67 protein-coding genes (1 of these 67 only partly in view) are annotated in these 54,306 nt (G+C 67.8%); 11 read left to right on the top strand and 56 right to left on the bottom strand.

Annotated elements, in window-relative coordinates:
- The 3 genes from glmM to rplM all read right to left on the bottom strand — a co-directional run.
- Positions 1-746: the 5' portion of a phosphoglucosamine mutase gene (glmM, locus tag ACFWMR_RS11025; RefSeq protein WP_378279562.1), read on the bottom strand. It extends 589 nt beyond the left edge of the window; only the first 746 of its 1,335 coding nucleotides appear in the window; the start codon lies at positions 744-746; the stop codon falls past the left edge of the window.
- A gap of 257 nt (positions 747-1,003) precedes the next feature.
- Entirely contained in the window at positions 1,004-1,507 is a 504-nt protein-coding gene (gene rpsI, locus ACFWMR_RS11020; protein WP_364214726.1) for a 30S ribosomal protein S9, read from the bottom strand.
- Positions 1,508-1,521: 14 nt separating this feature from the next.
- A complete protein-coding gene (gene rplM / locus ACFWMR_RS11015; RefSeq protein WP_005166833.1) occupies positions 1,522-1,974 on the bottom strand; it encodes a 50S ribosomal protein L13 in 453 nt (150 codons plus the stop codon).
- A gap of 275 nt (positions 1,975-2,249) precedes the next feature.
- On the opposite strand from rplM, the gene ACFWMR_RS11010 reads away from it, so the two are divergent.
- Positions 2,250-3,140 (top strand): hypothetical protein, encoded by an 891-nt coding sequence (locus ACFWMR_RS11010; RefSeq protein ID WP_378280263.1) that lies wholly within the window; start codon positions 2,250-2,252, stop codon positions 3,138-3,140.
- Positions 3,141-3,143: 3 nt separating this feature from the next.
- A complete protein-coding gene (locus ACFWMR_RS11005) occupies positions 3,144-3,896 on the top strand; it encodes a DUF4333 domain-containing protein (RefSeq protein WP_378378234.1) in 753 nt (250 codons plus the stop codon).
- 112 nt (positions 3,897-4,008) lie between these two features.
- Here the strand turns inward: ACFWMR_RS11005 and ACFWMR_RS11000 are convergent, their stop codons facing one another.
- From ACFWMR_RS11000 to eccCa, 5 genes are all read right to left on the bottom strand, one after another.
- Complete coding sequence (locus ACFWMR_RS11000) at positions 4,009-4,293, bottom strand: WXG100 family type VII secretion target (protein ID WP_093939504.1); 285 nt, start codon at positions 4,291-4,293, stop codon at positions 4,009-4,011.
- 53 nt (positions 4,294-4,346) lie between these two features.
- Entirely contained in the window at positions 4,347-4,667 is a 321-nt protein-coding gene (locus ACFWMR_RS10995) for a WXG100 family type VII secretion target (RefSeq protein WP_378378233.1), read from the bottom strand.
- 233 nt (positions 4,668-4,900) lie between these two features.
- Positions 4,901-5,263, bottom strand: coding sequence for a hypothetical protein (locus tag ACFWMR_RS10990; RefSeq protein WP_378378232.1), 363 nt, complete (start codon positions 5,261-5,263; stop codon positions 4,901-4,903).
- Between the two features lie 12 nt (positions 5,264-5,275).
- Complete coding sequence (locus ACFWMR_RS10985) at positions 5,276-7,213, bottom strand: type VII secretion-associated protein (RefSeq protein ID WP_378378231.1); 1,938 nt, start codon at positions 7,211-7,213, stop codon at positions 5,276-5,278.
- Between the two features lie 68 nt (positions 7,214-7,281).
- Complete coding sequence (gene eccCa, locus ACFWMR_RS10980) at positions 7,282-11,289, bottom strand: type VII secretion protein EccCa (RefSeq protein WP_093938602.1); 4,008 nt, start codon at positions 11,287-11,289, stop codon at positions 7,282-7,284.
- 470 nt (positions 11,290-11,759) lie between these two features.
- Here eccCa and eccD point away from each other — a divergent pair, with 470 nt between their 5' ends.
- Entirely contained in the window at positions 11,760-13,124 is a 1,365-nt protein-coding gene (gene eccD / locus ACFWMR_RS10975) for a type VII secretion integral membrane protein EccD (RefSeq protein ID WP_093938601.1), read from the top strand.
- 23 nt (positions 13,125-13,147) lie between these two features.
- Complete coding sequence (gene mycP / locus ACFWMR_RS10970) at positions 13,148-14,797, top strand: type VII secretion-associated serine protease mycosin (protein ID WP_093938600.1); 1,650 nt, start codon at positions 13,148-13,150, stop codon at positions 14,795-14,797.
- 100 nt (positions 14,798-14,897) lie between these two features.
- Here mycP and ACFWMR_RS10965 read toward each other — a convergent pair whose 3' ends face one another.
- From ACFWMR_RS10965 to eccB, 3 genes are all read right to left on the bottom strand, one after another.
- Positions 14,898-16,055: a WXG100 family type VII secretion target gene (locus tag ACFWMR_RS10965; protein ID WP_378378230.1), complete on the bottom strand. Its 1,158-nt coding sequence runs from the start codon at positions 16,053-16,055 to the stop codon at positions 14,898-14,900.
- 5 nt (positions 16,056-16,060) lie between these two features.
- Positions 16,061-16,375, bottom strand: a complete 315-nt coding sequence (locus ACFWMR_RS10960; RefSeq protein WP_378378229.1) for a hypothetical protein — start codon at positions 16,373-16,375, stop codon at positions 16,061-16,063.
- Positions 16,376-16,442: 67 nt separating this feature from the next.
- Positions 16,443-18,068: a type VII secretion protein EccB gene (eccB, locus tag ACFWMR_RS10955; protein WP_378378228.1), complete on the bottom strand. Its 1,626-nt coding sequence runs from the start codon at positions 18,066-18,068 to the stop codon at positions 16,443-16,445.
- Between the two features lie 555 nt (positions 18,069-18,623).
- On the opposite strand from eccB, the gene eccE reads away from it, so the two are divergent.
- The 3 genes from eccE to ACFWMR_RS10940 all read left to right on the top strand — a co-directional run bounded on the left by eccE (position 18,624) and on the right by ACFWMR_RS10940 (position 21,739).
- On the top strand, positions 18,624-19,805 hold the full coding sequence (gene eccE / locus ACFWMR_RS10950; protein WP_167406395.1) for a type VII secretion protein EccE: 1,182 nt from the start codon (positions 18,624-18,626) through the stop codon (positions 19,803-19,805).
- Positions 19,802-20,524, top strand: a complete 723-nt coding sequence (locus ACFWMR_RS10945; RefSeq protein ID WP_093938471.1) for a hypothetical protein — start codon at positions 19,802-19,804, stop codon at positions 20,522-20,524. Before eccE ends, ACFWMR_RS10945 begins: the two co-directional genes overlap by 4 nt.
- A gap of 255 nt (positions 20,525-20,779) precedes the next feature.
- Positions 20,780-21,739, top strand: coding sequence for an endonuclease domain-containing protein (locus ACFWMR_RS10940; RefSeq protein WP_093938472.1), 960 nt, complete (start codon positions 20,780-20,782; stop codon positions 21,737-21,739).
- Here ACFWMR_RS10940 and truA read toward each other — a convergent pair.
- From truA to ACFWMR_RS10740, 40 genes are all read right to left on the bottom strand, one after another.
- A complete protein-coding gene (truA, locus tag ACFWMR_RS10935; RefSeq protein WP_378378251.1) occupies positions 21,709-22,548 on the bottom strand; it encodes a tRNA pseudouridine(38-40) synthase TruA in 840 nt (279 codons plus the stop codon). The two genes, ACFWMR_RS10940 and truA, sit on opposite strands and share 31 nt — an antisense overlap.
- Positions 22,549-22,615: 67 nt before the next feature.
- On the bottom strand, positions 22,616-23,179 hold the full coding sequence (gene rplQ, locus ACFWMR_RS10930; RefSeq protein WP_044855725.1) for a 50S ribosomal protein L17: 564 nt from the start codon (positions 23,177-23,179) through the stop codon (positions 22,616-22,618).
- A 75-nt stretch (positions 23,180-23,254) separates the two neighbouring features.
- Positions 23,255-24,328 carry a DNA-directed RNA polymerase subunit alpha gene (locus ACFWMR_RS10925; protein WP_005166811.1) on the bottom strand — a complete coding sequence of 358 codons (1,074 nt, stop codon included), beginning with the start codon at positions 24,326-24,328 and terminating at the stop codon, positions 23,255-23,257.
- A gap of 127 nt (positions 24,329-24,455) precedes the next feature.
- Complete coding sequence (gene rpsD, locus ACFWMR_RS10920) at positions 24,456-25,061, bottom strand: 30S ribosomal protein S4 (protein ID WP_005166810.1); 606 nt, start codon at positions 25,059-25,061, stop codon at positions 24,456-24,458.
- 23 nt (positions 25,062-25,084) lie between these two features.
- Positions 25,085-25,492, bottom strand: a complete 408-nt coding sequence (gene rpsK / locus ACFWMR_RS10915; protein WP_004558885.1) for a 30S ribosomal protein S11 — start codon at positions 25,490-25,492, stop codon at positions 25,085-25,087.
- 18 nt (positions 25,493-25,510) lie between these two features.
- Positions 25,511-25,696 carry a hypothetical protein gene (locus tag ACFWMR_RS10910; RefSeq protein WP_005166807.1) on the bottom strand — a complete coding sequence of 62 codons (186 nt, stop codon included), beginning with the start codon at positions 25,694-25,696 and terminating at the stop codon, positions 25,511-25,513.
- Positions 25,693-26,073, bottom strand: coding sequence for a 30S ribosomal protein S13 (gene rpsM / locus ACFWMR_RS10905; protein WP_005166805.1), 381 nt, complete (start codon positions 26,071-26,073; stop codon positions 25,693-25,695). Before rpsM ends, ACFWMR_RS10910 begins: the two co-directional genes overlap by 4 nt.
- Positions 26,074-26,278: 205 nt before the next feature.
- Positions 26,279-26,392, bottom strand: a complete 114-nt coding sequence (gene rpmJ / locus ACFWMR_RS10900) for a 50S ribosomal protein L36 (RefSeq protein WP_004558882.1) — start codon at positions 26,390-26,392, stop codon at positions 26,279-26,281.
- A gap of 36 nt (positions 26,393-26,428) precedes the next feature.
- Positions 26,429-26,650 (bottom strand): translation initiation factor IF-1, encoded by a 222-nt coding sequence (gene infA / locus ACFWMR_RS10895; RefSeq protein ID WP_005166804.1) that lies wholly within the window; start codon positions 26,648-26,650, stop codon positions 26,429-26,431.
- A 535-nt stretch (positions 26,651-27,185) separates the two neighbouring features.
- Complete coding sequence (gene map, locus ACFWMR_RS10890) at positions 27,186-27,962, bottom strand: type I methionyl aminopeptidase (RefSeq protein ID WP_093938473.1); 777 nt, start codon at positions 27,960-27,962, stop codon at positions 27,186-27,188.
- Positions 27,963-28,006: 44 nt separating this feature from the next.
- Complete coding sequence (locus ACFWMR_RS10885) at positions 28,007-28,561, bottom strand: adenylate kinase (RefSeq protein ID WP_005166801.1); 555 nt, start codon at positions 28,559-28,561, stop codon at positions 28,007-28,009.
- Positions 28,558-29,865 (bottom strand): preprotein translocase subunit SecY, encoded by a 1,308-nt coding sequence (gene secY, locus ACFWMR_RS10880; RefSeq protein WP_093938496.1) that lies wholly within the window; start codon positions 29,863-29,865, stop codon positions 28,558-28,560. Before secY ends, ACFWMR_RS10885 begins: the two co-directional genes overlap by 4 nt.
- Before the next feature lie 309 nt (positions 29,866-30,174).
- On the bottom strand, positions 30,175-30,807 hold the full coding sequence (locus tag ACFWMR_RS10875; protein WP_378378227.1) for a LysE family translocator: 633 nt from the start codon (positions 30,805-30,807) through the stop codon (positions 30,175-30,177).
- A 46-nt stretch (positions 30,808-30,853) separates the two neighbouring features.
- Positions 30,854-31,624 carry a hypothetical protein gene (locus tag ACFWMR_RS10870; RefSeq protein WP_378378226.1) on the bottom strand — a complete coding sequence of 257 codons (771 nt, stop codon included), beginning with the start codon at positions 31,622-31,624 and terminating at the stop codon, positions 30,854-30,856.
- Between the two features lie 368 nt (positions 31,625-31,992).
- On the bottom strand, positions 31,993-32,439 hold the full coding sequence (gene rplO, locus ACFWMR_RS10865; RefSeq protein ID WP_005166797.1) for a 50S ribosomal protein L15: 447 nt from the start codon (positions 32,437-32,439) through the stop codon (positions 31,993-31,995).
- On the bottom strand, positions 32,436-32,621 hold the full coding sequence (gene rpmD / locus ACFWMR_RS10860) for a 50S ribosomal protein L30 (protein WP_005166796.1): 186 nt from the start codon (positions 32,619-32,621) through the stop codon (positions 32,436-32,438). Before rpmD ends, rplO begins: the two co-directional genes overlap by 4 nt.
- A 1-nt stretch (position 32,622) precedes the next feature.
- Positions 32,623-33,267 (bottom strand): 30S ribosomal protein S5, encoded by a 645-nt coding sequence (gene rpsE / locus ACFWMR_RS10855; RefSeq protein ID WP_005166795.1) that lies wholly within the window; start codon positions 33,265-33,267, stop codon positions 32,623-32,625.
- Positions 33,268-33,298: 31 nt separating this feature from the next.
- Positions 33,299-33,697 (bottom strand): 50S ribosomal protein L18, encoded by a 399-nt coding sequence (rplR, locus tag ACFWMR_RS10850; RefSeq protein ID WP_076163415.1) that lies wholly within the window; start codon positions 33,695-33,697, stop codon positions 33,299-33,301.
- A gap of 2 nt (positions 33,698-33,699) precedes the next feature.
- Complete coding sequence (rplF, locus tag ACFWMR_RS10845) at positions 33,700-34,239, bottom strand: 50S ribosomal protein L6 (RefSeq protein WP_093938475.1); 540 nt, start codon at positions 34,237-34,239, stop codon at positions 33,700-33,702.
- A gap of 16 nt (positions 34,240-34,255) precedes the next feature.
- Positions 34,256-34,654: a 30S ribosomal protein S8 gene (gene rpsH, locus ACFWMR_RS10840; RefSeq protein ID WP_005166791.1), complete on the bottom strand. Its 399-nt coding sequence runs from the start codon at positions 34,652-34,654 to the stop codon at positions 34,256-34,258.
- Positions 34,655-34,734: 80 nt separating this feature from the next.
- Positions 34,735-34,920 carry a type Z 30S ribosomal protein S14 gene (locus ACFWMR_RS10835; RefSeq protein ID WP_005166789.1) on the bottom strand — a complete coding sequence of 62 codons (186 nt, stop codon included), beginning with the start codon at positions 34,918-34,920 and terminating at the stop codon, positions 34,735-34,737.
- Between the two features lie 4 nt (positions 34,921-34,924).
- Complete coding sequence (gene rplE / locus ACFWMR_RS10830) at positions 34,925-35,488, bottom strand: 50S ribosomal protein L5 (protein WP_093938476.1); 564 nt, start codon at positions 35,486-35,488, stop codon at positions 34,925-34,927.
- Between the two features lie 2 nt (positions 35,489-35,490).
- Positions 35,491-35,805, bottom strand: a complete 315-nt coding sequence (gene rplX / locus ACFWMR_RS10825; RefSeq protein WP_005166786.1) for a 50S ribosomal protein L24 — start codon at positions 35,803-35,805, stop codon at positions 35,491-35,493.
- A gap of 3 nt (positions 35,806-35,808) precedes the next feature.
- Positions 35,809-36,177: a 50S ribosomal protein L14 gene (gene rplN, locus ACFWMR_RS10820; RefSeq protein WP_005166785.1), complete on the bottom strand. Its 369-nt coding sequence runs from the start codon at positions 36,175-36,177 to the stop codon at positions 35,809-35,811.
- Positions 36,178-36,256: 79 nt separating this feature from the next.
- A complete protein-coding gene (gene rpsQ, locus ACFWMR_RS10815; RefSeq protein WP_005166784.1) occupies positions 36,257-36,535 on the bottom strand; it encodes a 30S ribosomal protein S17 in 279 nt (92 codons plus the stop codon).
- Positions 36,532-36,780: a 50S ribosomal protein L29 gene (rpmC, locus tag ACFWMR_RS10810; RefSeq protein WP_005166783.1), complete on the bottom strand. Its 249-nt coding sequence runs from the start codon at positions 36,778-36,780 to the stop codon at positions 36,532-36,534. The genes rpsQ and rpmC overlap by 4 nt, the downstream gene beginning before the upstream one ends.
- A complete protein-coding gene (gene rplP, locus ACFWMR_RS10805) occupies positions 36,780-37,199 on the bottom strand; it encodes a 50S ribosomal protein L16 (RefSeq protein ID WP_004558864.1) in 420 nt (139 codons plus the stop codon). The genes rpmC and rplP overlap by 1 nt, the downstream gene beginning before the upstream one ends.
- A gap of 3 nt (positions 37,200-37,202) precedes the next feature.
- Positions 37,203-38,078 carry a 30S ribosomal protein S3 gene (gene rpsC, locus ACFWMR_RS10800; protein ID WP_378378225.1) on the bottom strand — a complete coding sequence of 292 codons (876 nt, stop codon included), beginning with the start codon at positions 38,076-38,078 and terminating at the stop codon, positions 37,203-37,205.
- Entirely contained in the window at positions 38,078-38,494 is a 417-nt protein-coding gene (rplV, locus tag ACFWMR_RS10795; protein ID WP_005166780.1) for a 50S ribosomal protein L22, read from the bottom strand. The genes rpsC and rplV overlap by 1 nt, the downstream gene beginning before the upstream one ends.
- Before the next feature lie 28 nt (positions 38,495-38,522).
- A complete protein-coding gene (gene rpsS, locus ACFWMR_RS10790) occupies positions 38,523-38,804 on the bottom strand; it encodes a 30S ribosomal protein S19 (protein ID WP_026468892.1) in 282 nt (93 codons plus the stop codon).
- Positions 38,805-38,822: 18 nt separating this feature from the next.
- A complete protein-coding gene (gene rplB, locus ACFWMR_RS10785; protein WP_005166779.1) occupies positions 38,823-39,656 on the bottom strand; it encodes a 50S ribosomal protein L2 in 834 nt (277 codons plus the stop codon).
- A gap of 16 nt (positions 39,657-39,672) precedes the next feature.
- Entirely contained in the window at positions 39,673-39,984 is a 312-nt protein-coding gene (rplW, locus tag ACFWMR_RS10780) for a 50S ribosomal protein L23 (protein ID WP_005166778.1), read from the bottom strand.
- Positions 39,981-40,667, bottom strand: a complete 687-nt coding sequence (gene rplD, locus ACFWMR_RS10775; RefSeq protein ID WP_005166776.1) for a 50S ribosomal protein L4 — start codon at positions 40,665-40,667, stop codon at positions 39,981-39,983. Before rplD ends, rplW begins: the two co-directional genes overlap by 4 nt.
- 2 nt (positions 40,668-40,669) lie before the next feature.
- Positions 40,670-41,320, bottom strand: coding sequence for a 50S ribosomal protein L3 (gene rplC / locus ACFWMR_RS10770; RefSeq protein ID WP_020633317.1), 651 nt, complete (start codon positions 41,318-41,320; stop codon positions 40,670-40,672).
- 34 nt (positions 41,321-41,354) lie between these two features.
- Complete coding sequence (rpsJ, locus tag ACFWMR_RS10765; protein WP_003102098.1) at positions 41,355-41,660, bottom strand: 30S ribosomal protein S10; 306 nt, start codon at positions 41,658-41,660, stop codon at positions 41,355-41,357.
- Between the two features lie 410 nt (positions 41,661-42,070).
- Positions 42,071-43,264 (bottom strand): elongation factor Tu, encoded by a 1,194-nt coding sequence (tuf, locus tag ACFWMR_RS10760; protein WP_093938477.1) that lies wholly within the window; start codon positions 43,262-43,264, stop codon positions 42,071-42,073.
- A gap of 123 nt (positions 43,265-43,387) precedes the next feature.
- The gene (fusA, locus tag ACFWMR_RS10755; RefSeq protein WP_378378224.1) at positions 43,388-45,487 is read right to left on the bottom strand and encodes an elongation factor G; all 2,100 of its coding nucleotides are present in this window, start codon (positions 45,485-45,487) and stop codon (positions 43,388-43,390) included.
- A gap of 75 nt (positions 45,488-45,562) precedes the next feature.
- Positions 45,563-46,033, bottom strand: a complete 471-nt coding sequence (rpsG, locus tag ACFWMR_RS10750) for a 30S ribosomal protein S7 (protein WP_005166770.1) — start codon at positions 46,031-46,033, stop codon at positions 45,563-45,565.
- Positions 46,033-46,407, bottom strand: a complete 375-nt coding sequence (rpsL, locus tag ACFWMR_RS10745) for a 30S ribosomal protein S12 (RefSeq protein WP_003102113.1) — start codon at positions 46,405-46,407, stop codon at positions 46,033-46,035. The genes rpsG and rpsL overlap by 1 nt, the downstream gene beginning before the upstream one ends.
- A gap of 367 nt (positions 46,408-46,774) precedes the next feature.
- The gene (locus ACFWMR_RS10740) at positions 46,775-46,921 is read right to left on the bottom strand and encodes a hypothetical protein (RefSeq protein WP_093938479.1); all 147 of its coding nucleotides are present in this window, start codon (positions 46,919-46,921) and stop codon (positions 46,775-46,777) included.
- A gap of 180 nt (positions 46,922-47,101) precedes the next feature.
- On the opposite strand from ACFWMR_RS10740, the gene ACFWMR_RS10735 reads away from it, so the two are divergent.
- Genes ACFWMR_RS10735 through ACFWMR_RS10720 form a run of 4 tightly spaced genes read left to right on the top strand, consistent with a single transcriptional unit; the run spans position 47,102 to position 50,632 of the window.
- Entirely contained in the window at positions 47,102-47,677 is a 576-nt protein-coding gene (locus ACFWMR_RS10735) for a YbaB/EbfC family nucleoid-associated protein (RefSeq protein ID WP_378276078.1), read from the top strand.
- On the top strand, positions 47,677-48,015 hold the full coding sequence (locus ACFWMR_RS10730; RefSeq protein WP_093938481.1) for a hypothetical protein: 339 nt from the start codon (positions 47,677-47,679) through the stop codon (positions 48,013-48,015). The genes ACFWMR_RS10735 and ACFWMR_RS10730 overlap by 1 nt, the downstream gene beginning before the upstream one ends.
- Positions 48,016-48,028: 13 nt before the next feature.
- Complete coding sequence (locus ACFWMR_RS10725; RefSeq protein WP_378378223.1) at positions 48,029-49,192, top strand: hypothetical protein; 1,164 nt, start codon at positions 48,029-48,031, stop codon at positions 49,190-49,192.
- A gap of 9 nt (positions 49,193-49,201) precedes the next feature.
- Positions 49,202-50,632: a hypothetical protein gene (locus tag ACFWMR_RS10720; protein ID WP_378378222.1), complete on the top strand. Its 1,431-nt coding sequence runs from the start codon at positions 49,202-49,204 to the stop codon at positions 50,630-50,632.
- Between the two features lie 4 nt (positions 50,633-50,636).
- On the opposite strand, the gene ACFWMR_RS10715 is transcribed toward ACFWMR_RS10720, so the two are convergent.
- The 5 genes from ACFWMR_RS10715 to ACFWMR_RS10695 form a co-directional block, all read right to left on the bottom strand.
- Positions 50,637-51,137 carry a GNAT family N-acetyltransferase gene (locus ACFWMR_RS10715; protein WP_378378221.1) on the bottom strand — a complete coding sequence of 167 codons (501 nt, stop codon included), beginning with the start codon at positions 51,135-51,137 and terminating at the stop codon, positions 50,637-50,639.
- 176 nt (positions 51,138-51,313) lie between these two features.
- Entirely contained in the window at positions 51,314-51,805 is a 492-nt protein-coding gene (locus tag ACFWMR_RS10710; protein ID WP_093938485.1) for a hypothetical protein, read from the bottom strand.
- A 69-nt stretch (positions 51,806-51,874) separates the two neighbouring features.
- Positions 51,875-52,108, bottom strand: a complete 234-nt coding sequence (locus tag ACFWMR_RS10705; RefSeq protein ID WP_378280394.1) for a hypothetical protein — start codon at positions 52,106-52,108, stop codon at positions 51,875-51,877.
- A 26-nt stretch (positions 52,109-52,134) separates the two neighbouring features.
- Positions 52,135-52,368 (bottom strand): hypothetical protein, encoded by a 234-nt coding sequence (locus ACFWMR_RS10700; protein ID WP_005166754.1) that lies wholly within the window; start codon positions 52,366-52,368, stop codon positions 52,135-52,137.
- 45 nt (positions 52,369-52,413) lie between these two features.
- Positions 52,414-54,165 carry a hypothetical protein gene (locus tag ACFWMR_RS10695; RefSeq protein ID WP_378378220.1) on the bottom strand — a complete coding sequence of 584 codons (1,752 nt, stop codon included), beginning with the start codon at positions 54,163-54,165 and terminating at the stop codon, positions 52,414-52,416.
- Positions 54,166-54,306: the final 141 nt, after the last annotated feature.

The raw sequence follows: 54,306 nt of genomic DNA, 5'->3' as shown, positions 1-54,306 counted from the left end.
TCGACCGCGACGCAACGGTCCGCGTCACCGTCGTGGGCGATGCCGAGATCGGCGCTGTGCTCGACGACGGCGGCACGCAACGCGTCCGGGTGATTCGACCCACAGTGCTCGTTGATGTTGACGCCGTCCGGGTCGGCGTGGATCGCGATCACCTCGGCGCCGGCCTTGCGGTAGACCTCGGGCGCGGCGAAGGACGAGGCGCCGTTGGCACAGTCGACGACGACGCGCAGGCCCGCGAGCGGGTGCGGGGTCGCGGACAGCAGGTGCTGGATGTAGCGATCGCCCGCGTCGGGGACGTCCTTGACGCGGCCGACGCCGATGCCGGTCGGACGGGTGACGGGAGCGGCGAGACCGGCCTCGATCTCGTCCTCGATCCCGTCGGGGAGCTTGTGGCCGCCCGCGGCGAAGAGCTTGATGCCGTTGTCGGGCATCGGGTTGTGGGAGGCGGAGATCATCACGCCGAGGTCCGCTTCGAGCGCGCCGACCAGGTACGCGACGGCGGGCGTCGGGAGGACCCCGAGACGGAGCACGTCGGCGCCGGCGGACGTGAGGCCCGCCACGACGGCGGCCTCGAGCATCTCGCCGCTGGCACGCGGGTCACGGCCGACGACCGCGACCGGACGGTGCGAACGGTCGTGGGCGGCGAGGACGCGGGCGGCGCTGGCGGCGAGCGAGAGCGCCAGCTCCGGGGTCAGCTCCTCGTTGGCGAGGCCACGTACGCCGTCGGTACCGAATAGGCGAGCCATCTGTCGACCTCCTTGGAAAACCACCACGACAACCTAGCCAGTCCCCCGGCCTTCCTCCCCGCGCCCCCGGCTTCGCCTTTAGCGGGCTAAACGCGACGCGCGCGACTTTAGCGGGCTAAACGCGACACGGGTGGGGCGCATGGGGCAGGTGTGACGGGTGGGACTGGGGGCGAGCGGGACCCGAAGGACCCTGAAAACACGGAAGCGCCCATCCGAAAGACGGATGGGCGCTTCCGCGGGTTGCGCCAGAGGCGCGATCAGCGCTTGCTGTACTGCGGAGCCTTACGGGCCTTCTTGAGGCCGTACTTCTTCCGCTCCGTGGCGCGGGCGTCACGGGTCAGGAAGCCGGCCTTCTTCAGGGCCGGGCGGTCGTCGGCGTCGACCTCGACGAGCGCACGGGCGATCGCGAGGCGGAGCGCGCCGGCCTGGCCCGAGATCCCGCCACCGTGCAGGTTGGCGAAGATGTCGAACGAGTCGGGCTTGTCGACCGTCACCAGCGGCTCACGGATGAGCTGCTGGTGCACCTTGTTCGGGAAGTACTCTTCGAGCGTGCGGCCGTTGAGCTTGAACTCACCGGTACCGGGAACCACGCGGACCCGGACGACGGCTTCCTTGCGGCGGCCGACGGTCTGGGCGTTGCCACCGGCGGCACGCGACGGGCGCGGGGCGGCGGGGGTCTCGCTGGTCGCGACGGCGTCGCCGACCGGAGCGGTCTCCGTGGTCGCGACGGCCTCGGTCGCGGTCTCCTCGGTGCTGGTCACAGACTGTTCCTCACTCACTGCGCGACCTGCGCGATCTTGGTGATCTCGCGCGCCTGCGGCTGCTGCGCGGCGTGCGGGTGCTCGGCGCCGGCGTAGACCTTGAGCTTCTTCGCCTGGGCGCGGCCGAGCTTGTTCTTCGGGAGCATGCCCTTGACGACCTTCTCGAGCAGGTGCTCGGGCTTGGTGTCGAGCAGTTCGCCGAAGGAGCGCTTACGCAGACCGCCGGGGTAACCGCTGTGCCGGTACGCGAACTTCTGCTCGCGCTTGTTTCCGGTGAGCGCGACCTTCTCGGCGTTGACGATGATGACGAAGTCACCGGTGTCCACGTGCGGGGCGTAGGTCGGCTTGTGCTTGCCGCGCAGCAGCGTGGCGACCTCGGTCGCGAGCCGGCCGAGCACGACATCCTCGGCGTCGATCACGTGCCAGGCACGAGTGACGTCGCCGGGCTTGGGGCTGTACGTGGGCAAGGGTCTACCTCGTCGTCAACATTGCGTGTGGGTTCTGTGCGGGCCTAGCGCTTACGCGCCGCAGCGCACAACGACATATGAAGATACCCCCACGCCCGACCCTACTGCGAAGCGGGGGTCGGTCCGGGGTCCCATACTAGGACCGGCGCCCGGCGGGCGCCCCTCAACTGTACCCCGCCGGTGTGGCGGAACCGCCCACGGCATCGTCCTTCGCGGGAGAGGATGAGACGATCCGGACGCGCACCGCGCGCGGGGACTCGATCAGGGGAACGGCGATGAACAAACGGCCAACGACCATCTTGTGCGTGCTGGGCGCCGTGCTGGCGCTCACCACAGCCTGCGGCCAGGCGCGTGCGGGCACCGCCGTGCCGAAGGGCGACGACGCGGCGACCTACGTCGGCACGAAGTTCGAAACGGCGATGAACAAGCTGCAGGACACCATCGGCGATCAGCGCGACGTCACCAGCGAGTCGAGCGCCTACTTCCGGTTCGACGAGAAGTACGTCCGCAGCACGATCTCCTCGGCCCGCACCGGTTCCCCGGAAGGCCGGGTCAGCCGTCAGCGCTCGCAGAAGAACCCGGACGACAGCATCGACTGGTACACCCCCGCCGACGGGCCCGTCGAGTACGTGTACCTCGGGCCGGTCTACAAGAGCCTCGCGCCGACGCCGTGGGTTTCGATGCTGAAGTCCGAGGCCGGGCTGACCATTCCCTGCGCGTGGGTCGGGATCATCCACGCCTGCAAGATGGCCGACGCGATCGCGGTGTCCTACAACGCGGACAAGAAGGTCGTGAAGGGCGCCAAAAGCCTTCCGGACAAGCGGATCGAGCTGACCGCCGACGTCCCGTTCGGGAAGTTCATCGAACGCCGGGTGGAGATCCTGCCGACGTCGATCAGCAGCGGGATCACGGACGAGATGAAGAAGGCGCCGGTGCGGACCACCGTCTCCCTCGACCAGGACGGGAAGCTGAGCCAGATCGTGATGGAGGCGAAGATCGAGGGCAACGGCCACAAGATCGAGCTGCGCTACGAATTCCGGTTCACCGGCAAGGCGAGCACGCAAGACCTGCCGAAGCTGCCGGACGCCTCGCAGATCACCGTGCTGCCGGACAAAGCGGCCAAGGACGACTTCAACCGCCGGTACAACGAGTTGAAGGGCGTCTGAGCCATGACCGACCAGCAACCTCAGCAGCCCCAGCAACCGCAGCAGTGGTGGCAGCCGCCCGCGAATCCCGCGAACCAGCAGCAGGGCTGGCAGCAGGAAGGTCAGGCCACCGGACCGCACGCCGGGCAGTGGCAGCAGAACGACCAGGGCGCCGCGACCACCGGCTCCTACACGGGGCAATGGCAGCAGTCCGCCCAGCCCGGGGTCACCGGCTCGTTTTCGGGACCCTGGCAGCAAAGCAACGCGCAGGCGCCGGGCACGGCGTGGCAGCAGCCGCAACAGCAGCAGCCCGCACCCCAGCAGAATTGGCAAGCACAGCAACAGAATCCAGGCACGCCACCGCAGGGTCAGTACGGCGGCGGGTTCCAGCCGACCCAACCGGCACAGTCGTCGCAGTACGGCGGGCTCGGCGCGTTCGGTGCCGAACCCGCGAAGAAGCCGAAGGTTTCCAAGAAAGCCTTGTTGATCGGCGGAATCGCGGCGGCCGTGGTGGTCGCGGGTGGCGTCGGGGCTTGGCTGCTGGGCGCGTTCGCCGGTGACAGTCTCGATCAGAAGTCGGTCCAGGACGGTGTCACCCGGGTGCTCAACGAGCACTACGGCGAGCCGGATGTGAAGAACGTGTCGTGCCCGTCCGGTCAGCCGGTGGAGAACGGCACCACTTTCGATTGTTCGATCGATCTTTCGGGACAGCAGAAGAAGGTCACCGTCCGGGTGCTGAACACCACCCCGGAATTCGAGGTCGGCGCACCGCACTGACGGGAAAGCCGCGACGGGAACTCTCGTCGCGGCTTTTTCTTTCGGACAAACGAAACGGCGGGCTCGGCATCCGAAGATGCCTGCCCGCCGTTGCTCGTTCCGAGCGTGAGACTCAGAACAGGCCGGTGACGCCCTGCTCCGTGCTCTGGTAGCCGTCGGCCAGCTGCGGCAGCACGCCGGCGACCTGCGCGAGAAGCTGCTTGAGCTCCTCGAAGCTGTTGTCCCACTCCTGCTGGGCGGCCATGTACGCGACCTTCGCGTCACCGTCCCAGGTGTTGATCAGCGGCGACAGGTCGCTCTTCAGCTGCCCGAAGAGGGACTCCAGCTCGCCACCGGAGTTCTTGCAGTCGTCGGCCGCCGCGTGAATCGTGGCGTAATCGACCTTCATCTCGCCCATAAGATCCTCCAGTCAAAAAGAAAAAGTCGTGGTTTTGGTGCGGTGGAGCCGAATCAGCCGAGGACGCCGAAGCCCTGGTTGACCGACTTGATGAGCTCCTGCTGCTGCTGCTCGGTCGCGTTGTACTTCGAACCGGCCTGCTCGAGCAGGTCACCGATGTTCTGGAGGGCCGTGTTGAGCTTGCGGCCCGCACCGTCGAAGCGGGTCATGACGTTGTTGAACGCGAGCGCCGCGTCGCCGGTCCAGCCCGCGCGGGTGGCCTCGATGTTGTCGCGCAGCTTGCTCAGGTTCTGGTCCATCGAGACGCGGACCTCGGTCACGCGCTTCTCGGCCTCGGTGAACTGCTCAACTGTCCCGGTAAATCCGCCAGCCATGGGAGCTACCCCCTTCGTTCGTGGTTTATCCGTACTTGGTGAAGTTCGTTTGGTACGGACCTACGACGGAGACACTGCCACGTCTGGTTCCCTCTTGTCGCTCCTTGGTTTCAAGTAGTTGCTTGCGTTAACGCTCCCGGCGGGAACCGCTCGCGAGAACGCGGCCGCGGCACGGTGATTCGCCCGAAGAAAGGGGCTTTCACCACGGGATTTCGCAAGTGCACAGTGCTCGGTCAATCGACGCGGCGCATGATTCGCGACTGCGAAAAGTCCTCGTCGTCGTCACTCACACGTGGCCGTCTGGCCGCCGGTTCTGGCCGAAAGGGAACCAAGTCCGCCGCTGCGGGCAAAGCGGGAACCGGGAGACCGGCGCCGGCGCGGAACCGTTTCGCGGCGTTCCGGACGACGCTCGGAGTCGGCGCGGTCTCGCCGCCGGCGAGCCGTCCCTTGCCGAATTGCTTCGCCAGTTCGGCGTTCTCGCCGCGACGGCGTTCGTATCGCGCCTTGGCCGTGCGGGCGACCTGTCTGGCATAGGTGACCGCGTCGCGTCCTGTTCGCGCGAAGTGTTCGGCGGGGGTCTCGGATTCGGGTGGCACGCGCCTCCCCCTTCAGTTGACGACCGCCATCGTTTTGACGACCTGCTCGCAGGCCGCGCTCACCCGCGGTTCGAGCGGGGAGCCGGTGCCGTACTGGCAACCGATGTGGACGCGGATCTTTCCCTGCGCGACGACGTACCAGTCGACGCGGGCTTTCGGCTTCGTCTCGCGGTAGTAGACGACGGTCTTGCCGGCGTAGTTCGCGGAACCGTTGAAGCCGCTGTATTTCTCCGGCGACGCCGCCGCCCTGCCGCCGAGGTCGTCGACGAGTTTCCCTCTGTCGGCCGTCGCGTCGTAGTCCATCGCGTACTCCTGGGCGACCACGAGGTCGTCACCGGTGAGGGAGTCGCTCGGATGGATCACCACCTGACGGTCGGCGACGCGGTCGTCGGTCTGGGTCCAGTCCGGCGGCGCGATGAAGCGGTAGTCGTACTGGGCGAGTGTCCGGCCCTCCGGTTCGGCCTCCCCGCTGTTGACCGCGAAGAGGACACCGCCGACGACCGCCGCCACGGCCACGACGGCCGCGGCGACGATCCAGGGCGTCTTCTTGCCCTTCCCGCCGTGCCCGGCGGGTTTGGTCTCGCGAGCGGGCTCACCCGGCCGCCACGGCGGCGGGGCGCCTATCCCCTGCTGCCCCATCGGCGGCGACGGCGGCCCCTGCTGCCGCGTCGCGTTTAGCGGGCTAAACGCGCTCTGCGGCGGCGGGGGCTGGGCGGGTTGGTGAGGGAACGGGGGGCGCCGGTCGGCGGGGGCAGGCGCGGGGGCGCCGCCCCGGGAGACCGCGGAGCCCGCGAGCGAGCCCGTCCGGTCCGGATCGATCAGCACCGCGCGCAGGGCGCCGCGGGCGACCACGGTCTCCGGCTGGTCGAGCGTGGTGGGCACGACGCCGGTCCGCTCGTGCACCAGCCGGGACACCATCGGGATCCGGCTGGACCCGCCCACCAGGAAGATCGCCGTCAGCTGCTTGGGCCGCAGCCCGGAATCCGCGATCGCGCCCACGGTCAGCTCGACCGCGCGCCCGAGCGGGCCCGCGATGAGCCGCTCCAGGTCCTCCCGCGTCACGTGCGCGTCGGCGAACGGCGGCGGCATCGGGACGTCGGTGTACGCGTGCCGGGACAGGGTCTCCTTCGCGCCGCGCACGTCCTGCCGCAGTACGCGACGACGGCGCCGATCGGTGAGTTCGCGGCCTTCGACCAGTTTCCGCCACTCCGGCGGATCGACGGACGACACCAGCGACCCCACGTGCTCCAGGAGCGCCTGGTCGACGTCCGCCCCGCCGAAGCTCGGATCCCCCCGGGTGGCCAGCACCTGGAACCCGGCGCGTTTAGCGGGCGAACCGCGATCCGCCGGGCTGCCGGGCATGCGCTGGACCACGGAGACGTCGACGGTGCCGCCACCCAGGTCGAGCACCGCGAGGGCGTCGCCGGGGCGGCCGCTGAACTCGACGGTGCGCTCGGAGTTGAGGTCGGCCGGGGCGAACGTCGCCGCGTGATAGACCGCCGCGGCGACCGGCTCCGGTACGAGCGCGACCTGACGCGCGAGCCCGCCCGCCGCCTGCCGGAGCAGCCGGGTCCGGGTCGCGCCCCAATCGGCCGGGTGGGTCAGCACGAGCAATTCGACTTCGGCGTCACCGGCGAGCCGACGAGCCTCGGTCACCGCGCGTTTCAGCACGGCGTGGACGACGTCGGTCACGCGAAGGACGTTGTCGCCCAGCAGCAGGTCGCCCTCGTCGATCCGGCGCTTCGGATTCGGCTCGTAGCGCGACGGATCCACCGCCGCCTGCCGTTCCGCCTCCTGGCCGACGAACAGCGTCCCGTCCGGCGCGGCGTAGACCGCCGACGACATCAGGGGCTGCCCGTCCACCACGACGACCTGCGGTTCGCGGCCGTTGATCGAAGCGACTACGCAGGTGCTCGATGTCCCGAAGTCCACCGCTACCCGCACAGTCACCAGCCACTCCCGCAGATCGTCGTCGTCACCACACGCCCGTCCCGTACCTCACCTGGTTCCGCGGGAGGTCAGTCCGGCTGGATCCACGAGACCTGCATGAGCTGCTTGCCGTGCTTCCGGGTGACGAGGTTTCCTCGTCCCGGAGGCATCTGGCTCGGCTTCACGTTGGCGACGAGGTTGCCCTCGTCCCGCGAGCCGTTCATGACCATACCGGGCGCCGCGATCTCCCTGAGCTTGCCGAGGATCGGGTCGAACATCGCCCGGCTCGCGCCACCGCTGCGGCGCACGACGATGATGTGCAGACCGACGTCCTTCGCCTGCGCGAGGAACTCGGCGAGCGGCTTCAGCGGGTTGCTCGACTGCGTGGCGACCAGGTCGTAGTCGTCGACGATGACGAACAGTTCCGGACCGGTCCACCAGGACCGGGTCTTCAGCTGTTCCTGCGTGACGTCCGGACCGGGGAGCCGCCGGGTCATCGATCCGTGCACGTCCTTGACCATGCTGTCCAGCTGCGCGGCGGACACCGCGTAGCCGAGCAGCTGGTCCCCGCCGATGAAGCCGAGCATCGTGCGCCGGTAGTCGACGAGGATGACGACCGCTTCCTGCGTCGTGTACCGCTCGGTGATGCCCCGGGTGATCTGCCGCAGCAGGTTCGTCTTGCCCGACTCGCCGTCCGCGAAAGCGTAGAAGTGCGAATCTGCGGCGAAGTCGAGATAGATCGGCTGGAGGTCTTCCTCGTTGACGCCGATCGGCACCAGCTTCGTGTTGCGCTTGGAGTCGATGGACAGGACCTCGTCGTAGGTGACCATCTCCGGCAGCAGGCGGACCTGCGGCGCCGGGCGGCCGCGCCACGCGGCCTTGATCTTCGCCACCGCGTCGGCGACACCGGCGGCGAGATCGTCCGGGTTGCTCGATCCGTCGATGCGCGGGAGACCGGTCAGCAGGTGCAGCTTGTCCCTGGTCAGACCGCGGCCAGGGCGGCCGGACGGGACGTTCACCGCGACCCGGCGGTCGATGTCCGACTCGCTCGGGTCACCGAGGCGCAGCTCGAACCGGGTACCGATCATGTCCTTGATCGCCGGGCGGATGTCCGCCCACCGGTTCGCCGCGATGATGACGTGGACACCGTAGGAAAGACCCTGGGTGGCGAGCTTGGTGATCGAGGTCTCCAGCTCGTCGAAGTCGTCCCGCAGCGCCTTCCAGTTGTCGACGATCAGGAACGCGTCGCCGAAGGCGTCTTCCTCGGGCTTGATCTCGCCCCGCCGCTTGCGGTTGCGGAACTCGTTCATCGAGTCGATGCCCATGGCACCGAACCGGCCTTCCCGCTCGGTGAGCAGGGTGGTCAGCTCGGCCACGATCCGGCGGGCCTTGTCCGGCTCGCGCCGGGCGACGGCGACACCACCGACGTGCGGCAGGCCCTGGAGACCGGCCAACGTACCGCCACCGAGGTCGAGCGCGTAGAACTGCGCTTCCTCGGGGGTGTGGGTCAGCGCCATCGACATGATCAGCGTCCGGAGCATGGTCGACTTGCCCGACTGCGGACCGCCGACGATGACACCGTGCCCGGCGCCACCGGAGAAGTCGCCCCACAGCAGGTCGCGTCGCTGCTCGTACGGGCGGTCGACGATGCCCATCGGCACCTGCAGCCGTCCGTTGCCGAAGAACCCGACCGGGGAAAGACCGCGGTCGTCGGTGGGGTTCAGGTTCGGCAGCAGGGTGTCGAGCGAGTTCGGCTCCTTGAGCGGCGGCAGCCAGACCTCGTGCGCGGGCGGGCCCTGGCCGATCAGCCGGGACACGATCACGTCGAGCTCGCTGGGCTCGACGGCCTCCTCCGACTTGGCCTCTTCCACCGGCGCGGCCTCGATCTGCTGCGGCTCCGGTTCCTTCGGCAGTTCGACGAAGTCCGGGACGAACAGCTGCGGGCGCTTGTCGGCGCGGACCACGGTCGCGACCGGGCCCGCCGCCTTGATGCCCGCGGGCCGGTACGGGCCCGAGACGTACGAGGCCTTGAAACGGACCAGCGTCGAGGTGTCGTACTTGAGGTAACCGCCACCGGGGACGGACGGCAGCTCGAACGCGTCGGGCACGCCGATCGCGGCCCGGGATTCCGCGGCGGAGAACGTCTTCAGACCGATGCGGTAGGAAAGGTGCGAGTCGAGACCGCGCAGCTTGCCCTCTTCCAGCCGCTGCGACGCGAGGAGCATGTGCATCTGGAGCGACCGGCCCAGACGGCCGATGGCGACGAACAGGTCGATGAAGTCCGGCTTCGCGGCCAGCAGTTCGGAGAACTCGTCACAGACGATGAAGAGCGCGGGCAGCGGGTCGAGGTCGGCGCCGTTCTCGCGGGCCTTCTCGTACTCCCAGACGTTCTTGAAGTTACCGCCGTTTTTCAGCGCTTCCTGGCGGCGGTTCATTTCGCCCGCCAGCGCGTCCTTCATCCGGTCGACCAGCGTGACCTCGTCCGCGAGGTTGGTGATGACCGCGGAAACGTGCGGCGCGGTGTCCAGGCCGAGGAACGTCGCACCACCCTTGAAGTCGACGAGGACGAAGTTCAGCGTGCTCGACGAGTGCGTGGCGAGCATGCCCAGCACCAGGGTGCGGAGGAACTCGGACTTACCGGAACCGGTCGCCCCGATGCACAGGCCGTGCGGGCCCATGCCCTCCATCGCGGCTTCCTTGATGTCCAGCTCGACCGGCTGGCCGTACTCGCCGACGCCGAACGGGACGCGGTAGCGGTCTCGCACCGGGCGGGGCCGCCATGACTGCTGGACGTCGAAGGTCATCGGGTCGCCGGGGATGCCCAGCAGTTCGAGCAGACCGGGGTTGGACAGCAGCGGCTCTTCCTCGGCGGCGTCCTGCGCGGCGGTGCCGACGCGGTACGGGGCGAGGAGCCGGGCCAGCGCCTCGGACTCGACGACGCTGAGCGTGTCCGGGCGGCCGAACCACTCGACGCCGCCGGCGCTGCGCGCGCCGAGGCGGTCTTCCTCGACGACCAGCCGCAGGCCACGACGGGCGGCGAGGTTGCCGATGGAGTCGGAAAGGTCGATCAGGGTGACGCCGACCAGACCCTCTTCGAGGATGATCTGCTCCTCGCGGGTGACCTCGGCGTCGTCGACGATGATGACGATGTGCGGCTGGTCCGGGGCGGGCGTCGCGTTGCGGGAGAACCGCTGGCGGTCACGGAGTTCTTCGTCGAGCCACTGCTCGATCTGCGCGAGGGAACCGGCCATCATCCGCAGCTGGCCGATGCCGTCGGCGAGCGCCGGGTGCTGGGCGTGCGGCAGCCACTTCGCCCACTCCCACTCCTCCTTGGCGCGGCCCGCTGTCGCGACCGCGATGAGGACGTCGTCGGGGCTGTGGAAGGTGACCAGCTGAGCCAGCATCGCGCGGGTGAGGCCGCGGGTGAGACCGCGGTCGCCCTGCATGCTGACCGCGGCGAACCCGCGGAGGGTGATCTGGGTCGGCAGGTCCGGGACGATCGAGTGCGCGCGGACGAACCGGCGCAGGGCCAGCGTGGCGATCGGCTCCAGTTCGTCGACCGGGCCGGTCTGCGGCGGCACGAGCCGCGTCGCGAGACGGTGCGAACTGCGGCCGACGCGGAGGTGGAGGAAGTCCTGGTCGTTCTGGCGGCGTTCCCACATGCGGCGGCTCGCGGCCAGCGACCACAGCGTCTGCGGGTCGGGGTGGACCCACTCGAGAGCGGCGCGCTGGTCGACCATGGCCTCGCGGGCCCTGTCGCGCATCTGGCCGAGGTAGCGCAGGTAGTCCTTGCGGTCCTCGTCCATCTCGGCCTTTTTGGCGCCGCCGCCCTTGCCCGCGCCGCCGGCCATCATGCCGACGGTGCTGAGCACCATCATGCCGCCCATCATCATCATCATGGGATTGCGTCCACCGGTGGTGAACATGAAGACCATCATCCCGAGGGAAGCGACGATCATCACCGCGGGAAGCAGCTTCATGACGATGTTGCCCGGGATGGTGCGCGGCACCTCAGGCGGCGGTTCGAGATGCACCTCGCCGCCCGGCGGCCGCGGCGCCGCCAGGCGCGGTGACTTCTTGAACTGCAGCGTGCTCATCGAAGGACCCCTCTTCAAACTCGACGATGGCGGCCACCGTTGGTGCGCGTACGGGTGCGCGAGACAACCTATCGAACGTGGCCGGTGAAATCCGGACAACGCCGAGAACGGCCCCTGCCGGGACCATACGCATGCCGGGAGTCTAGGGCTCCGGCTCCGCCGACGTGCGTTTAGCGGGCTAATCGCGATCTGACCCCCGGGCGCCCGGACGTGCGTTTAGCCCCCTAATCGCGATCCGGGGGCCGGCGGCGACCGAAATGCTTAGGCTCCCTACGCGTCGCGTTTAGGGGGCTAAAGGCGACGCGTCGACGGCCGGGAAGAGGGGGCCCGGAGGTCGTCTCTCTTACTTTTGCCGGTCTTTTTCCGACAGTCGATGATGTGGGCACCCGGGTTCGGTATAGGTTCCCCGGGGACCAGACTCTCAGGGCAGGGGGAAGGCAGTGGCAACGGGCACGACGGTATTCAGCAGGGTGACGGTGGTCGCGCCACGCACCCGGATCGACGTGGCTTTGCCGGCTGACGTCGCGGTGGCGGATCTGCTGCCCATGCTGTTGGAGATGGCGAAGGAGGCGACGCCGGACGGCGGCGCCCGCCACGGCGGCTGGGCATTGGCGAAGCTGGGCGACGCACCGCTCGACCCGAGCCGGACCCTCGCGTCCCTCGGTGTCGTCGACGGCGAACTGCTGCAGCTGCGCAAGCGCAACGAGAACCCGCCGCCACCGCTGTACGACGACGTCGTCGACGCGATCGCAGAGTCGTCCCCGGACAGCTTCCGTCCGTGGACTAAGGAGACGGCGCGCCGCTTCGGGCACATCGCGGGCGGCCTGGCGCTGTTCTTCTCGGCTCTCGCGCTCTTCACCAGCGGGTCGTTCTACGGCGGCAACGCGCTCGCCGCCGCGATCGCGGGTGGTGTCGGCGCGATCGCGTGCGTCGCGGTCGGCGCGACACTGGCCAAGGCCTACCAGGCCCAGGCGACAGGCGTGCTGATCGCCGCGGCAGGCGGCCTGCCGCTGGCCTTCGTCAGCGGCTTCTACATCGTGCCAGGGCTGTCCCTGTGGGCGAACCTGTTGCTCGCGAGCACCCTCGTGATCATCGTGGCGGCGGTCTGCATCCTCGTCATCGGGCACGGGATCACCACCTTCATCGCGGCCGCGACGACGGCGACGATCTCGGCGCTGACGTTCCTGGCCGCGACCCTCATCGACACCCCGATCGCCGGGATCGCCGCCGGCGCCACCGCTTTCTCGCTGGCCTGCATCTCGCTTCTGCCGCGCGCGACGATCAAGCTCGCCGCGCTGCCGACACCGCATGTGCCCGGCAGCGCCGAAGAGCTCAAGGAAGACTCGGGCTTCCCTGACTACCGCGCCATCGAGCGCCGCACCGCGGTCGCCCACGAGTACATGACCGGTCTGCTGACCGGCTGCGGCGCGGCCACCGCGCTGTTCGCGATCATCGCCTCGACGTCTCCCACGGTCTTCGGCCCGATCCTCGGCGTGATCGCCACGTTGGTCCTGCTCCTGAGGGCCCGGGCGTACGCGAACGGCGCGCAGGCCATCGCCCTGCTGACCACCGGAATGGTGTCCGGCGCGGGCATCCTGCTCGGCTGGATGTGGTCGGCGAGCCCGCTGAACCGGGTCCTGTTCGTGTTCGGCGCGCTGCTGCTGATCGGCGCCGGCGCGCTCGTGGTCGGCGTGATCTTCCCGAACCAGCGCTTCTCGCCGCCGCTGCGGCGGACCGTGGAGATCTTCGAGGCCGTCTTCATCGCGACGGTGCTCCCGCTGGCGCTCGGCGTCATGGATCTCTACACGACGCTGCGCCACCTCAACTTCAAGTGACGACCCGATCGGATGATGCTCTGATGGCCGCAGCGCGGAAGTCCAGGGGGACGCGCGTCCGCCACCTCGGCCTCGCCGGACGTACCGGAACGGTGCTGCTGGCGGCCGGTATCGGTGTTCTCTCGCCGGCGTCGGTGGCGCTTCCGGCGTGGGCGCAGCAAAGCAGCGTCGCGCCGGACGCCGGTGGTTACTACGCGACTCCGCCCCCGGTCGACCCCTCCAAGAAGCCGGCGGACGAAAACAAGCCGGACAAGAACTACGAGCAGAAGACACTGTGTGTGCAGCGCAGCAAGCTCGGCGGCGACCAGGTCGACATCAAGAGCCGACCGTGGGGCCAGGAGTACTTGCAGATCCAGAAGGTCCACGAGTTGATGCGCGGCGCCACCAAGTCGGTCGGCGGAGGCGTCAAGGTCGCCGTGATCGACACCGGCGTCAGCGCACACCCGTACTTCAAGAATCCTGTCGAATCGGGAGGCGACTACGTCGCGACTCCCAACGGCAAGGCACCGGGGCTCGAGGACTGCGACGGCCACGGCACCGAGGTGGCGGGAATCATCGCCGCGAACCCGACCGACCCGAGCATCGGGTTCCGCGGGGTCGCGCCGGACGCCCAGATCATGTCGATCCGTCAGTCGAGCCAGAACTACGAGGAGGCCGAGAAGAAGGCCGAGCCGCCGCCTCCCCCTCCGTCTTCCTCCAACTCCGCCCCTCCCGGGTCGTCGAACAACGAGCTCCCACCCTCGTCGCAGGGAAACGGCGCTGTCGGCGGCGCCGCGGACGGAACGGCGCCGGGTCAGGACAAGGGCGGACGGCAGCAGGAGCAGGGCAAGACCGCGGGAACGTTGAAGACGCTCGCGCAAGCCGTGGTCCGGGCCGTCGACAAGGGCGCCAAGGTCATCAACATGTCGGTCGACAACTGTCGCCAGGCCGACGGCAAGATCACCCAAGGCGAACAGCAGCTGCAGGCCGCGGTGAACTACGCCGTCACCCAGAACGTGGTCGTGGTCGCGGCGGCGGGCAACGTCGGCCCCAAGTGCCCGCAGAACGACCAGCCGGATCCCAAGTCGCCCAAGATGATCGTCACGCCGCCGTGGTTCGCCGACGACGTGCTGTCCGTCGCGGCGATCGACGACACCGGCGGAGTCGCGGACTTCAGCGTCAACGGGCCGTGGGTGTCCGTGGCCGCGCCGGGCACCAAGATCATTTCGCTCGACCCCGCCGAGGGGTCGAGCAGTCTGGCCAACCTGACCATCGAAGGCGGCAAGGACCCCGGCCCCATCCAAGGGACCAGCTTCGCCGCCCCGTACGTCGCCGGGCTGGCCGCGCTCGTGCGCGCGAAGTTCCCCGGGCTGCAGGCCCGTGAGGTGATGAACCGGATCAAGGCGACGGCGCAGCACCCCGCGGCGCCGGGCGGGCGGGACAACTTCGTCGGGTTCGGGGTCATCGACCCGATCGCGGCGCTGACGGCGATCGTGCCGTCCGAGGCGGACAAGGCGAAGGCGGTTCCGCTGCCCGCGAACCTGCCGCCGTCGAACGACCGCGACTCCACTCCGATGATCGTCGCGCTCGCCGGGACCGGCGGAGGACTGGTGGCCCTGCTCGTCACGCTGTTCGTGGTGCACTCGGTCCGCCGGAACCGGCCGACCACCGCCCCCGCCCGCAAGACCCCCTAGAGCGTGCGACTTTAGCGGGCTAATCGTCATCTGCCCTGGACTTGCCTCCAGACCGTCAGATCGCGATTAGCCCGCTAAAGTCGCTCTGCCTGCGGGGCGCCTACTTGGCGGGTTTGGGCTTCGGGGCGGGTTTCTTCGGGGCGTCGTCCTCGCCGATCACAGGCGGGACGACCTGGCCGGGCTCACCGACCACATCGGACGGCTTCGACGCGGGCCGCGTCTTCGACTGATGCGCGGTGCCGCCTCCCCCGCCGGCGCCCATCCCCATCATGGGCGCCATCCCCATCGGCATCATCGCCGATCCCGCCCCGGCGGCCTGCCCATGAGCCGGAGCGGCCTGCACGGGCGCGACCTCCGGGATCGGCGCCTGCCCTTGCTCGATCAGCGGTTCCTGGGATCCGGTCTTCCGGCCGTCGGCGGGATCGGCCGCGGACGGCGACGTCGACTGTTCCTCGGAAGACACGGCGGCACCGGAATCCGATCCAGTGGCGGCCGCCTTCTCCTGCGCCGGCGCGTTCGCCGGTTCGGAGTCGTCGTTGAGCTTGAACTCGTCGCGCGGGTAGCGGTGGGCGATCTCGATGCTCCGAGACGCGCCGTCAGGATCGTCGACGCCGTCGCAAAACCGCACGAAGCCCTCGATGACGTTGCGGCCGGCTTCGAAAAGCGCCTTGGCCGACTCTTGGGCCTCTTCAAGCTGAGTGCGCGCTCGCCGGACGCCGCCGACCGGCAGCATCGCGGTCTCGGAGGTCAGCTCGGCCGTATCGACCAGGACCTCGACGAGATCGGTCAGGATGCGGCGGATCGACAGCACCAGCTCGTCGAGCGAACCCGCCAGCGTGGTGAGGGCGTCCTCGACGTCGGAGCCCGCGATCTTGATGTCCCCGATGTACGCGACGAACGCGTCGGCGTCCTTGCCGGACCACCCGGCGTCGAGACGGCCGAGGTCCTCCGACAGTTCTTTCGAAACGGTGCCCGCGGTCGCCGCCGCTTTCCGGAGCCGGTCCGCCTCCTCCTTGAGGTCCTCCCAGCGCCCCGCCAACGGGGTCAGGTAGGCCTCGACGGGGTCGATCAGTCCCAGATGGCCGGACAGCTCGGAGACGAAGGCGAGATGCGGCGCCGCGGCCTCGACCAGGTCTTCACCGCCCGACCCCGTCGCGTTTAGCGGGCTAAACGCGCTCTGGGCCGACTCGGGAGCAGCGGTGCGGGCGGCCTTCGGGTGCGGGATGGAATCGGTCGGGTTCTCCGACTCGGCGATCATGCAGATCAGAGCTCCACGGCGCGTTTGATCATCTGGGCGGCCTCTTCGTCGTGCCCGGCGTGCCGCGCGGTCACGGTGTGCAGGGCCTCTGACGCCGACCTCAACGCGGCCGCGCCTTCCTCCAGCTGACGTCGGATGGCACCGGCCGCGCGCCCGTAAGACGCGCCGAGGCCCAGTTCCTCCCCCAGCGCGCCATGGGACTCGACGGTGATGCCCTCCCCGGTCACCTCCGCGGCCGCCAGGTCGAGCTCTCCGGCGGCCGCGTCCACCCGCTTCGCATAGTCGACGACGGCGACGCCGTCGATCTTCAGGCCGGCCACTGCACCCTCCACTCACCCGATACCGCTTGGGTTTGAGACGCGCGCGCCGTCCAAGGGGTTCCCGCGATCAGTTACCCGCGGGAACCTGCTGCGACTGCGTGGCGACCGAGCCCGCCCTGTCGTCGATCGGCACCGTGTCGAAGGTGCGAAGGACGTCCTGTGTGTTCAGCGAAGCGCCGGTGGGCAGGATCCTGACGATGGACTCGGGCGCGGGAACGCGCTTGTTGAGCCCGATCGAGTCCGCGGTCACGGCGTCGGGGACGCCGTAACGGATCCCGCGATCGGAGATCAGCTGGATCGGTCCCTTGTCGAAGGTCTCCTTGCCGGTCGCCGACTGGACGACCGCCGCGTAGCCGGGCTCCATGAAGAAGCTGTTGATCGGCGCGCCGACCGGACCGGGGGTGCCGATCTTGACGCCGGGCGCGGACCCGTCGGCGTTCCTGCCCTTCGGCAGCTTGTCGTCGACGAAGACCGCCGTGTGCCCGTCACGGCTGGCGCCATCACCGGCGATGGACCAGCTCAGGCAGGAGACGCGGGAACCCTGGGTCGCGTTGAGCACCGTCGGCACGGTCTGGGGGTACGCGTTGAGCCCGACGAAGCCCTGCTGACCTTCGGTCACCCGCGTGATGTTGCGGATCTTGCCCTGGGCCACGGACATCACCGAAGTGCTGCCGTCGTTCTTGCCGGTCTGGACGATGTCCGCGACCGCCGGGGAAATGGTCTGGATCCCTTCCCTCAGGATGAGGTGGAAATCCTTCCGCCCTTCGGCCTGCTCCGTGGAGAAGACGTCGCCGACCTTCATGCCTTCGATCTCGTAGTTGGGGGTCTCCCCGTCGCCGTCGACGTCCGGCAGCTTCAGTTCGGGCACCTCGGGGATGGCGTCGAGCAGCCCCTGGGAGATCCCGCGCGGCTGGTCCGGCAGCTTCAGCGCGGAAAGGACGGCGTTCGCGTCGGGCTTGATCTCGGCCTTGACCGCGTTGGCGTTCGGCAGGTTGGGATTCGCCGCCAGCCGGTAGATCAGATAGGTCCTGCCGTTGGCGCCCTTGGCCATCAGCGCCTCGTTCTGACCGAGCTCACGGTTCCCGAGCTGCTTCACACCCGCGTAGACGGTCGTCTCCGTCTTCGTGAGATCGGGCTTCGGCACCGACGGGTCGTACATGACCTCGTCGCACACGCCCCAGTCCGCGCTGGCGCGCTGGGTTTCCGTCGGCATCAGCTGCGGGCCGTTGGGAATCCCCATGAGCTGGCCGCGGGGGATGTTCTTCAGCTGTTCGTCCGAGACGACTGTGGGGTTCTTCACTTCGGAGGCCTGCTGCGGCCCGGAAGGCTTGGTCCCCGCTTGCTGCTGTCCCTGCTTCGACTGCGCGATGATAAGCAGCCGCGCGGAGGCGAGGTTGAAGGTCGGGACGAGTTTCTTCGGGTTCCCCGCCACGACGTACACCGTTCCGGACTGCTCGCCGATGACGATGTTGCCCGCGTCCGGCACGGAAGGCTTCGGGCTCAGGAGCCCCCAGATGACGAAGACCAGGACGCCCAGCGCGGCCAGCACGACACCCACGATGGTGGCGCGCGTGTGGGTGCGCATCGGGTCGTGGAGCATGACCGCGTCGCGACGGACCAGCGCGGATTGCATCCGGCGCAGAACGAACTGATAAGCCTGAACTTGAGACTTAGTAGTCGGTGTTGATGGCATTCTCGACCTACAGTCCTCCCCGTCGCGGTACGGTTCCGCAGGATAGCCGTACGGGGACCGTCTGGTGTGGGGTTTCTACCAACTCCAGCTAGTGTCAGATTCCTCGGGACCGGCTTTCCGGGTACGCAGCACGCACGAGGGGAAGAGAAAGCGCGGATGTCCGTCACCACTCCTCCACGTCCGCCCGGCCCTCCGGGGCCGCAACCTCCTGGTCGTCCGCCGGGGCCGCCGCCGAGGCCCGGGAGACCGGGTGGTCCGGGCGGGCCGGCCGGAGGCCCGGGTGGTCCCGGTGTTCCTCGTGGTCCTGGCGGCCCGGGTGGTCCTGGCGGGCCCGGTGGACCGCAGGGTCCGGGTGGCCCCGGTCCTGGAGGACCCGGTGGGCCCAAGGGTCCCGGCGGACCTGGTGGCCCGGGAGGTCCCGGTGGGCCAGGCGGTCCCGGCGGTCCTCCGTCCGGTGGCCCCGGTCCGCAGTCCGGCCCTCCGCCCGCTCCGGCGGCACGGATCGCGGCGCCCACGCGGCGCCGGACCGGCGGGATCAACCTCGGCCCGGTGCCCGTGGCGAACCTGGTCGTGCTCGAACTCGGGCTCGCGATCGGCCTCGTCCTGCTCGCGATCGACATGAAGCTGAAGTGGATCGCGATCGGCGTACTCGGCTTCGCGATCATCGTCGCGTTCCTGCGCTGGGGCGGCCGTTGGTTCACCCAATGGGCCGGCCTCACGCTGCGGTACACGTTCCGTTCGCATGATCGGGTGGCGAATCCGCTTCCGCCGAGCAGCATCGAAACCCTCGCCGCCGAAGAGGATGCCGTCACCGGCCCCGACGACGCCCGGGTGAACCTGCTCCGGCTCGCCGTTCCCGATCTCGTCGTCGCGCACGGTGTGGACCACGAACGCCAGCAGGTCGGCCTCGCGTGGAACGACGGCACGTGGACCGCGGTCCTGCTCGTCGAGCCCGCGCCCGCGCTGATCACCCAGGCGGGTGGCGCGCCGAGCCTGCCGCTGTCCGCGCTCGCCCCGTGCCTCGAGGACCGCGGTGTGGTCCTCGACTCGATCCAGATGATCTGGCACTGCTACCCGGGCAGCGCCGCGCTCCCGTCGGACTCGCCGGCGCTCAGCTCGTACATGGAGGTGCTCGGCCCGCTCCCCGCGGCCGCGCGGCGGACGACCTGGGTCGCCATCCGGCTCGACCCGCGCCGGTGCCCGGCCGCCATCCGCGAACGTGGCGGCGGCGTCGTCGGTGCGCATCGAGCGCTGATCGGCGCGTTGTCGCGGGTCCGCAACGCTTTGGAGTCGCAGGGCGTGCCGACCCGGCCGCTCGATCCGGACGAGCTGCTGCGGTCCAGCATTTCGGCCGCGGAACTCACCGCGGTCGCCGGTTCGCCCGCGAAAGTCGGTCTGCAGGAGCGCTGGACCGGCGTCACCGCGGCGGGCATCGGGCACGCGAGCTACGCGATCACCAGCTGGCCGAAGGGCAAGATCAGCGGCAGCCTGAACGCGCTGACCAGTGTCCGCGCGCTGTCGGCGACGGTGGCGATGTCGATCTCCCCGTCCGCGGACGAGGGCAAGATCGGCCTGCGGGGAATCGTTCGCCTGAGCGCGCGGAACCCGCGTGAACTGGACGCCGCCGACCAGCGGCTGCAAAGCGTCTCGGACAAGCTGGGGGTGGCGCTGACGCCGTTGCGGGGCATGCAGATCTCCGGGTTCTCCGCGACCTTGCCGATCGGAGGCACCGCATGAGCACCCGTATGCGCGACGCCGGCCAGAGCGCCGGTGTCGCCCCGGAATTCACCGTCGACCCGGCGATGCTCGACGCGATCAGCCCGTCCGGCGACCGGGGCGGGATCGTCCTCGGCTCCGGGCTCAAGGGTGAGCCGCTGACGATCTCCGCGCTGCGCTCGACACCGACCCGGATCGTGCTGGTAGGTGGCCTGTACCTGGCTCGCCAGGTCGCGCTGCGGGCGATGGCTGTCGGGGCGTGGGTCGTCGTGGCGACCGGTCGCCCGGCCGCGTGGCAGGTTCTCCCGCAGGCAGCGGGAAATCAGCCCAACGGCAGGCCTTCGCCGCTGGTGCAGATCCGGCGGCTGTCGCCGGTGGATCTCCCGCGCCCGTCCGAGGACGCGCCGCTGCTGGTGGTGACCGACGGCGGCCCGACACCGCAGGACCTGTTCCCGCCGCGTTCGCCGTGGCAGACGACGGTCTACGTGCTGCCGTACCTGCACCCGCAGGCCGGGGCGACCGCGAACGCGGCCGACCTGGTGCTGATGCAGCGGCTCCCGCCGGGACAGGCCGAACTTGCCGCGCGGATCTGGCGGCTCCCGCCGCAGATGATGAAGCAGCTCACGACGTTGAAGGACGACCAGGTCGTCGCTTTGGGCCGGAACCTCTGGCGCCCACTTCGCCTGGTCACCACCGCGAAAGAACAACAGCTCCTGGGCCCGGTACGCCGCGGCGACTAACCCGGCCGCGTCGACTTTAGCGGGCTAATCGTGCTCTGCGGGGGCATTGTCCACATCGGACATTGCCCCCGTTTTGCGTCCGGCCCCGCGGCGCGATTAGGGGGCTAAAGTCGACCTGGCACGGGGAGCGGTGCTGAGGTTTGGGTGTCAAGGGGCAATCGTGCGGGCTGTGGATAAGCCGGGGGTTGTGGATAAGTAGGCCCTGAGAGGCCGTGATCGCCAGGTGTTGTCGGTCTTGTCGATCACTGTGTCGGCATGACCAAACCCCTCGATTCATCCCATCTCCCCGACGTCTTCCGCGGCTCGGTCGCGCGCAAGGCAGGCCTCATCACGGCCAGCCAGCTGCGTGGTTCCAGCGTCCGAAGGCTGTTCCAGGACGTCTACACGCGCGCTGACGTGGAGGTCACACACGAGCTGCGTTGCCGTGGCGCGGCGCTGCTCGCGCCTCCGGAAGCCGTATTGACCGGGCGCTCGGCCGCGACCGTCCAAGGCGTCGAGCTGGCCAGGCCCAATGATCCGGTCGAGATGGTCGTACCGGAGAAACAACGCTTCGGCCCGATAGTCGGCATCAAGGTTCGGCGCACCGAGATAAAACCCGAGGAATCGAAGCCGTGGAATGGCATTCGTATCGCGCGTAAGACCCGGATCGCGCTGGATCTGCTGCTCCGGCTTTCTCCTCGCAAATCAGGATGGGTGCGACGGCTCCGCATCGGCGTCCCGGATCTGGACCAGTTCATGCGAGCCGAGAGACTGACCGATCTGCATCTCAACAGCGAGTTCTACGGGCGCCGCAATCGAGGAATCCGCTTGGCCAGACACGCCTTACGGCTGTCCGATCCGCGCGCGGAATCGCCGCCGGAATCGGAAGTCCGCATCGTGCTGGCCGCCGGCGGAATCGCGGCGACACCTCAGGTCGAGATCTTCTCCCGCTCAGGCGGCTTCATCGCCCGCATCGACCTTGGAGACAAAGAGTACAAGGTCGCCATCGAATACGACGGTCGATGGCACAACACAGCAGAACAACGCGCCCACGATCGCAAACGCCGAAGACGCGCGGAGGCCGAGGGCTGGCGTTTCGTCATCGTCACCGCGGAGGATCTGGCGAACGACTTCAAAGGCATCGTCGAGGCCGTCTGGCGTGCCCGACGCGGCGCGTTTAGCCCGCTAACTGTGCCGCGGCCGGGTCAGGAGGGGGTGCGCATGGCGCGCGTTTGATCGGCACGTGCCGCGAGTTCGGTGTCCGGCGGGTAGTCGACTGCCATCAGCGTCAGGCCGTGTGCGGGAGCGACAGCGCTGTCCCGTGTCCGGCTCTCCAGAACGCCACCGGGCCAATCCAAGGATCGACGGCCGTCACCGACCAAGAGCAGGGCCCCCACGAGGCTGCGCACCATCGAGTGGCAGAACGCGTCAGCGGAGACGTCGACCTCGACAGCGTGCGGTCCGGTCCGCCTCCAGACGAGCTTCTGAAGCTCGCGGATAGTCGTCCCGCCTTCGCGCTGCTTACAGAAGGCCGCGAAGTCCTGAAGTCCCAAGAGAGACTCCGACGCCTCGTTCATCGCGTCGATCGAGAGCGGCCGCCCCCAGGCCAGGGTGTCGTGGCGCCTCAACGGATCCACACCCCACGGCGCGTCCGAAACGCGGTAGCGATAGTGACGCCGCACGGCCGAGAACCGCGCGTCGAACCCGGGCGCTGCCACCCGTGCGTCCAACACCCGTACATCGCCCGGCAGGTACCGATTCCAGCGATGACGCATCCGCCCCAGGTCAGGGATGCCCTGCTCGTCCAGTTCCAGACGGCCGGATCGCGTTTTGCCCGCTAAAGGCGACGCGTCGACGTGGACCACCTGGCCGGCGGCGTGCACACCGGCATCGGTGCGGCCGGCGACGACGACGGACTTCGGGACAGAGGCTCCCGGAGGCTGCTTCGCGAGCGCCTCTTCGAGGACTCCCTGCACCGTGCGCCGCCCGGGCTGCCGCGCCCAGCCGGAGAAATCGGTGCCGTCGTAAGAAACATCGAGACGCAGACGAACGAGCCCGCCCTCCGCAGTGGGAGTGGCGGGCTCGTCCGGGGTGTTCGGTGCCGTCAGGACGTCAGTCCTTCTTGCTGTCCGCGTCCGCGGCGGGGGCCTCAGCGGCCTCGTCGGCGGCGGGAGCCTCGGTGGTCTCCGGAGCCTCGGTGGCGGCCGTGTCGGCAGCCTCAGGGGCGTCGGTGGTCTCCTCGGCGGCCGGGGCGGCAGCCTTCGGCTCGTCCTTGGCGAACTTCGTCTTGCGCGCGGCCTCGGCCTCGGCGGTGACGGTCTTCTCGGCCACCAGCTCGATGACGGCCATGGGGGCGTTGTCGCCCTTGCGCGCCATCGTCTTGGTGATCCGGGTGTAGCCACCCGGACGCTCCGCGAAGAACGGACCGATCTCGGCGATCAGCTTGTGCACGACGTCCTTGTCGCGCACGATGCGCTGGATCTGACGACGGTTGTGCAGGTCGCCCCGCTTCGCCTTCGTGATCAGCTTCTCGGCCAGCGGGCGCACCCGCCGGGCCTTCGCCTCGGTCGTCGTGATCTTGCCGTGCTCGAACAGCTGGGTGGCCAGGTTGGCCAGGATCAGCCGCTCGTGCGCGGGCGACCCGCCGAGACGGGGTCCCTTTGTGGGGGTGGGCATCGGTTCTCCTCGTTCAGCTCACAGCTGGAGGCCGGGGCTCCCCCACCCCTACCGGTGAGGGAGCCGTAGCTGGCCTTACAGCTGCTCCGTCTCTGCGTAGTCCTGGCCATCGTCGTGGCCGTTGTCCGAAATTCCGTCCGTGATGCTGTCGACGCCCTCGGACCAGCCTTCACCGTCGTAGCTGGCCGCGGCCGCGGTCGGGTCGAACCCGGGCGGGCTGTCCTTCAGCGCGAGGCCGAGACCGACGAGCTTGAGCTTGACCTCGTCGATCGACTTCGCACCGAAGTTACGGATGTCCAGCAGGTCGGCCTCGCTGCGCGAGACCAATTCGCCGACGGTGTGGATGCCCTCGCGCTTGAGGCAGTTGTACGACCGGACGGTGAGGTCCAGGTCCTCGATCGGCATCGCGTAGGCGGCGATGGTGTCCGCCTCCTGCGGCGACGGGCCGATCTCGATGCCTTCGGCGTCGACGTTCAGCTCGCGCGCGAGACCGAACAGTTCCACCAGCGTCTTACCGGCCGACGCGACAGCGTCCCGCGGCGTGATCGACGGCTTCGTCTCCACGTCCAGGATCAGCTTGTCGAAGTCGGTGCGCTGCTCGACACGGGTCGCCTCGACCTTGTAGGTCACCTTCAGCACCGGGGAGTAGATGGAGTCGACCGGGATCCGGCCGATCTCCGCGCCCGCCTGCTTGTTCTGCAGGGCCGGAACGTAACCGCGGCCGCGCTCGACGACGAGCTCGATCTCGAGCTTGCCCTTGCCGTTCAGCGACGCGATGTGCAGATCCGGGTTGTGCACGGTGACACCGGCCGGGGGCACGATGTCGGCAGCGGTGACCTCACCGGGGCCCTGCTTGCGCAGGTACATGGTGACCGGCTCGTCCTCTTCCGAGGACACCACGAGCTCCTTGAGGTTCAGGATGATGTCGGTGACGTCTTCCTTCACCCCGGGGACGGTGGTGAACTCGTGCAGCACGCCGTCGATGCGGATGCTCGTCACGGCCGCGCCCGGAATGGACGACAGCAGCGTGCGCCGCAGCGAGTTGCCGAGCGTGTAGCCGAAGCCGGGCTCCAGCGGTTCGATGGTGAACCGGGAGCGGGTCTCGTTGACCGTCTCTTCGCCGAGAGCCGGTCGCTGGGAAATCAGCATCTTTCCTAATTCCTTTCCAAACGGCGCCCGCCATATGACACCGAAAGGGATGGCGACGCGACGGCGCATTCTGAGCGCCGCCGCGCGAACCCACACCGGGCCGGGGAGACCCCGGCCCGGTGATGGATCACTTCGAGTAGAGCTCGACGATCAGCTGTTCCTGGACCGGAACGTCGATCTGAGCGCGCTCCGGGAGCTGGTGGACCAGCACACGGAGGTTGGACGGAACAACCTGGAGCCACGCGGGAACGGGACGCTCGCCGAACGACTCCTTGGCAGCGACGAAGGGCAGCATCGCGAACGACTTCGGCCGAACGTCGATGATGTCCCACTTCGTGACCTGGTAGGACGGGACGTTGACCTTGACGCCATTGACCACGAAGTGGCCGTGGCTCACCAGCTGACGCGCCTGACGGCGGGTGCGGGCGATGCCGGCGCGGTAGATCACGTTGTCCAGACGGGACTCGAGGATCTGCAGCAGGTTCTCACCGGTCTTGCCCGGACGCCGGACGGCTTCCTTGTAGTACCGGACGAACTGACGCTCGAGAACGCCGTAGGTGTAGCGAGCCTTCTGCTTCTCCTGCGACTGCAGGAGGTACTCGGACTCCTTGATGCGCCCGCGGCCGTGCTGGCCCGGCGGGTAGGGGCGACGCTCGAAAGCCTGGTCGCCGCCGATGAGGTCAACCTTGAGGCGACGCGAAATACGCGTCGCGGGGCCGGTGTAACGAGCCATTTCTTCTTACTCCTCCCCGTTCCTCAGACCCGGCGCCGCTTGGGCGGGCGGCAGCCGTTGTGAGGCTGCGGGGTCACGTCCTGGATGGTGCCGACCTCGAGGCCGGCCGCCTGCAGCGAGCGGATCGCCGTCTCGCGGCCCGAACCCGGGCCCTTCACGAAAACGTCGACCTTCTTCATGCCGTGTTCGGCAGCCTTGCGAGCGGCGTTCTCGGCGGCCATCTGCGCGGCGAACGGGGTGGACTTACGCGAGCCCTTGAAGCCCACGTGACCACTCGACGCCCACGCGATCACGGCACCGGTCGGGTCCGTGATCGAGACGATGGTGTTGTTGAAGGTGCTCTTGATGTGCGCGTGACCGTGCGCGACATTCTTCTTTTCCTTACGGCGGACCTTCTTGGCCCCCGCCGCAGTACGAGACTTCGGTGGCATGTTCTGAGGGTTCTCCTGTTAGCGCGCGTTCTCTTGGTGAGCGGCGACCGCTTCGGCCTGTCCGCGCCGGATGATCGAACCGGCGTCGGTGTACAGGTTGCGGAGCGCCATCGGGCGGGCGTAGAGCGCCTTGGGCGAGACACAAGCCGAGCCGCGGCGGTGAACGCCGCCCATGCGCACGACCTTCTTGCCCTGGACGCTCACTTCTTGCCAGCCTTCTTCTTGCCGGCGACCGTCTTCTTCGGACCCTTGCGGGTGCGTGCGTTGGTCTTGGTGCGCTGACCACGGACGGGAAGTCCGCGACGCCAGCGAAGGCCCTCGTAGCACCCGATCTCGATCTTCCGACGGATGTCGGCGTTCACCTCACGGCGAAGGTCACCCTCGACCTTGAAGTTCTCCTCGATGTAGACCCGCAGCTTGGCGAGGTCGTCATCGCTCAGATCCTTGACGCGAGTGTCCGCGTTGAGCTCGGCAGCCGCGATGAGCTGCTTCGAGCGGGTACGGCCGATGCCGTAGATGTAGGTCAGCGCGATCTCCAACCGCTTTTCGCGGGGGAGGTCTACGCCAGCGAGTCGTGCCATTGGCGTTGATGCTCCTTCATAGAATTCATCTCCAGGTCTGCTCCCCGTCCGGTCCCGGGACCGACTCGCCTGTCGTGCCCTTGGCTTGCGCTTCGGGTGTCCCGGCCCCGGCCTGAAGTCCGGGGGTGAACCGGGCCGTTCGCACGGCCCGGCAGGTGCGGGGAGATTGTGTAGCCGTCAATCCACTCTGTACGAGTGCGAGTGATCAGCCCTGCCGCTGCTTGTGCCGCAGGTTCTCGCAGATCACCATGATCCGGCCGTGACGGCGGATCACCTTGCACTTGTCGCAGATCTTCTTGACGCTCGGCTGAACCTTCACGTCTCCTGCTCTCCTGCTTGTGCTAACTCGTCGTGATCACTTGTAGCGGTAGACGATGCGACCACGAGACAAGTCGTAGGGCGAGAGCTCCACGACAACCCTGTCCTCGGGCAGGATGCGGATGTAGTGCTGCCGCATCTTGCCGCTGATGTGTGCAAGGACCTTGTGGCCGTTCTCCAACTCGACGCGGAACATCGCGTTGGGGAGCGGCTCGACTACGCGGCCTTCGACCTCGATGGCCCCGTCTTTCTTGCCCATGTCCTCCGCATTTCCTGTCGCTACACTGTGTGATCAGTCAAAGCTTGAGTGCTTGGCTGGGTGGTGCTTCGGCACACTCCTCCCCGGGTCCAATGTCCGTTCGCGAGAATTCACGAGCGCGCAGGATCCGGGCGCGATGAGTACACCGACTTGACAGTGTACGCAACCCGTGTCGTGAGCCCCAAACGGGGGGTGACTGTGTTAGGTGACCCCTGAGCCCGCTGGAAGCGACCTCCACTATCGTACGCCTCCGCCGACCTGCGTTTAGCGGGCTAAACGCGCTCTGCCGGGCGGGGCCATGGCGCACTCGGCGGGCGGAGTGCGCCCGATGGGGGCAGCGGGCGGGAGCCTCATCGGCGGGCCCGGGCACTGCACCGACCAGCCGACGGACTTGCGTTTAGCGGGCTAATCGCGCTCCACGGCACGTTCGCCTTTAGCGGGCTAAACGCGCTCCGGCGATCGCGATTAGGGGGCTAAACGCAGGTCCGGGTGCACCCGCGTTTAGCGGGCTAAACGCGATCCGGAGGCGTGAGGGTCAGGAGTCTTCGGGGGCGGTCAGGACCCACGGGCCGTCATCGGTGATGGCGACTGTGTGCTCCCAGTGCGCGGCGCGCGAGCCGTCCGCGGTCACGACGGTCCACCCGTCCTCGAGCTCGACGGTCTCGCCACCGCCACCGGTCAGCATGGGCTCGATCGCGAGCGCCATACCGGTCTTGAGCCGCGGGCCCTTGCCGGGCTTCCCGAGGTTCGGCAGGAACGGGTCCATGTGCATCTGGCGCCCGATCCCGTGGCCGCCGTATTCGACGATCATCCCGTATTCGACGCCATCGTCCTGGCCGGCCTTCTCGGCCGCGGTCTGCACGGCGTACGAGATGTCCGTGAGCCGCCCACCGGACGACACCGCGGCGATCCCCGCCCACATGGCGGCCTCAGTGGCCGCGGAAAGCGCGAGATCGGCCTTCGACACCTCGCCGATCGCGAGGGTGACCGCGGAATCGCCGTGCCAGCCGTCGAGGATCGCGCCGCAGTCGACGGAGATGATGTCGCCGTCGTTCAGGACCTGCGTCTTCGACGGGATGCCGTGGACGATCTGCTCGTTCACCGAAGCGCAGATCGACGCCGGGAAGCCGTGGTACCCCTTGAACGAGGGCACCGCGCCGGCGTCGCGGATCGTCTGCTCGGCCAGTTCGTCGAGGTCGGCCGTGGTGACACCCGGCTTGGCGATCTCGCGCACCGCGGTGAGGGTGCGCCAGACGACCAGGCCCGCGGCCCGCATCGCCTGGAGCTCACCCGGCGTCTTGATTTCGATCATGCGCCCACGACGAAGCCGTTGCAGTACACGCAGTCCTCCGAGGTTCACGTGCGGTCGCGCAGCGCTTCCAGCACGCGGGCGGAGATCTCGTCGACCGAGCCGACGCCGTCGACCGTGACCAGGATGTCCGCGTAGTACTCGAGCAGCGGAGCCGTCTCGGACACGTAGATCTGCTGGCGACGGCGGATGACCTCTTCGGTGTCGTCCGAGCGGCCGCGGGACAGCAGCCGCTCGACGACGACGTCTTCCGAGACCTGGAGCTGGATGACCGCGTTCAGCTCGGTGTCGACCTCGCCGAGGATCTCACCGAGGACGTCGGCCTGCTTGGTGTTCCGGGGGAACCCGTCCAGCAGGAAGCCGACCTTGGCGTCGGGTTCGGCGAGGCGCTCACGCACCATCTCGTTCGTGACCGAGTCGGGCACGAGTTCGCCGGAGTCCAGGTAGCGCTTGGCTTCCTGGCCCAGCGGCGTCTGCTCGCCCACGTGGGCGCGGAACAGGTCGCCGGTCGAGATGTGCGGGATCCGGAGCTTCTCCGACAGTGCTACCGCCTGAGTACCTTTGCCCGCGCCAGGAGGGCCAACGAGAACCAGGCGCGTCACTTCAAGAACCCTTCGTAGTTACGTTGCATCAGCTGGCTTTCGATCTGCTTCACGGTGTCGAGACCGACACCGACCATGATCAGCACAGCCGTGCCACCGAACGGGAAGTTCTGGTTGTTCCCGCTGCCGGTGACGGACAGGAAGAAGTTCGGAAGGATCGCGATGATGCCCAGGTACAGCGAGCCCGGCAGGGTGATCCGGCCGAGGACGTAGCTGAGGTACTCCGCGGTGGGGCGTCCCGGACGGATACCCGGGATGAAGCCACCGAACTTCTTCATCTCTTCCGCACGCTCGTCCACGTTGAACGTGATCGTGATGTAGAAGTACGTGAAGAAGATGATCAACGCGAAGTACAGCAGGACGTGCGCCCAGCTGGACTGGTTGACGATGTAGTTCTGAATGAAGACCTGCCAGCCGGAGTTGCTGTTGGCGTCGCCGACGAGGCGGCTGATCAGGTCCGGCAGGTAGAGCAGCGACGAGGCGAAGATGACCGGGATGACACCGGCCTGGTTCACCTTGATCGGCAGGTAGGTCGAGGTCCCGCCGTACATGCGGCGGCCGATCATGCGCTTGGCGTACTGCACCGGGATCCGGCGCTGGCCCTGCTCGACGAAGATGACGCTGGCGATGATCACCAGGCCGAACACGCAGATCAAGGCGAAGACGACGCCACCCGCGCTGCTGAGGATGTTGCCACCCTCGATCGGGATGCGGGCCGCGATGTTCAGGAAGATGAGGACGGACATGCCGTTGCCGACGCCGCGCTCGGTGATCAGCTCACCCAGCCACATCATGACGGCGGTACCGGCGGTCATCGTGATGACGATGATGGCCAGCGTGTAGACGCTGTTGTCCGGGATGATCGCGGTGTCGCACTGCGGGAAGAGCTGCTTGCGGTCAGCGAGCGCCACCACACCGGTGGCCTGCAGGACCGCGAGGGCGATCGTCAGGTACCGGGTGTACTGCGTCAGCTTGCCCTGACCGGACTGGCCTTCCTTCTTCAGCTCCTCGAACCGCGGGATGACCACGGTGAGGAGCTGGACGATGATGCTCGCCGTGATGTACGGCATGATGCCGGTCGAGAACAGTGACAGCTGCAGCAGCGCACCGCCGCTGAACAGGTTCAGCAGCTGATAGACGCCCTCCTGCGACCCAGTCTCCGTACATTTCTGGACGGCGGAGTACGAGATGCCCGGGGCCGGGATGGTGGCACCGATTCGGTAGACCGCGACGATGGCTAGCGTGAACAGGATCTTCTTACGTAGATCCGGCGTCGCGAGAGCCGAGCGGAAGGCGCTGAGCACGCGGGAGACCTCCTCGGCGTCGTCGGCTGTCTTACCGACGATCGGCTTGGCCGACCTGGGGCCGGCGGGAACACACAGCTTTCTGGCACAAGCCAGGAACGCTTCGGGGCACACTCGTCCCGAAGCGTGCGGCCGACTCTAACAGCTTCACAGGGCGTGTCCGCAGTGCGTGTGGGTTTTCCGGACGAAGGTTGGTCCGTGAGGTTGATCGACTTGTGTATCTCGCTCCGGAACCTTGACAGATCGCCCTGTCGTTCCCTGCTTTCCGGACCCCATCAGATCGCGATTAGCCCGCTAAACGCACCGTGATCAGGAGTTCGAAGCGGCGAGGGCGCCCGCCATGCCGAGGAGCACGACACCGGTGCCGCGGTCGACGTTGCGAGTCGCTCGACGGGACAACCGGAGCGACCTCACGAGTGCGCAGACTCCGACGTAGGTCGCGCCCGCGACGAACTCGGCGAGCAGGTAGATGGCCCCGAGAATCGCGATCTGAGTGGGAAATGAGCCGTGAGCTGCGTCGATGAACTGCGGCACGAAGGCCGTGAAGATGAGGATCGCCTTCGGGTTCGTGATCGCGACGACGAATTCCTTCCTGGCGATCCACGACGCCGGTAGGGATTCGGCGTTTCGCGACATCTGGACCAGTGCGGTTCGTCCGGCGCGGAACGTCGACCAAAGCAACCGCCCGCCGATCCAGACCAGGTAGGCGACACCCGCCCATTTGATCACCGTGAGTGCAAGCTCCGAGGCCGCGAGGAGTTGCCCGAGCCCCGCCGCGACTGCGGCGATCAGGACCGTGAATGCCGCCAATCGGCCTAACAGGCCGGCGAGCCCTTTCCACACGCCCTGTGTCATGCCGTGATGCAGGCCGAGCAGGTTGTTCGCCCCTGGCGTAAAAGCCACGAGCACCGCCGCTCCGAAAAAGACCATCGCCCAAGTCATCGGCCACCTCCTCCGCGCCCCGATACGAGAGAGCGCGTTTAGCGGGCTAATCGCGCTCCTTCGCGCCGGGATCCGGAGGGGGCGCGAAGGCCGAATAGTCCGGCGGCCCGGGCTGCGGCTCCGGTGGGAGCACCGTGATGGAGATGCCGTCCTTCGGAGTGGGCATGTCCGCGAGACCCGGGTCGGCGCTCATCGGCGACTCGTCCTCCTCGACACGATGGCTCATGACGGCCGCAGCGACAGCGGCGACGACCGCGGCTAGAAGCGCCCACATACCCGCTTCGAGAGTCAGGGTCGCCTTGACGTCATCTCCTAGTTGGCTTCCGGCCCCTAGCGTGGCGACGCAGCTGACGACCCCGGCGAGAAACACCGCCGCGATGGTGGTGACCCACCTGTCCGAAGCTCCTGGGCGATGACGCCCCGCCAGCCGCGTGCTGACGATCGCGGCCGCCAGCAGGAGCGTCGCTGCGATCAAGAGCGGGATACCGACAGGTGACGTCGACGTCGTGAAGGCAGGTTGGCGGGACTGTTCCACGATCGTGTCCCACGCGCTCTGCACGAACACGAGCATGTTCTGTTCGCTGGTGTCGAAGGCGAACCGATGATCGGTCCTGAAGAGCGGGAAGAAGCAGCCGACGAGGGTCAGCACAAGAGCCAGGACGGACAGCCCCGCCGCGACGAGCCTGCGAGGCTCAAGGCGCCCGGACCGGCGTGATTCTCCCGGGGGATCCATCGGACCCGAAACGGATACGACCATCGGCGGGGCATCCGGCTGCTGCTGGAAGGGCTGCGAATCCTGCCCGGGAGGTATCGCCACCTCACGATCCTCCCAGCTCAGGTGCCCATGCGCCACGCTCGCGGCGCCGGTGGCCGACCTGCGTTTAGCCCGCTAATCGCGATCCGGGCTGGAGGCGCCCTGGCGACCGCCGGAGCGCGTTTAGCCCCCTAAACGCGATCTCGCCCTCGGGAGCGCTCCAGACCCCAGATCGCGATTAGGGGGCTAAACGCAAGTCGGCGCGAGCGGCCGGAGCGGAGCGACCGGATCGCGATTAGCGGGCTAAACGCAGGTCGGGCGGAGCGGAGCGGAGCAAGCGAAAGGCCCGCCGGGCGGAGCCGGGCGGGCCTTTCGGTGAAGCTGAGGCTCCCGCAGCGAAGCGGAGGGAGCCGGGTGAAGCGGGAGCGAGCTCAGAGCGTGGTGGCGGAGCCACCGGCGGCGGAGAGCTTCTCCTTGGCGGAGCCGGAGAAAGCGTCGGCGGTGACGTCCAGCTTGACGCCGTTCAGGTCACCGTTGCCGAGCACCTTCACGAGCTTGTTCTTGCGAACAAGGCCCTTCGCGACGAGCTCCTCGTTGCCGACCTTGCCACCGTCCGGGAACACGCGGGCGATGTCGCCCAGGTTCACGGGCTGGTACTCGGTGCGGAAGCGGTTCTTGAAGCCGCGAAGCTTCGGGAGCCGCATGTGGATGGGCATCTGCCCACCCTCGAAACCGGCGGGCACGTTCTTCCGGGCCTTGGTGCCCTTGGTACCGCGACCGGCGGTCTTGCCCTTCGAGCCCTCACCACGGCCGACGCGGATCTTGTCGCGCTTCGCGCCCGGAGCCGGACGAAGGTGGTGGATCTTGATGGCAGTCATGCCTTGACCTCCTCGACCTCCACCAGGTGGCGGACCGTGTGGATGAGGCCGCGAACCTGGGGGGTGTCTTCACGCACGACGCTCTGGCGGATCTTGCGCAGCCCGAGGGTGCGCAGCGACTCGCGGTGAGCGTGCTTCGTGCCGATCTTGCTCTTGACCTGGGTCACCTTGAGCTGAGTCATGTCAGACCCCCTGGCCCGCGCGCTGACGCAGCATCCGAGCCGGCGCGACGTCCTCGAGCGGGAGACCGCGGCGGGCCGCGACCTCTTCGGGACGCTGCAGACCCTTCAGGGCCGCCACGGTCGCGTGCACGATGTTGATCGCGTTGTCGGAGCCGAGCGACTTCGACAGCACGTCGTGGACGCCCGCGCACTCCAGCACCGCGCGCACCGGACCACCGGCGATGACACCGGTACCGGCCGAGGCCGGACGGAGCAGCACGACACCGGCGGCTTCCTCACCCTGGATCGGGTGGGGAATGGTGCCACCGACGCGGGGAACGCGGAAGAAGTTCTTCTTCGCTTCCTCGACGCCCTTGGCGATGGCCGCGGGAACTTCCTTGGCCTTGCCGTAGCCGACGCCGACCTGACCGTCGCCGTCACCGACGACCACCAGAGCGGTGAAGCTGAAGCGACGACCACCCTTGACGACCTTGGCGACGCGGTTGATCGTCACGACCTTCTCGAGGTGCGGGGTCTTTTCCTGGCCGGCCCCGCCACGGCCGCTGTCGCGCCGGTCCCGGCGGTCGCGACGGTCATTGCGGTCGTTGCCGCCCTGTCCGCCGGGTCCGCCCTGGCCGCCGCCGAATTGCCGTGTACGTCCCGGCATCAGGCTGTCCTTCCATTCACGAGCATCTGCATCAGAACTCCAACCCCGCCTCACGGGCAGCGTCGGCGAGCGCCGCGATGCGGCCGTGGTAGGCGTTGCCACCACGGTCGAACACCACGGTCGAGACGCCGGCGTTCTTGGCGCGGGCGGCGACGAGCTCCCCGACCTTGGCGGCCTTGGCCTTCTTGTCGCCGTCCAGCGCGCGAACGTCCGCCTCGAGGGTGGACGCCGACGCCAGGGTCTTGCCGGCGAGGTCGTCGATCAGCTGCACGGCGATGTGCCGCGACGAACGCTTGACGACCAGGCGCGGACGCTGGTCCGTGCCGTTGATCTTCTTGCGAAGGCGGAAGTGCCGACGGGCCTTCGCGACGCGGCGGCGGGTCGAGATGTCCTTGCCGACCGGCTTGCGCTTCGTAGTCGTGTCGCTCATGATCACTTACCCGTCTTTCCGACCTTGCGGCGGATCTTCTCACCCTCGTAGCGCAGGCCCTTGCCCTTGTACGGGTCCGGGCGGCGCAGCTTGCGGATGACCGCGGCGATCTGGCCGACCTTCTGCTTGTCGATACCCGAGACCGAGAACCGGGTGGGGGTCTCGACCTTGAAGGTGATGCCTTCCGGGGCCTCGATCTTCACCGGGTGGCTGTAGCCGAGGGCGAACTCGAGGTCCGAGCCCTTGGCCTGCACGCGGTAACCGACACCGTGGATCTCGAGCTTCTTCTCGTAGCCCTCGGTCACACCGACGACGAGGTTGTTGACCAGCGTCCGGGTGAGACCGTGCAGGGCACGGCTGTTGCGCTCCTCGTCGGGACGCTTCACCGCGAGAGTGCCGTCTTCGGCCTTCTCGACGGTGATCGGCTCGGCGATGGTGTGCTCAAGGGTGCCCTTGGGCCCCTTGACCTTGATCTGCTGACCGTCGATGGTCACCTCGACCCCGGAGGGGACGGCGACCGGCAGCTTTCCAATGCGTGACATGTCTGTGCCCCCTTCCTTACCAGACGTAGGCGAGGACTTCGCCGCCCACGCTGTTGCGCTTGGCCTGACGGTCGGTCTGGAGGCCGGACGACGTCGAGATGATCGCGACGCCGAGGCCACCGAGAACCGACGGCAGTTCGGTCGATTTTGCGTAGACCCGCAGGCCGGGCTTGGACACGCGGCGAAGGCCGGCGATGCTGCGCTCACGGTTGGGGCCGTACTTCAGCTCCACGATGAGGTTCTTGTGCTTCTCGCCCGGCTCGTCGCGGTAGCCCGAGATGTAGCCCTCGCGCTTGAGGATCTCGGCGATGTTCGCCTTGATCTTCGAGTGGGGAAGCACGACCTCGTCGTGGTAAGCCGAGTTCGCGTTACGCAGACGGGTCAAGAAGTCTGCGATGGGGTCGGTCATCGTCATGGTGACCTGTCAACCTTTCTCGCCCTGGTTCCCTGCAATCTCTGCAGGGCCTGTGGCGAAGTGGGAGTTAAAAAAGACTCTTACCAGCTGGACTTGCGGACGCCGGGCAGCTCGCCCGCGTGTGCCATCTCGCGAAGGCAGATCCGGCAGAGCCCGAACTTGCGGAACACCGAGTGCGGGCGACCGCACCGCTGGCAGCGCGTGTAACCGCGAACCTTGAACTTCGGCGTCTTCGCGGCCTTGTGGACCAGTGCTTTCTTGGCCATCGACTCAGTTCTCCTTGAACGGGAAGCCGAGCTTGCGAAGCAGCGCGCGGCCCTCGTCGTCGGTGTTGGCGGTGGTGACGACAGTGACGTCCATACCGCGCGGGCGGTCGATGGCGTCCGGGTCGATCTCGTGGAACATGGACTGCTCGTTGAGACCGAACGTGTAGTTGCCGTTGCCGTCGAACTGCTTCGGCGAAAGCCCGCGGAAGTCACGGATACGCGGCAGCGCGATGGTCAGCAGCCGGTCGAGGAACTCCCACATCCGGTCGCCGCGCAGCGTGACGCGCGCGCCGATCGGCTGGCCCTCACGCAGCTTGAACTGCGCGATGGACTTGCGAGCCTTGCGAACCTCGGGCTTCTGCCCGGTGATCGCGGCCAGGTCGCGGATGGCGCCTTCGATCAGCTTGCTGTCACGGGCGGCGTCACCGACACCCATGTTCACGACGACCTTGACGACGCCCGGGATCTGGTGGACGTTCTCGAAGGAGAACTCCTGCTGGAGCTGTCCCTTGATCTCCTCGCGGTACCGCACCTTGAGGCGCGGGGCGATGTTCTCTGCGGTGGTCATGATCAGATGTCCTTACCGTTCCGGCGCGAGACCCGGACCTTCTTGCCGTCCTCGCCGATGCGGTAGCCCACCCGGGTCGGCTTGCCGTCCGAGTCGACGACCATCACGTTCGAAACGTGGATGGGCGCTTCCTGCGTGACGATGCCGCCGGACTGCGCGCCGCGCTGGGTCTGGGAGATCCGCGTGTGCTTCTTGATCCGGTTCACGCCCTCGACCAGCACGCGCTCGCGCTCGGGGTAGGCCTGGATGACCTTGCCCTTGGCACCCTTGTCCTTGCCGGCGATGACGACGACCGTGTCGCCCTTCTTCACCTTCATGCTCTACAACACCTCCGGCGCGAGCGAGATGATCTTCATGAACTTCCGGTCGCGCAGTTCGCGACCGACCGGCCCGAAGATGCGGGTGCCGCGGGGCTCATTGTCGTTCTTGATGAGCACAGCAGCGTTCTCGTCGAAGCGGATGTAAGAACCGTCCGGACGACGGCGCTCCTTGCGCGTGCGAACGATGACCGCCTTGACGACGTCACCCTTCTTCACGCCGGCAGCCGGCATGGCGTCCTTCACGGTGGCGACGATGATGTCGCCGATGCCCGCGTAGCGCCGCCCCGAGCCACCGAGAACGCGGATGCAAAGGATCTCCTTCGCGCCCGTGTTGTCGGCAACCCGAAGCCGCGACTCCTGCTGGATCACGTCTACTCCTGTATGTCGCGCTGGTTCTCGCGATGTCCTGCGAGCCTTGCGGAACTAAGGGACTCAAAAAGAGCCCTACTTACTTGGCCTTCTCCACGATCTGCACCAGACGCCAGCGCTTGGTCGCCGACAGCGGGCGGGTCTCCATCAGGGTGACCCGGTCGCCCACGCCCGCCTCGTTGTTCTCGTCGTGCACCTTGACCTTGCTGGTGCTGCGGAGAACCTTGGCGTAACGACGGTGCTTCTTGCGGTCTTCGAGCTCGACCACGATCGTCTTGTTCATCTTGTCCGAGACGACATAGCCCTCACGGACCTTACGGTCGTTGCGGCCGGCCGCCTCGGTGGGCTGCTCGCTCATGCGGCACCTTCACTCTCGGCGTCAGGGGAAACGGACAGGCCGAGTTCACGCTCGCGCATGACCGTGTAGATCCGCGCGATGTCCGTGCGGACGGTACGCAGACGGCGGTTGTTGTCGAGCTGTCCGGTCGCCATCTGGAAGCGGAGGTTGAAAAGCTCCTCCTTGTATTCCTTCAGACGCAGGACGAGCTCTTCCGCGGTGAGCTCACGAAGCTCCGATGCCAGAGCGGCACCTGCCTTCGCCATCAGAACTCACCACCTTCACGGGTCACGATGCGGCACTTCATGGGCAGCTTGTGGATCGCGCGACGGAGCGCCTCGCGGGCGGTCTCCTCGTTCGGGAACGAGATCTCGAACATCACGCGGCCCGGCTTCACGTTGGCGATCCACCACTCGGGCGAACCCTTACCGGAACCCATGCGGGTTTCCGCCGGCTTCTTGGTCAGCGGGCGGTCCGGGTAGATCGTCGTCCACACCTTGCCGCCACGCTTGATGTGACGCGTCATGGCGATACGAGCGGACTCGATCTGCCTGTTGGTCACGTAGCTGTGCTCAAGCGCCTGGATGCCGTACTCGCCGAAGCTCACCTTCGTACCGCCCTTGGCGGCACCGTGGCGCTTCGGGGAGTGCTGCTTCCGGTGCTTGACCCTGCGCGGGATGAGCACGTGTCAGCCCTCCGTCTTTTCTGCAGTCTCAGCAGCCGGGGCCTCGGTGGCCGCGGGGGCGGCGTCGCCCTTGGCAGCGGCAGCAGCGCTGCCATCTGCCTCTCGGGCGGCGGCCCGTCCGGCTTCGGTCGAGGTCGGCGTCGTGCCCGACGAGCCGGAACGGCGCGGTCGGGACGGACGGTCACCACGGTCACGGCGCGGGGCACGCTCGGCGGCCGCGGCGGCGTCACGCGCCTCCTTGGCCTTGAGGCCACCCACGAGCTCGCCCTTGTAGATCCACACCTTCACGCCGATGCGACCGAACGTCGTCTTGGCCTCGAAGAAGCCGTAGTCGATGTCGGCGCGCAGCGTGTGCAGCGGGACGCGGCCATCGCGGTAGTGCTCGGAGCGGGACATCTCGGCACCGCCGAGACGACCGCCGCACTGCACGCGGATGCCCTTGACCTGCGGCGAACGCATGGAGGTCTGGATCGCCTTGCGCATCGCGCGGCGGAACGCCACACGGTTGCTCAGCTGCTCCGCGACACCCTGGGCGACGAGCTGGGCGTCGGCCTCGGGGTTCTTGACCTCGAGGATGTTCAGCTGGACCTGCTTGGCGGTCAGCTTCTCCAGCGCGCCGCGGATGCGGTCGGCTTCCGCGCCGCGACGGCCGATGACGATGCCCGGCCGGGCGGTGTGGATGTCGACGCGGACCCGGTCACGGGTGCGCTCGATCTCGACCTTGGAGATCCCGGCGCGCTCCATGCCCGTGGACAGCAGCTTCCGGATCTTGACGTCCTCGGCCACGTACTCCGCGTACTGCTTGTCGGCGTACCAACGCGACTTCCAGTCCGTGGTGATACCCAGGCGGAAGCCGTGCGGGTTGATCTTCTGGCCCACTACCGGCCACCTGCCTTCTTCTTGCCCTGTGCCTTCTTGGCCTCGGCCTTGGGACGCGACTCCACCTCGACGGTGATGTGGCTGGTCCGCTTGCGGATCCGGTACGCGCGGCCCTGGGCCCGCGGACGGATGCGCTTGAGGGTCGGGCCCTCGTCGGCGTAGGCGTTCTTGACCCAGAGGGTGTCCGGGTCGAGATCGAGGTTGTTTTCGGCGTTGGCCACGGCGCTGGCGAGCACCTTCGCGACCGGCTCGCTTGCCGCCTGCGGGGCGAACTGGAGCACGGCCAAGGCGTCGGCGGCGCTACGTCCCTTGATCAGCTCGATCACCCGGCGCACCTTGGTAGGCGAGTCCCGGACGAAGCGAGCCCGCGCGTAAGCCGTCGGCAAAGCCTCGGCCACGTCGTTCTGGGCGTTCATCGCTAGTTCCTTGTTCTCTCGTGCCCGCTCAGCGGCGGCGCGACTTGCGGTCGTCCTTGATGTGGCCCTTGAAGGTCCGAGTCGGGGCGAATTCGCCCAACTTGTGACCCACCATCGCCTCGGTGACGAACACCGGGACGTGCTTGCGGCCGTCGTGCACCGCGATCGTGTGACCCAGGAAATCCGGGATGATCGTGGAACGACGCGACCACGTCTTGATGACGGTCTTCTTGCCCGACTCGTTGAGAACGTCCACCTTCTTGAGCAGGTGGTCGTCCACGAAGGGGCCCTTTTTGAGGCTACGTGGCATGTTCTTCTACCTCCCTGCTCAGCGCTTCTTGCCGGTACGCCGGCGGCGGACGATCATGGCGTCGGAAGCCTTGCGGCGGCGGGTGCGGCCTTCGGGCTTGCCGTTCGGGTTCACCGGGTGGCGACCACCGGAGGTCTTACCCTCACCACCACCGTGCGGGTGGTCGACCGGGTTCATGACGACACCACGGACGGTGGGGCGCTTGCCGCGCCAGCGGTTACGGCCCGCCTTGCCCCAGTTGATGTTCGAGTGCTCGGAGTTGCCGACCTCGCCGATGGTGGCGCGGTTGCGCACGTCGACGTTGCGGATCTCGCCCGACGGGAGACGAAGCTGGGCGTAAGGCCCGTCCTTCGCCACCAGCTGCACCTTGGCACCGGCGGACCGCGCCATCTTCGCGCCGCCACCGGGGCGGAGCTCGATCGCGTGGATCACGGTGCCGACCGGGATGTTGCGCAGCGGCAGGTTGTTACCCGGCTTGATGTCGGCGCGGGGGCCGTTCTCGACCGTGTCACCCTGCTTGAGCTTCTCCGGGGCGATGATGTAGCGCTTCTCGCCGTCGGCGTAGTGCAGCAGCGCGATCCGAGCGGACCGGTTGGGGTCGTACTCGATGTGCGCGACCTTGGCGGGAACGCCGTCCTTGTCGTTCCGGCGGAAGTCGATCAGCCGGTACGCGCGCTTGTGGCCACCGCCCTTGTGCCGGGTGGTGATCTTGCCGCTGGAGTTACGGCCGCCGGACTTGCTCAGCGGACGCAGCAGCGACTTCTCCGGGGTGGACCGAGTGATCTCGGCGAAGTCGGAGACGCTGGAACCGCGACGACCCGGGGTCGTCGGCTTGTACTTGCGGATGCCCATGTGTCAGCTCAGTCCTTTACGCGGTGGGTCCGCCGAAGATCTCGATCGGCTTGCTCTCAGCCGAAAGAGTCACGATGGCGCGCTTGGTGTCCTTGCGCTTGCCGAAGCCGGCGCGAGTCCGCTTACGCTTGCCCTGGCGGTTGGCCGTGTTGACGCTGACCACCTTGACGCCGAACACCTTCTCGACCGCGATCTTGATCTGGGTCTTGTTGGCGTCCGGGCGGACGATGAACGTGTACTTGTGGTCCTCGAGCAGCCCGTAGGACTTCTCGGAGATCACCGGCGCGAGCAAGATGTCGCGGGGATCGGGGATGGCGATCGCACTCACTGCTCGTCACTCCCTTCAACCTCGCTCGACCGCGCGCTGGCCTTCGCGCCCTTGCCCCGGACGGGACCGGCGACGAACACGTCGTAAGCGGCCTTGGTGAACACCACGTCGTCGTTGACCAACACGTCGTAGGTGTTGAGCTGGTCGGGCGTGATGATGTGGACCTCGGCCAGGTTCCGCAGCGAGTTCCAGCTGAGCTCGTCGTCGCGGTGCAGGACCACGAGAACGCGCTTGGCCTGGGTCAGCGCGGCGATGGCGGCCTTGGCGGACTTGGTGGACGGCTTCTCGCCGGTCACCAGTTCGGTGACGACGTGCAGCTGTCCGGCACGGGCCCGGTCGGAGAGGGCGCCACGCAGAGCGGCGGCCTTCATCTTCTTCGGGGTCCGCTGGGTGTAGTCACGCGGCGTGGGGCCGTGGACGACGCCACCACCGGTGAACTGCGGCGCACGGGTCGAACCCTGGCGGGCGCGGCCGGTGCCCTTCTGGCGGTACGGCTTCTTGCCACCACCGCGGACTTCACCGCGGGTCTTGGTGTCATGCGTGCCCTGGCGCGCGGCGGCCAGCTGGCCCACCACGACCTGGTGCATGAGGGGCACGTTGGCCTGCACGTCGAAGATCTCCGAGGGGAGCTCGACCGTGCCGTCGGCTTTACCGGCCGGGGTCTTCAGCTCGACGCTGGTCATGTTCAGTTACCACCCTTCGCGGCGCTGCGAACGAACAGCAGGCCGCCCTTGGGACCGGGCACGGCGCCCTTGATCAGCAGCAGGCCGTCCTCGGCACGCACCGCGTGCACGGTCAGGTTCTGCGTGGTGACCCGGTCGTTGCCCATCCGGCCCGCCATGCGCAGGCCCTTGAAGACGCGGCCCGGGGTGGCACAGCCACCGATCGAGCCGGGCTTGCGGTGCACGGCCTGGGCACCGTGGCTCGCGCCCTGGCCCTTGAAGCCGTGACGCTTCATGACACCGGCGTAGCCCTTGCCCTTGCTGGTACCGGTCACGTCGACCTCGATACCGGCCTCGAACACCTCGGCGGTGATCTCCTGGCCGACCTCGTAGGTCTCGGCGTCGGTGGTACGCAGCTCCGCAAGGAAACGACGCGGGGTCACGCTCGCCTTGTCGAAGTGGCCGGTGCGCGGCTTGTTCACCCGGCGCGGGTCGACCGCGCCGAAAGCCAGCTGCACGGCCTTGTAGCCGTCGTTCTCCTGGGTCCGAACCTGGGTGACCACGTTCGGCCCGGCCTGCACGACGGTCACCGGGACGACCCGGTTGTTCTCGTCGAAGACCTGGGTCATGCCGAGCTTGGTGCCCAGGATGCCCTTCACTTGCCTGTCAGACATGAGTCTCTTACTCTCCGCCGCTCGCCAGCCGCTGCTACTGGATGTTGACGTCGACGCTCGCCGGCAGGTCGATGCGCATGAGCGCGTCGACCGTCTTCGGCGTCGGGTCGAGGATGTCGATCAGACGCTTGTGCGTGCGCATCTCGAAGTGCTCGCGCGAGTCCTTGTACTTGTGCGGCGAGCGGATGACGCAGTAAACGTTCTTCTCGGTGGGCAGCGGCACCGGCCCGACAACACGGGCGCCGGTACGCGTGACCGTCTCGACGATCTTGCGTGCCGAGGTGTCGATCGCCTCGTGGTCGTAGGCCTTGAGCCGGATGCGGATCTTCTGTCCCGCCATGGTGGCTGCTCGTTCCTTGTCGTCTCGTGCCGCTTTTGTCTTTTCAAACCTCAGCCTGGCTGAGGTTTTCCCAGTTCAACGGCCCTGTCCCCGGTCCACGCGGTCGGGCGTGTCGTGCCCGACGCACAGACGGATCCCGCGGGATCTTCGTCTTGCCTGGTCTTCCTCAACGTGAGGAGGCATCGAGCCGGCTGTGAAGCTTGGATCGCCGTCTCAAACGCCCTTGCCCGCTAGCCTCACCCGAAGGAAGTGCTCCGCGGACCGTGGCCACTCATACCAGGGCGGCCGGAACCCGATTTCCGAAGAAGTACGGGTTCGGCCGCCCCAGGACGAGCAACCTGAATAGTGTCGCACACGTGATTTGACGCCCCTAACCCGGGGGTGTATTGACCCCGGGCGGGGCGTCTAAATCACTTGTTGATCTTGGTGACCTGGCCGGCGCCGACGGTCCGTCCACCCTCACGGATGGCGAAACGCAGGCCCTCGTCCATGGCGACCGGCTGGATCAGCACGACGCTGATGTCCGTGTTGTCGCCCGGCATGACCATCTCGACACCCTCCTTGAGGGTGACGACGCCGGTCACGTCCGTGGTACGGAAGTAGAACTGCGGGCGGTAGTTGTTGAAGAACGGGGTGTGACGGCCACCCTCGTCCTTCGACAGGATGTAGACCGAGCCCTCGAACTCCGTGTGCGGGGTGGTGGTGCCCGGCTTCACGACGACCTGGCCGCGCTCGACGTCCTCGCGCTTGATGCCGCGGACCAGCAGACCGACGTTGTCGCCGGCCTCACCCTGGTCGAGCAGCTTGCGGAACATCTCGACACCGGTGACGGTGGTCTTGGTCGACTTCTCCTTGATGCCGACGATCTCGACCTCTTCGTTCACGTTGACGCGGCCACGCTCGATACGGCCGGTCACGACCGTGCCACGGCCGGTGATCGTGAAGACGTCTTCGATCGGCATCAGGAACGGCTTGTCGAGCTCGCGCACCGGGTCCGGCACGTTCTCGTCGACGGCCGCCATGAGCTCGAGAACGCTCTCGCCCCACTTGGCGTCGCCCTCGAGGGCCTTCAGGCCGGAGACCTTGATGACCGGAGCGTCGTCACCCGGGAAGTCCTGGGAGGACAGCAGCTCGCGGACCTCGAGCTCGACGAGCTCCAGGATCTCCTCGTCGTCGACCATGTCGGCCTTGTTCAGCGCGACCACGATGTAGGGCACGCCGACCTGCTTCGCGAGCAGCACGTGCTCACGGGTCTGCGGCATCGGGCCGTCGGTCGCCGCGACCACGAGGATCGCGCCGTCCATCTGCGCCGCACCGGTGATCATGTTCTTGATGTAGTCCGCGTGACCGGGGGCGTCCACGTGGGCGTAGTGACGCTTCTCGGTCTGGTACTCGACGTGCGAGATGTTGATCGTGATGCCGCGCTGCTTCTCTTCCGGCGCGTTGTCGATCTGGTCGAACGCCGACGCCGTGTTCAGCTCGGGGTACTTGTCGTGCAGAACCTTGGTGATCGCCGCGGTCAGAGTGGTCTTACCGTGGTCGACGTGACCGATGGTCCCGATGTTGACGTGCGGCTTGGTCCGCTCGAATTTCGCCTTCGCCACTGGAATGTCCTCCTGGACTGTTTTGCTTACTCACCGGCCAACGTGGCTGTCGGACGGAGATTCGTTTCTTACGGATACCGCGGACGTTCAGGAGTGTTCCTTATGCCCGCGAGCGGACGGGAACTACTCCCCCGTCGCCTTCGCGATGATTTCCTTCGCGACGTTCGCGGGAACCTCGGCGTAGGAGTCGAACACCATGGAGTAGTTGGCACGTCCCTGCGTACGCGAACGCAGGTCACCGACGTAGCCGAACATCTCCGACAGCGGGACCAGTGCCTTGACGACACGGGTACCGGCGCGCTCCTCCATGGCCTGGATCTGGCCACGGCGGGAGTTGAGGTCGCCGATCACATCGCCCATGTAGTCCTCGGGCGTGGTGACCTCGACGGCCATCAGCGGCTCGAGGATGACCGGACCGGCCTTCTTCGCGGCTTCCTTCATCGCCATGGAACCGGCGATCTTGAAGGCCATTTCCGAAGAGTCGACCTCGTGGTACGCGCCGTCCAACAAGGTGAACTTCAACCCGACGAGCGGGTAGCCGGCCAGCACGCCGTACTGCATGGCGTCCTGCGCGCCCGCGTCGACCGACGGGATGTACTCCCGCGGCACGCGGCCACCGGTGACCTTGTTGTCGAACTCGTAGAGGGCACCGTCGGTGGACTCGAGCGGCTCGAGCTTGACGATGACCTTCGCGAACTGACCGGAACCACCGGTCTGCTTCTTGTGCACGTAGTCGAGCTTCTCGACCGTCTTGCGCACCGTCTCGCGGTAGGCGACCTGCGGCTTACCGATGTTCGCCTCGACCTTGTAGTCGGACTTCATGCGGTTGACCAGCACCTCGAGGTGCAGCTCGCCCATGCCCGCGATGATCGTCTGGCCGGTGTCCTCGTCCAGGTTGACCTGGAACGTCGGGTCCTCTTCGGCCAGCTTCTGGATCGCCAGGGACAGCTTCTCCTGGTCGGCCTTGGTCTTCGGCTCGATCGCGACGCGGATGACCGGCGCCGGGAACGTCATCGACTCGAGGACGACCGGGTTCTGCGGGTCGGCGAGGGTGTCACCGGTGGTGGTGTCCTTCAGGCCGATGACCGCGTAGATGTGGCCGGCCTGGGCCTCGTCGACCGGGTTCTCCTTGTTGGAGTGCATCTGGAAGAGCTTCCCGATGCGCTCCTTGCGCTCCTTGGTGGCGTTGATCAGCTGCGCGCCGGAGGCGACCTTGCCCGAGTACACCCGGATGTAGGTCAGCTTGCCGAAGAACGGGTGCGCGGCGATCTTGAACGCCAGAGCGGAGAACGGCTCGTCGACGGACGGCTTCCGGGAGACCGGGGTCTCGCCGTCGGGCAGCGTGCCCTCGACGGCCGGGACGTCCAGCGGCGACGGAAGGTAGTCGATGACCGCGTCGAGCATGGGCTGGACGCCCTTGTTCTTGAACGCGGAACCGGTGAGCACCGGGTACGCCTCGCGGGCGACGGTAAGCTTGCGGATACCGGCCTTGAGCTCGGCCTCCGTCAGCTCTTCACCCTCGAGGAACTTCTCCATCAGGGAGTCGTCGGTCTCGGCGATGGCCTCGACCAGCTTCTCCCGGTACTCGGCCGCCTTGTCGGCGAGCTCGGCCGGGATCTCCTCGACGGCGTAGTCCTCGCCCTTCTGGACCTCGCCGCGCCAGGTCAGCGCCTTCATGCGGACCAGGTCGACAACGCCTTCGAACTCGTTCTCGGCGCCGATCGGCAGCTGGATGACCAGCGGACGGGCGCCGAGGCGCTCCTCGATGGTGCGGACGGTGAAGTAGAAGTCCGCGCCGAGCTTGTCCATCTTGTTGACGAAGCAGATACGAGGAACCTCGTACTTGTCCGCCTGACGCCAGACCTGCTCGGACTGCGGCTCGACACCTTCCTTGCCGTCGAAGACGGCGACGGCACCATCGAGCACGCGCAGCGAACGCTCCACCTCGACGGTGAAGTCGACGTGGCCCGGCGTGTCGATGATGTTGATCTGGTGGTCGGCCCAGAACGTGGTGGTGGCAGCCGAGGTGATGGTGATACCCCGCTTCTGCTCCTCCTCCATCCAGTCCATGGTGGCGGCGCCATCGTGGACTTCACCGATCTTGTAGTTGACCCCGGTGTAGAACAGGATCCGCTCGGTGGTGGTGGTCTTACCGGCGTCGATGTGGGCCATGATGCCGATGTTGCGGACCTGGTTCAGGTCGGTCAGCACTTCACGTGCCACGAGAGTGTTCCCCTGTCTCAAAATTGGGGCCCGGCAAGGCTTTGACCCGAAGGACGGGCGGCGCCACCGGACTGATTACCAGCGGTAGTGCGCGAAGGCCTTGTTGGACTCGGCCATCTTGTGCGTGTCCTCGCGCCGCTTCACGCTGGCGCCGAGGCCGTTGCTCGCGTCGAGGAGTTCGTTCTGCAGACGCTCGATCATGGTCTTCTCGCGGCGGGCCGCGGAGAAGGAGACGAGCCAGCGCAGCGCGAGGGTGGTGGAGCGTCCCGGCTTGACCTCGATCGGCACCTGGTAGGTGGCACCACCGACGCGGCGGCTCTTCACCTCGATGGTGGGCTTCACGTTGTCGAGGGCGCGCTTCAGCGTGACGACCGGGTCGGTGCCGGTCTTCTCGCGAGCGCCTTCGAGGGCGCCGTAAACGATGCGCTCGGCCAGGGACCGCTTGCCGTCCTTCAGCACCTTGTTCACCAGCTGGGTGACCAGCGGGGATGCGTAGACGGGGTCAGAGATCAGCGGCCGCTTCGGGGCCGGACCCTTGCGGGGCATTAGCTCTTCTCCTTCTTCGCGCCGTACCGGCTGCGCGCCTGCTTACGGTTCTTGACACCCTGGGTGTCGAGCGAACCGCGGATGATCTTGTAACGGACACCCGGCAGGTCCTTCACACGACCACCGCGCACGAGCACCATCGAGTGCTCCTGCAGGTTGTGGCCTTCACCGGGAATGTAGGCGGTGACCTCGATGCCGCTGGTCAGCTTCACACGAGCGACCTTGCGAAGCGCCGAGTTCGGCTTCTTGGGGGTTGTGGTGTACACGCGAGTGCACACGCCACGCCGCTGCGGGCTCCCCTTGAGGGCCGCGGTCTTCTGCTTGGCAGCCTTGTCCTGGCGGCCCTTACGGACCAGCTGCTGGATCGTGGGCAATGGACCAGCTTTCTGTTCGCGATCTTGCTACTACGTGTTGTCTCCGGCCCCCGCGGTCGGGCGTGTCGGCCCGCGTCACGGTCTTGCGACCGGTAACTTCCCGTAGGGATTTTCCGTCGGATCCCGTGTGGGCGAAGCCTTGGAACCGGATGCCTGAGCACCCCGTTCATGCCGCACGGCACACGGGACGGCCCGACGCCTGCCGGGCACGGTCTCCAAAGATACCCGGCCACTTCCCGGCCGACCAAGTCGGGGGGTCGATAACTATATCGTGCCGGGCGTCACGCCGCGGCCACCCTGATGGAACGGCGTTTCGGGCCGGTTCATTCCACCCCGGCCTTCACCGGAGGCGCCGGGCTCCCGCCGTTCAGTCCTCGTCGGGCTTGGCGTGGTCCGCCCGGCCCGGGTGCGGATCCCGGTTGAGGTCGATCAACGGGTGAACGGGCGCCCCCTCCGGCGCCGCGTGACTCCCCCGCCGGGGTTCTTCGGTGCTTTCCTGCTGCTCGGCGTCCACGACGCCCTCCCCTCGTTCGTACTGTTACCGCCCTGCTCGGCCGACCACGCTACCTATTCCCCCGTCGGGTGAGCCGGATGGATCCGGAAAGCACACCATCGCGTCAAACAGGTGAATGGGTCACGATGACACCGGTCACAGTGATGGCCGGACGACGCACCGCAAGCACGGGGAGGCTCCATGTCGGCCGAGTTCGAACAACTCGTCGCGGAATTCGAGAAATTCCAGTCCAAGATCAAACAGGCCGAGACGCAGTTCGCGAAGGTCGGCGAAATGCAGGGGGAACTGGCGGAACTGGAGTCGGTGGCGTCGTCGCCGGACCGGTTCGTCACCGTCGTCGCGGGCCCCGGAGGCTCCGTGAAGGACATCCGCCTGTCCCCGGAAGCCCTTCGGCAGCAACCACAACAGCTCGCCGCCGCCATTCTGTCCACATTGCACACCGCGGTGGCCGACGCGGCACGGAAGCAGGCGGGGATCGTCGACGCGCAGTTCGGCGGGACCTTCCACACGAACGTCGAAGAACAGGTGCTCGAAGCCCAAGCGGAAGCGATGGGAACCACGAAGGAAGAACTGCGGTCTCAGATGTCGGAGGAGCCACCACAGGGCACCACTCGCCGCCCTCGCAACGAGGACGACTTCAGCGAGGACACGGTGCTCCGGCGGTCGGACGAACCGACTCCCCAGCGTCCGGCGGCGGGCGGGGATTCGGCCGGTGACCAGTTCCTCAAGAACCTGTTCGACGAGGAGGACCACTGATGACCGGACCAGGCGCCGGCGGGCACTCGGTCAAGACGCAGGCCTTGACCGACTACGCGAACAAGCTCGGCTATTACAAGGACGAGGCGGGCAAGTTCGGCGGCCTCGTCGACCAGGCCGACGTGACGGACAAGTCGTGGGGCCTGATCGGGCTCGCGGTGAAGCAGACCTACACCGGCAAGCTCGCCGACCTGCGCGAACTGCTCGAACTGATGAAGACCGGGGTGGACTCCTTCTCCGGGAAGATGACCCAGGCGGCGTCGATCTACAACGGCTTCGAAAACGACGCGACGATCACCCTGGGGAAGTACGAAGCCAAGATCGACGGACCGAAGTGAGCTGGGGGACGGCATGACCGACGAGAAGGCGAGCATCGCCGGCGGCGTCAAGATCACGGGTGACGACAGCTTCGGCAAGAACGCGCTCGACGCGGCGAAGAAGGTGCCGATCGCGGGCAAGGGCGTCACCACGGTCGCCAACGCCTACGACAAGTTCAGCGCCGCGCAGGGCCCCGGCGACCTGGTGGCCGCCGGTGGGCAGCTGGTGCAGGACAGCGCCGGTTTCATCGCGGGCGCGGGCGCGGATCTGGCGAGCTTCGTGCTCGACCCGGTCGGCTGGCTGGTCAGCAACGGCCTGAACATCCTGATCGAGCTGATCCAGCCGCTGCAGGACGCGCTGCACTTCGTCACGGGTGACGGTCCGGCGCTCAAGACCGCGGCTGGCAACTTCGGCAACATCGCGAAGGGCTTCGTCACGCTGGCCGACGACTTCGTCAAGACCGGCGACGAGTCGCTGAAGGACTGGGTGGGCGACGCGGGCGACGCCGCCCGGAACGCGCTCGGCGACTTCGCCGTCGGCATCAAGGGCATCGGCAACAGCGCCGGGACGGTGGCCGAGACGCTGCAGATGTGGTCGATGGTGATGACCGTCATCGAAGAGGTCGTCAAATCGATCATTTCCGAGCTGGTCACCTGGGCGATCTACATCTGGCTGCCCGCGCTGGCCGCGTCCGTCGTGAGCCTCGGCTCGTCGGTGGCGGGCGCGATGACCGCGACGATCGCCAAGGCCGCGAGCGCGATGAGCAAGATCACCAAGCACCTCGGCAAGCTCGGCAAGCTGCTCGACAAGTTCATGGGCTTCATGCTCAAGTGGACCGATGACCTGGTGAAACAGGGTTCGAAGCTGACGAAGGCCGGCAAGATCGGGATGACCCCCGGTCAGGAGAAGTCGATCGTCGGCGCGTTCGCGAAGGGCTCCGGGACGCAGCTGGGCACGTTCGGCGACGCCGCGAAGGACGTCTTCAAGAGCGTGCCGAACCAGGCGATCAAGCAGGTGGTCGGGGTCAATCCCGCCGAACTGTCCAAGGGATCGGCGTACCAGGGCAAGGCCGGTTTCGACTTCGTGAACAAGACCATCGACAACTCGCGGACCACCATCACCGGGCAGGAGTACGGCGACACCGGCGGGCACCACAGCGAGAAGGAGACCCGCGAGAACCTCGACATGGACCAGTAGGGTCGCCCGATGGACGATCAGCTGGCCGGGCCGTGGCTCATCGCCGGTGGTTACACCCTGGCCCTGGCACTGCTGCTGCTCGGCGGGCGGTTCGACGGACGGCGGCCGACAGCGGCCGCCGTCAGTTACGCCCTCTGCGGGATCCTCGTCTCCGAGACGTCGCTGTACTGGCTCTCGGCGGGATCTTCCGTTCCCGGCTGGCTGTGGTTCGCGTTCCCGCTGGTCATCGCGGCTCTGGCGGCGTGGCGGGGGTATCGGCAGAAGACGTGGACCGGCAGGCTCGGCGGGTCCGGTGAGCCTTCGTTCGGTGCGCTTCCCGTGCGGGGGATCGCTGTCACGGGGGCGTCGCCCGACTCCGTCGACACGGCGGTCGAGTTCGGGCACAACGGGCATCGGCTGCTCGGGGTCGAGTACCGGCTCAACGGCTCGACGGACTTCCCGGACCTGACCAGGACGGCTGACCTGATCGGTGGGACGTACGCCCTGATCCAGCTGCGGACGCCCGTCGTGCCGTCGGTCGTCATCACCCCGGTCGTCGGTGCTTTCGAACCGGAGCGGTTCACGCCGCTGGAGGACTCGCGGATCACGCGGAACACCGTCGGGGCGCCGAAGCCGGACGCGTTGCTTCAGCGTTTCGAGACCGGCACGGAGTTCGACCGCCGGTTCGCCGTGACGACGTCGGATCCGGAGTTCGCCGCGGCTCTGCTCTCCCCCGGCGTCCGTGAACTGCTGGCAAGCGACCCGTGGTTCCGGGTCCGCGAGGTGGCTTTCCACGGTGGATCACTCTGGACCTGCGAAGCCGGGACGCTGACCGAAGAGATGATGTTCGCCGACTCCCGGCGCCTGGCCGTCCTGGCGTCCACAGTGGACTGGGAGGACGCGGACTTCCGTTCCGCCTCGAAGGCTTCGGACACCAGCGACGCCGGATGGCTCGGTGGACGGCGGGGGCCGCTCGCCGGGCTCCGCGTCCCGCTCAACGCGCGCCGGGAAGCGACAGGCCGTCAGCCGCTGTCTTCGCTGTCCCTGGTGGCGCGGACCGTCGTCGCGCTCGCGCTGGTGCTGCCCGGGCTGGCGCTCGCGGTGAACTCGCTGACCGCGTTGACCGGGCTCGCCCCCGAGGCACGGCTCACCGTGACCGCGACCCTGCGGGCGGAGGCGGGCACGTCGAACTGCACCAGCTGCGGCAACGGCAACCTGGTGGACGGCACGTACGAACTCGACGGCGAGACGCACGAGGTCAAGGACCTGCGGTGGATGTCGTTCGGGAACTTCCCGGAGCGGGGCGACGTCGTCGACATCTCCGTGACGCCGCTGTGGTGGCATCCGCTGATCGAGGGCAAGGACACGGGCGTCATCCTGCTGCTGATCGGCTTGACCCCCGTCCTCGCCGGTGCCCTCCTGGCCAAAGCCACCTACCGCCCGCGCCCGCGTCGCGTTTAGCGGGCTAAACGCGATCCGGCAGGGCCGGGGCCAGGGACTTCGCGAAGTAGTGGTGCGCGAAGGGCTCGTCGTTGAAGGGCTCGACCGTTTCGTAGCCGAGGCGCGCGTACAGGGCCCTGGCCTCGACGAGGTCGTCACGGGTGTCGAGGCGGATCAACGTGGCCCCGAGGCCGCGGGCGACGTCCTCGGCGGCGGCCACGAGCAGCGCCGCGCCGCCCTTGCCGCGCTCGGCCTTGCGGAGGAAGACGCGGGTGAGTTCGGTGATGTCGGGGGCGGCGACCCTCAGGCCGGCACACCCGGCGAGCACCCCGTCGCGCCAGGCGAGGAGGAAGGCGCCGGTCGGCGGGGTCAGGTCCTTGCTGTGGTGCTCCTTGAGCAGCTCGTCGAGTTCCTCTTCGGTGACCTGGCGCTCGTAGAAGCGGGACGCGATTTCGTCCAGGTACTCCCGCAGCAGCTGGGCGGCGTCCGGGTGATCGACGGGCGTGACTTCGAAGCTCCAGGTCATGGCCCCATTCTGCCCACCCGTGCCACCTGTTTTCCCGACCACCGGATCGCGATTAGGGGGCTAAACGCAAGTCGGCCTCCCGCCGCACCGGATCGCGTTTAGCCCGCGAAAGTCGACGCCGGTCGCCCGGGCCTCAGATCGCGATTAGCGGGCTAAACGCAGGTCGGCGGGGTGGGTCAGGAGGGGGCCAGGCGACCGGCGCAGGTCGCGACCTCGCCCGGGACGGACTTCTCGGACGTGACTACGGCACCGCCCACGGCCACCCGGCATTCGACGGCGCCCTCGCCCTGCCCCATCACCTGGACGGTCGGCGGGGTGCCGGTGTTCTTCCACGTGAGTTCCTTGCGCCACGGCAGCGTCACCTGAAGTTCCTGGTGCACGAGCCCCAGCCCGTTCGAGTCGTAGACGACGGTCGCGGTCCCCGTCCCGACGAGCTCGTAGGCGATCTGCCAGTCGTTCGACACCGGCCGCGGCTGCGCCTGGCTCAGCGTCCGCGTGATCGTGCGATCCGGCTCCCGCGACGGCGCGGCCTCGGTCGGCTCGCCGACGACGGCCACACCCTCCGCTTGCGGTTCCTCACCGCCGTTGAGCACCACCACACAGGTCGCGAGCGCGGCCACCACGATCCCCGCGATGGCGATACGCCCGATCAGTTGTCTGTCGGCCATCAATTCTCCTCTCTGGCGGTGCCGGCGGCGCGGCCCCGGGACCAAGCCGGTGCCGCGCCGCCGCGGGAATCAGGACGGCAGCAGCTTGCCGGGGACGCCGTTGAGGGACTGGATGAGACCGAGCACAGGGACGCCGAGCGGCGCGAACGTCCAGATGTTGTTCAGGTCGCTCGTGTCGGGTTCGTCGACGACCACGACGTCGCTCGGGGCTTCCTGCGCCGCGAGCGCCGGGGCGGCCGAGCCGAGCACGACGAGACCGGCGAGCGCCGCGCCGGTGACCGCGCGGACGAAGGTCTTCTTCATGAGATTCTCCTTTGCTGGTAACGGTTTTACGAAATCGGCGTGATGATCCCGTAGATCGGGGCGAGCAGGTCGGTGGGCACGGGAACGGTCGGGCCGAGCAGGCTGCCGAGGTCGACACCCGGGATCAGCCAGACCGCGGGGTTGCCGCCACCGGTGGGCAGACCCGGCAGCGGGTCGGCCGAGGCGACGCCGCCGGCGAGTCCGGACAGCGCGCCCGCGACGGCGAGCGGCAGCAGCACACGGGCCGCGATTCGCTTCATCTCTTCTCCCTTTTCTTCACCGCTGCTGGAATCGAGCGGAATCCTTCACCGCAGTACCGAACTGACCGGCACGATCGTGCCGTCGGGGATCCATTGGCCCGCGTAGTTCCGGTCGGCGATCATCCCGACGGCGTGCGGTTCGCCGGGGTACATCGGCATCGCGTTGACCTGGGCCGCCGCGAAGATCTGGACATCTCCGTTCAGCGGGGCTCCCAGCCAGTTCCGGAAACCGCCGAGCGTGGGGCTTTCGCCACCGAAGGCGTTACCGGCGGCGACGGCGAAACTCACCGCGGCCTGCTCGCGCGGGTCGAACCTCAGCGGCACCGAGGAGCTGGCGACGGAGTTGACGATCGGCCCGTTGAGCAGCCAGGGCGCCAGGTACAGGCCGTACTGGTGGGTCGGTTTGAGTCGCTGGGACTCGGCCGCGCGGGTCATCGCCGTGTAGCCGCCCGCCCAGCCGGACACGACGACCAGAGCGGTGTTCGGGCCCGCCTCGGCCTGCACCGGAAGGCCGGAGCGTGCCGCGGTCTCCCGGACCAGCTTCGCGGCGGCGACACCGCGCGGCGAGTCGTCCTCGACGAGCGTGAGCGCGGAAGGCTTGCGTGTGGCGAGGAACTCGACGAGTTTGACGAGAGAACCGCTGTCCTCACCCGAAAGCGCGTCCGCAGGGCAGGAAGTGAGGACTTCGCGGCGGTCGGCGATCAGGCCGCCCAGCGCGGCCGAAGCGCACTCGGGCGCGTCCGTGTCCGCGATGGCGCGCCCTTGCCCGTCACCCGCGTCGACCTCGATCGACGTCTTCTCCTCGCCGCGGCTGATGATCAGATCGCTACGGCCGTTCGGCAGGTCGACCTCGGCCCAGGTGCCCTCGGCACCGGGTCGCACGATGGCCTTGCCGATCAGGCCGCCTTCGATTCCGGCGGAAAGTTCGTCGCCGGCGCTCGCGGGGAAATGGACGAGGTTCTTGCCGGGCCGCTGCGGGCTCACCAGTACCGGGAACCGCTGGTCACCGATGGAGGCCTCGGAGAGCAGCGCGACGCCGGGAATCGGCGGTTCGGGCGGCTTGGGGATGGCGGCGAGGGCGCTCCAGGCAACGAAACCGACGGTCACCGCGGCCGCGCCGAGCCGATAAGCACGCGTGGAATCCTTGCCCGCGACGAAGAATCCGGCGACAACGGTGGCGACGACAGGCAGCGCGGCGATCACCAGCAACGTCACGCCGAAGAGTGAGCCGTAGATCCTGCGGTCGAATCCCAGGCCGGAAGAGAGCAGCTGAACCGCGCCCGCGACGACCAGAAGTCCGCCCAGGGTCAGGGAAAGCGGGCCGAGCCGGAAGTTCGTCTGGCGCCATCGCTCCGCAGGCACCCAGACGGAAAGAACGGTGACGCCGAACCACAAAGCCGCGGCCGCGACGTAGACGGTGTCGATGGCGAACTCGACGCCCGTCCGCCCGAGTGAGGTTTCGAGCACGACGAGAGCGGCGAGCGCGAGGGACGCCCAGCGGCCGGCCGACGGCCAGCGGACCAGGACGGGAATGGCCAGCGCGAGCACGAGATGCACGATCAGCGCGATGACGTTGACGTCGGTCGCGAAGGCGGAAACCGCGGCGAGCGCGGCGGAAACCCCGCCGAGGACGGCGATGGTGAGTCGCAGACGCCGGGGCAGTTCGCCCACCAGCGGACGAAGGATTCCCGTGCCGGCAAGGAAAGCGGTCGCCAGGAGCAGGCCGAGCCGTAGCAGGACCAGGGCGATGCCGACTCCGGCCGAACCCGAGCTCGCCGGTATGACGTGGTGATCCATGGGGACCTTCTCCGGGTAGATCGGCGGGGGGCCGTGGGGGGGCGGGGGGGGCCGCCCCCCCCCCGCCACCCCCCCCGCCCCGCGTGATGTAGGTCGCACCGCCCCCCCACAAAACCCAAGGTGGAGCTGCGGTGGGTATGG

It is taken from the genome of Amycolatopsis thailandensis (assembly GCF_042723255.1).
Lineage (GTDB): Bacteria > Actinomycetota > Actinomycetes > Mycobacteriales > Pseudonocardiaceae > Amycolatopsis > Amycolatopsis thailandensis.
The sequence above is the reverse complement of the archived record's forward strand: the minus strand, read 5'-3'. Positions and strand labels throughout refer to the sequence as shown.

What these genes read in the sequence shown, in the direction of transcription:
- rplX (WP_005166786.1), bottom strand. Translation starts at nt 35,805, where the DNA reads ATGAAGGTGAAGAAGGGCGACACGGTCGTCGTCATCGCCGGCAAGGAC.
- ACFWMR_RS10925 (WP_005166811.1), bottom strand. Translation starts at nt 24,328, where the DNA reads ATGCTGATTTCCCAGCGACCGGCTCTCGGCGAAGAGACGGTCAACGAG.
- rpsH (WP_005166791.1), bottom strand. Translation starts at nt 34,654, where the DNA reads ATGACGATGACCGACCCCATCGCAGACTTCTTGACCCGTCTGCGTAAC.
- rpsE (WP_005166795.1), bottom strand. Translation starts at nt 33,267, where the DNA reads ATGCCGGGACGTACACGGCAATTCGGCGGCGGCCAGGGCGGACCCGGC.
- rpmD (WP_005166796.1), bottom strand. Translation starts at nt 32,621, where the DNA reads ATGACTCAGCTCAAGGTGACCCAGGTCAAGAGCAAGATCGGCACGAAG.
- ACFWMR_RS10875 (WP_378378227.1), bottom strand. Translation starts at nt 30,807, where the DNA reads ATGACTTGGGCGATGGTCTTTTTCGGAGCGGCGGTGCTCGTGGCTTTT.
- infA (WP_005166804.1), bottom strand. Translation starts at nt 26,650, where the DNA reads ATGGGCAAGAAAGACGGGGCCATCGAGGTCGAAGGCCGCGTAGTCGAG.
- eccB (WP_378378228.1), bottom strand. Translation starts at nt 18,068, where the DNA reads ATGCCATCAACACCGACTACTAAGTCTCAAGTTCAGGCTTATCAGTTC.
- mycP (WP_093938600.1), top strand. Translation starts at nt 13,148, where the DNA reads ATGGCCGCAGCGCGGAAGTCCAGGGGGACGCGCGTCCGCCACCTCGGC.
- ACFWMR_RS10715 (WP_378378221.1), bottom strand. Translation starts at nt 51,137, where the DNA reads ATGACCTGGAGCTTCGAAGTCACGCCCGTCGATCACCCGGACGCCGCC.
- rplO (WP_005166797.1), bottom strand. Translation starts at nt 32,439, where the DNA reads ATGACTGCCATCAAGATCCACCACCTTCGTCCGGCTCCGGGCGCGAAG.
- rpsJ (WP_003102098.1), bottom strand. Translation starts at nt 41,660, where the DNA reads ATGGCGGGACAGAAGATCCGCATCCGGCTCAAGGCCTACGACCACGAG.
- ACFWMR_RS11000 (WP_093939504.1), bottom strand. Translation starts at nt 4,293, where the DNA reads ATGGGCGAGATGAAGGTCGATTACGCCACGATTCACGCGGCGGCCGAC.
- ACFWMR_RS10940 (WP_093938472.1), top strand. Translation starts at nt 20,780, where the DNA reads ATGACCAAACCCCTCGATTCATCCCATCTCCCCGACGTCTTCCGCGGC.
- rpsS (WP_026468892.1), bottom strand. Translation starts at nt 38,804, where the DNA reads ATGCCACGTAGCCTCAAAAAGGGCCCCTTCGTGGACGACCACCTGCTC.
- rpsD (WP_005166810.1), bottom strand. Translation starts at nt 25,061, where the DNA reads ATGGCTCGTTACACCGGCCCCGCGACGCGTATTTCGCGTCGCCTCAAG.
- ACFWMR_RS10730 (WP_093938481.1), top strand. Translation starts at nt 47,677, where the DNA reads ATGACCGGACCAGGCGCCGGCGGGCACTCGGTCAAGACGCAGGCCTTG.
- ACFWMR_RS11005 (WP_378378234.1), top strand. Translation starts at nt 3,144, where the DNA reads ATGACCGACCAGCAACCTCAGCAGCCCCAGCAACCGCAGCAGTGGTGG.
- rpsQ (WP_005166784.1), bottom strand. Translation starts at nt 36,535, where the DNA reads ATGAGCGAGCAGCCCACCGAGGCGGCCGGCCGCAACGACCGTAAGGTC.
- rplE (WP_093938476.1), bottom strand. Translation starts at nt 35,488, where the DNA reads ATGACCACCGCAGAGAACATCGCCCCGCGCCTCAAGGTGCGGTACCGC.
- ACFWMR_RS10835 (WP_005166789.1), bottom strand. Translation starts at nt 34,920, where the DNA reads ATGGCCAAGAAAGCACTGGTCCACAAGGCCGCGAAGACGCCGAAGTTC.
- ACFWMR_RS10945 (WP_093938471.1), top strand. Translation starts at nt 19,802, where the DNA reads ATGAGCACCCGTATGCGCGACGCCGGCCAGAGCGCCGGTGTCGCCCCG.
- rplB (WP_005166779.1), bottom strand. Translation starts at nt 39,656, where the DNA reads ATGGGCATCCGCAAGTACAAGCCGACGACCCCGGGTCGTCGCGGTTCC.
- rpsK (WP_004558885.1), bottom strand. Translation starts at nt 25,492, where the DNA reads ATGCCACCGAAGTCTCGTACTGCGGCGGGGGCCAAGAAGGTCCGCCGT.
- ACFWMR_RS11010 (WP_378280263.1), top strand. Translation starts at nt 2,250, where the DNA reads ATGAACAAACGGCCAACGACCATCTTGTGCGTGCTGGGCGCCGTGCTG.
- rplR (WP_076163415.1), bottom strand. Translation starts at nt 33,697, where the DNA reads ATGAGCGACACGACTACGAAGCGCAAGCCGGTCGGCAAGGACATCTCG.
- rplC (WP_020633317.1), bottom strand. Translation starts at nt 41,320, where the DNA reads ATGTCTGACAGGCAAGTGAAGGGCATCCTGGGCACCAAGCTCGGCATG.
- ACFWMR_RS10695 (WP_378378220.1), bottom strand. Translation starts at nt 54,165, where the DNA reads ATGGATCACCACGTCATACCGGCGAGCTCGGGTTCGGCCGGAGTCGGC.
- ACFWMR_RS10700 (WP_005166754.1), bottom strand. Translation starts at nt 52,368, where the DNA reads ATGAAGCGAATCGCGGCCCGTGTGCTGCTGCCGCTCGCCGTCGCGGGC.
- ACFWMR_RS10705 (WP_378280394.1), bottom strand. Translation starts at nt 52,108, where the DNA reads ATGAAGAAGACCTTCGTCCGCGCGGTCACCGGCGCGGCGCTCGCCGGT.
- rpmC (WP_005166783.1), bottom strand. Translation starts at nt 36,780, where the DNA reads ATGGCGAAGGCAGGTGCCGCTCTGGCATCGGAGCTTCGTGAGCTCACC.
- rpsM (WP_005166805.1), bottom strand. Translation starts at nt 26,073, where the DNA reads ATGGCACGACTCGCTGGCGTAGACCTCCCCCGCGAAAAGCGGTTGGAG.
- rpsG (WP_005166770.1), bottom strand. Translation starts at nt 46,033, where the DNA reads ATGCCCCGCAAGGGTCCGGCCCCGAAGCGGCCGCTGATCTCTGACCCC.
- ACFWMR_RS10725 (WP_378378223.1), top strand. Translation starts at nt 48,029, where the DNA reads ATGACCGACGAGAAGGCGAGCATCGCCGGCGGCGTCAAGATCACGGGT.
- rplF (WP_093938475.1), bottom strand. Translation starts at nt 34,239, where the DNA reads ATGTCACGCATTGGAAAGCTGCCGGTCGCCGTCCCCTCCGGGGTCGAG.
- ACFWMR_RS10720 (WP_378378222.1), top strand. Translation starts at nt 49,202, where the DNA reads ATGGACGATCAGCTGGCCGGGCCGTGGCTCATCGCCGGTGGTTACACC.
- rplD (WP_005166776.1), bottom strand. Translation starts at nt 40,667, where the DNA reads ATGACCAGCGTCGAGCTGAAGACCCCGGCCGGTAAAGCCGACGGCACG.
- map (WP_093938473.1), bottom strand. Translation starts at nt 27,962, where the DNA reads ATGATCGAAATCAAGACGCCGGGTGAGCTCCAGGCGATGCGGGCCGCG.
- eccCa (WP_093938602.1), bottom strand. Translation starts at nt 11,289, where the DNA reads ATGAGCACGCTGCAGTTCAAGAAGTCACCGCGCCTGGCGGCGCCGCGG.
- ACFWMR_RS10965 (WP_378378230.1), bottom strand. Translation starts at nt 16,055, where the DNA reads ATGATCGCCGAGTCGGAGAACCCGACCGATTCCATCCCGCACCCGAAG.
- rplQ (WP_044855725.1), bottom strand. Translation starts at nt 23,179, where the DNA reads ATGCCCACCCCCACAAAGGGACCCCGTCTCGGCGGGTCGCCCGCGCAC.
- ACFWMR_RS10710 (WP_093938485.1), bottom strand. Translation starts at nt 51,805, where the DNA reads ATGGCCGACAGACAACTGATCGGGCGTATCGCCATCGCGGGGATCGTG.
- rplV (WP_005166780.1), bottom strand. Translation starts at nt 38,494, where the DNA reads ATGAACGCCCAGAACGACGTGGCCGAGGCTTTGCCGACGGCTTACGCG.
- ACFWMR_RS10995 (WP_378378233.1), bottom strand. Translation starts at nt 4,667, where the DNA reads ATGGCTGGCGGATTTACCGGGACAGTTGAGCAGTTCACCGAGGCCGAG.
- ACFWMR_RS10735 (WP_378276078.1), top strand. Translation starts at nt 47,102, where the DNA reads ATGTCGGCCGAGTTCGAACAACTCGTCGCGGAATTCGAGAAATTCCAG.